The organism is Pantoea rwandensis (genome assembly GCF_002095475.1).
Lineage (GTDB): Bacteria > Pseudomonadota > Gammaproteobacteria > Enterobacterales > Enterobacteriaceae > Pantoea > Pantoea rwandensis.
This window is the reverse complement of sequence record NZ_MLFR01000010.1, coordinates 1-56,835: the sequence shown is the minus strand read 5'-3', so window position 1 is coordinate 56,835 and position 56,835 is coordinate 1. Positions and strand designations below refer to the sequence as shown.

Here is a 56,835-nt window from a genome sequence, read left to right as displayed (position 1 = left end):
ATTCACGGGCATTCATGGCCAGATAACCAATGCCTGAGTTAGCGGAGATGGTCTCAGCAACAATCAGCGTCAGCCACATTAAACCAAGGGCAAAACGCACACCCACCATGATGGATGGCAGCGCTCCCGGCAGGATCACTTGAATAAACAGACTCCAACCAGAGAGACCATAGCTGCGTGCCATCTCAACCAACCCTCGGTCGATATTGCGGATACCGTGGTAGGTGTTGAGGTAAATAGGGAACAGTGTGCCGAGTGCCACCAAGAAAATTTTTGCTGATTCGTCGATGCCAAACCACAAGATGACCAGCGGAATCAGGGCCAGATGCGGCACGTTACGCAGCATCTGCACTGAGGTATCCAGCAAGCGTTCACCGATCCGTGAGGTGCCGGTAATCAAACCGAGAATCAGGCCGATCGACCCACCAATAGCGAAACCGATGGCGGCACGCCAGCTGCTGATCGCCAGGTTCTGCCACAGTTCACCGCTAACCGTCAGTTTCCAGAAGGTGATGACGATATTTTCGGGCGAAGGCAGAATGCGCGTCGAGAGCCAGCCAATTTGTGAAGCCAACTGCCAGACGGCAACCAGCAGCACGGGCAACACCCAAGGGAGAAGCGCATTACCCAGCTGTTTTTGTATCTTAGCCATCTTGAACCCCTTAACTCTGTGACACTTTTTGCGGCGTGAAATCGTTAGCCACCGCTTCACCGTGGGCTTGCACCACACGCGGTTTTGGCACTTCTGGTATGGCTAAATCGAGGTGCGGGAAGAGCAGTTCACCGACGCGGTAAGCCTCTTCAAGATGCGGATAACCCGAAAGGATAAAGGTTTCGATACCGAGATCCTGATACTCCTGCATACGTGCGGCGACAGTGGGGCCGTCACCGACCAGCGCAGTACCTGCACCGCCACGCACGAGTCCAACACCAGCCCAGAGATTAGGGCTGATCTCCAACTGGTCTCGACGGCCGCCATGCAGCGCGGCCATACGTTGTTGTCCCACTGAATCAGTACGGGCAAATGCCGCTTGTGCTTTGGCAATGGTGGCATCGTCGAGATGAGCAATCAGGCGATCTGCTGCTTGCCACGCTTCCGCATTGGTTTCACGCACAATCACATGCAAACGAATACCGAAACGGACTTTGCGTCCCTGGGCTGCGGCTTTCGTCCGCACTTGTTCGATCTTTTCTTTAACTAAGGCCGGCGGCTCACCCCAGGTGAGGTAGACATCGACTTGTTCTGCGGCGAGATCTTGTGCTGCATCCGATGAACCGCCAAACCACAATGGTGGACGCGGTTGCTGCACCGGTTTGAACATCAGGCGCGCGCCCCGTACTTTGACGTGCTTACCTTCATAGTCAACGGTTTCACCTTCAGAGACGCGACGCCACACGCGGGTGAACTCAGCGGACTCCTCATAACGCTCGCGGTGATCGAGGAACACGCCGTCGCCGGCCAGTTCTTCGGGGTCACCCCCCGTCACCAGGTTAAACAGTGCGCGACCATTTGACAGGCGATCCAGTGTGGCGGCCTGGCGTGCAGCCTGCGTGGGTGAAATCACCCCTGGACGCAGCGCCACCAGAAAACGTAAACGCTGAGTAACCGGAATCAGTGACGCAGCCACCAGCCATGCATCCTCGCAAGAGCGGCCCGTTGGGATCAGCACGCCGCCAAAACCGAGGCGATCGGCGGCCTGAGCAATTTGCTGCAGGTAACCGTGGTCAACCGGGCGTGAACCTTCAGCGGTGCCGAGGTAGTGCCCATCGCCGTGAGTGGGGAGAAACCAGAATACAGATACGCTCATGATTCAATTCCTTATGGCTGGGCAGATTGTGGATGCCAGATGCGGTCAGCGATATTCACTTTTACCGGCATCAAATGGTTGGCATAAAACAGATCGGCCGTTTGCTGTTGGGCCTGCGCGGTGTGGGCGCTGACCGGCGTAATCGTGGTCGGTGGACGGTGGTCAAGGTAACTGGCGATAACCGGCTTAGGTAAACCCATCGCTTGTGCCAGCAGATCGATACTCCGATCGCGTTGGCTAAGGGTTAGCGCATCGGCCTCGCTAAAGACCTGTAAAACCTCTTGTACAAACGGACCATGGGCCTCGGTGTAGGGGCGCGTGGCTAAATAGAACGATCCGGTCTGATTCAGTTTGCTGCCATCAGCCAACACCCGCACATTGCCTTGCAGCAGCGCGGCAGAGTAGTAAGGGTCCCAAATCGCCCAAGCATCCACATCACCCTGTTGGAATGCCGCACGCGCATCCGCTGGCGTCAGATAAGTGGGCTGAATGTCTTTAAAACTCAGCCCTGCTTGCTCCAGCGCGCGCAGCAACAAATTGTGCGAGCTGGAGCCTTTCTGGAAGGCGACTTTATGGCCTTTAAGATCGGCCACGCTATGAATCGGGCTGTCTTTCGGTACCAGAATCACTTCAGCCTTTGGCTTCGGTGGCTCCGCACCCACGTAAAGCAAATCAGCCCCAGCAGCCTGGGCAAAGAGCGGGGGAATATCGCCGGTGCTGCCCAAATCAATACTGTCGACGTTTAAGGCTTCTAACATCTGTGGCCCTGCCGGAAACTCGATCCACTTGATGTGGGTGTGCGGAAAGCGTTGCTCCAGCAGTTGATGCGACTTCGCTAACACCATGCTGACCGAACCCTTTTGATAGCCAATCCGCAACTCAGCAGGGGCATCTGCTGCCGTGGCGCTGATGGCAAACAGGGCGGCAAATGCCGGCAACAGTAAACTCGTAAACATCCTTTTCATTGTTCTTCCTTTATACCGCTTGGGCGAAGGGTGGGTGGCGACGATGCAGCGCGTGCCAGAAGGTATCCAGCGCATCATCAAGGCGCTCAGCGAGTTGCTGGTCTAACTCCGGCTGACGGTCGTAATGGAGGATTTGACCCTCGGTGGCAAATACGCCGTGTAGCACTTCTTGCGCTTTCAGCGCATTGAGCACGGGCTTGAGGGCGTAATCCACCGCCAGCAGATGTGAAGCACTTCCGCCGCTGGCGAGTGGTAGAACAACCTTATGCTCCAGTGCACGTTCTGGCAGCAGATCGAGCAAGGTTTTCAATGCACCGGCAAACGATGCCTTATAGATAGGGGTGGCGACAATCAGGCCATCCGCTAATAACAGGTCTGCTTTGAGTGCCGCCAACGCGGGAGAATCAAAGCGTGCATAAAGCAGATCTTCTGGCTGGAAGTTATGAATATTCCATGGAATGACTTCCACACCGCGTGCTTCAAGAGCGTGCTGGCACAGGCTCAGCAGCGCGGTAGAGCGTGAAGGGAAACGAGGGCTGCCCGCCAGCGTAATAACTCGCATGGTCACTCCTTATAACTGAAAGTTATTGATTATCTGTTATTGAGAACTGATGTGTTCAATACTGGCAGAGCAGGGGGATGGGCTTAAATGATTTATCTGGCAATCAAAAGGTGGAAAGTGCAAATAGGCGTTTTCACTCAGCACCGTGGCCATTGAGTTGGCATTCGCCGTTTACGAATAATCTTAAAAACAGCCATTGCCACCAGACTCATTGATTAACGGTAGCGAATCAATTTGCGGCTAATGATTATCACTGAAATTATATATCGAGCGTAAGGTAAGTGTAACCACGGTTACGTTTGGTAAAAAATAGGCTGATGGGTGGGGTAAAAATTAACTTGAGTGAATACTGTTATCAAGTTTCAAAAAAGATGAGATAAATCAGTGCTGAGAGCTTCATTGTTTAGCTACCGTTTAATGTTATTACTCTATGGAAATATTTCACCTAACTGTTTATTTTTCATGAATAAGCATTTGCTTACATTGGCGCACACATAAATATGTAACTTTCTCCCTTTCAGGTGCGACAAGGCTAAATAATATTAATGCGCTTTTAGGTTGATCGCAGGAAGAGGTTAGTAAGGGTAATGTGTAGAGAATGATTTAATTAACTTAATTATTTCTTGGTCCTGTGAAATAAAAAGTCCATCTGCTTAACTGATCCAGAATTAAAAAACTGGTCGTTTATATTGCGTTTAACTCTTTGGCGCAATGCTTTTACACAGGCACTTTTTCACTGTGGCACTTCATTTTCTTTCAACCGTATTCGGGGAACGTTTATGTCTAATATTCTGTTATCTGTGATTATTCCCACCTACAATGTAGAAAACTATATTATCGAATGTGTGGACGCGTTACTTAAACAAATAAGCGCACCCAATGAGATTATTATCGTTAATGATGGCTCGACAGATGGAACACTGGCATTAGCCAATCAGCATTATGGTCATTTGCCTCAGGTGAAAATTATCACCACGGTCAATGGCGGTGCAGGTCAAGCACGCGATACGGGGATTGAGGTAGCACAAGGCGAATTTCTTTTCTTTTGCGACCCGGATGACATTGTTGCTGATGGGTTTGTGCATGAACTGCAACAGGTTTTCTTATCGCATCCTGAAACGGAGCTATTTTGCTTTAACTCGCAGATGTTCGAAGAGGGTCAGCGACACGTCACACGCCCTAAAGTCCAACACAGCATTGCTGGCAAACAGGCGTCTCAACAGGTGTTATCAAGCCTGCTGTGCAACGGCAGCTATACTTCAGCCGCGTGGAGTTATGCGGTTAACAAAAACCTGGTTGAACAGCATCGGCTGCGTTTTCGTGACCGTGTACATGAGGATCATCAGTTCACTCTGGCGGCATATGTTTGCTCGCAGCATGCATGGGTGAGTAAGGAAATTTATTACCATCAGCGTGTACGTCACGGGTCGTTGACGAACAGCAGAAAAAGTGATGACTATTTCCTGCAACGCTATAACGCATTTATGCGTGCCTACGGCACATTGAAGGTTGCGTTAGGACGTTCACCATTGAGAAAAAAACTCGAGAAAGAGTATTTAATGCACTCTTTCCGCTTGATGATTTATCTCTCGCTATATAACGGTACCGCCGTGCCCGAGTATGTGGTTAACGCGATTCGTTTTTTAGGTGGGCAGTATGAGCCAGCAAATATCAAAGAGTGGCTGCTTATACATCGTCCGAAAATGTTTATCCGGTTACAGAATATAAAAGTGACCAAAGCGTTGAGAAATGCGGCTTAATTCCATTTTATTCCATATCGAATAAATAGCCATGAGGATGACGTTTGAACTTAAAGTGTAAGCGTTGCATTAATTGGTGTTAAAAATGTTACAGATGATGTGCATTTCATCTTAATGTCATCCTGTTTCCCATCGATGCAAAGAAGGGAGGCTATTTGTTTTCTCTCAGGGGCGGGTGTCTTTTTTTTAGGGTGGAGTTATGACCGGATTCTCATTTTAGCACCAACGATAAAATTAAGAATAAGTCTGGTAGGCAGTCATCATGTTCTGTGTCAGGCTCTATTTTTCAGTTAAATGTCCCAGACACATCGATAATTATGTCAATTAAACGTAACGCTATTGCCAACTATGTGGGCCAGATTTACCTGACGCTCTCGGGTATCCTGGTTGTACCGCTTTATATTCATCATTTGGGGATGGAAGCGTATGGTTTAGTCGGATTCTTTTCGATTTTATTAACCTGGTTGCAGCTGTTAGATGCGGGTGTCTCGACCACGCTAATGCGTGAAGCCGCGCGTTATCGTGCCAACCAATCTGAGTTTATCTGGTTTCCCTCATTATTTGCCGCACTGTCCAAATTCTTCCTGACTTCCACGGTGATATTGGTGGCCATCGGCTGGCTGGCAACACCCTGGATTGCGCATCACTGGCTGGACGCACAGCATCTGCCTTCCTCTGATGTGGTCACTGCCGTGGCGATCATGGTGATTACTGCCGCCATTCGCTGGCGCACCAGCCCTTACCGTAGCGTGATCGTGGGTTTCGAACATCAGGTATGGCTGAATGGCGTCAATCTGGTGATCGTCACATTACGCACCTTTGGGGCGGTAGTGGTGATTCAGTTGTTTGCTAATCCGGTGCTGAGCTTCTTTATCTGGCAGTTACTGGTCTCAATCGCCGAAGCCGTGTGCCTTATTTACAAATGCTTCCAGCTGGTGCCAGCGTCTGCGCGCAAACAGAAGCATGAGAATTTAAAAGAAGTATTAAAGCCGTTCATTCGCTTTGCACTCAGTGCAGCCTATGCGAGTGCGGTGTGGACATTTATTTCTCAGATCGATCGCCTGGTGCTGTCGAAAACCTTGCCGTTGAGTGAGTACGGTTCCTTTACGGTGGTGGCGACAGCAGCCACCGGCATCATCTTACTCAGTAGCCCGATTATGCAGGCCATCGTGCCACGCATGACCGGGATGAAAACGAAGAAAGAGGGCGATTCGCAGTCGCTGGTGCTTTATCGCTACACCACTCAGGCGGTAGCGATCTTCATGGCGCCACTCAGCATCACCATTGCTTGTTTTGCTGCCCCCCTGTTGTGGGCGTGGACACAAAATCAGCAAGTGGTGAATGAGATGTCTTTTGTACTGAGTTTGTATGCGTTGGGCAGTGGCGTGCAGGCTATCTGCGGTTTGCTTTATCACCTGCAGTACGTCAACGGCAACCTCAAGCTACACGTGAAAGGCTTCTCATGTTTTGCCGTTATCCTGGTCCCCCTCAACATCTTTGCTGCACTTCACTTTGGTGCGCTCGGCACTGGCTGGCTGTGGCTGGCTCAAAACGTGTTCTACCTGTTGGGTTGGGCATGGCTGGTACATCGCCGTTTCGCTCCGGGTATTCATTTCACCTGGTTAACCCGAGACGTGCTGCTGGTGTGGGTGGTGGCCGGTATCATCGCCTGGCTCTGCACATTATTGCCGATTAGCTGGGATCAAAATCGCTGGTTAAATCTGTTGTGGCTTGGTCTGATTGGCATGGTGAATCTGGCGATATGCTGTCTGCTGCACAGTCTGGTGCTCAAGCGCCTGCAACTGCCGTTCAACAAGGGCTTTAGCGTTGAGGAGAGAGAATGAACGGCCAGAGTCAGAAAGCGGCTGCTGCGACCATTACGGTGATCATCCCAAATTGGAATTGTGCGCCGTGGCTTGAGGAAGCGATAGATTCGCTGGTGGGGCAATCTTCCCCCCCTGAGCAAATTATTGTGATTGATGATGGCTCGACGGATAACAGTATTGCACTGCTACAAGCAATGGCTGCTCGCTATCCTCAAATCGATCTGTTGCAGGCTGAACGTGGCGGTGTCAGCGCCGCCCGAACGCGTGGACTGGAGATCGCTACCGGAGATTTCATCTATTTTATGGATGCGGATGATTTCGTCGGTAAAACGCTGTTTGCCGATTTCCGCCGTGCCAAGGCACAGCATCCGGAAATGGATCTGTTTTGCTTTGGCGCAAAAATGTTTACGGATTCGCCCGTTGCCCAGCGTCAGTATCAACTGTTTCACCAGCGCAACATCCATGGCGCATTTCCGGGCGGGAGTACCACGCTACGTAATATGATCACCCAGCAATCTGCGCACCGCGTGTTGTGGAGCAGCATTGTTTCCCGCCATCTCATTGAGCGCGTGGGCGTGCAGTTCCTGCCGATTCAAAACCATGAAGATGCGCCTTATATGTTTGCCCTTTATATGCAAGCAAAGGAAGTGGTGCTCACAGGCGAAAGCTATTACTACAAACGTTTTATGGTGACATCGCTGTCGCAACGTAAAGCGACGTTTGCCTGGGTGGAGAATTACTTTATTGCCCGCGGCAACAGCGAAGGTTTTATGCAAAAGTGGGGAATGCCTGCCGATGAATGGCTGCTGGATCGCTTTTACGAGCCGGTGATGTATGGTTGTTTGATTGAGATGCGCAAAAACAACATTGACGTCCCGAAGGAGTGGCATGTCACCATCGACCAGCTGATCCGTAAAGTCACGGGGGAGAGCAAGCGCATGAAACTTCAATGGTATTATCCTACGCTTTACAACGGCTTGAAGGCGAGCCGCAGCCTGTTAGCGCGCTATACTGCTAAGCGCTGATTTTGATCAACGTCCGATCACCTGATTAAATTTACTTTTGCGCCAGAGGCCTTTACCATTCTGGCGCACAAAATTTCGTGCACCCGACTTCCCTTGCTTCCGCTATTCAGGAGAGTGCATGTTATATCCTATCGTCCGGCCAGCACTGTTTAAGCTCGATCCAGAGCGTGCGCACGAACTCACCTTTCAACAATTGCGTTTCATCAGCGGTACACCGTTGGAGGGATTGATTCGTCAGTCGCTGCCATCGCGTCCTGTGAACTGCATGGGATTAACTTTTCCTAATGCGCTAGGGCTGGCTGCGGGGCTTGATAAGAATGCGGAGTGCATTGATGCCTTTGGTTCGATGGGCTTTGGCTTCGTTGAAGTGGGAACGGTGACGCCACGTCCACAGCCGGGTAATGACAAGCCAAGGATGTTCCGCTTGGTGGAAGCGGAAGGGATTATCAATCGCATGGGCTTTAATAACCACGGCGTTGACCACTTAGTGGAGAACGTTAAAAAAGCGCGTTTTAAAGGTATCTTGGGTATCAATATTGGTAAAAATAAAGATACGCCAGTGGAGCAGGGCAAAGACGATTATCTCATCTGCATGGAAAAGGTGTATGCCCATGCCGGTTATATTGCCATCAATATTTCATCACCCAACACGCCAGGATTACGCACGCTGCAATATGGCGAAGCGCTGGACGATCTGTTATCCGCCATCAAATTAAAACAAAAAGAGCTGCAAGAACGGCATCTTAAATATGTTCCAGTGGCGGTGAAGATCGCGCCGGATCTTTCTGAAGAAGAATTGATCCAGGTTGCCGACAGCTTAGTGCGTCATGAAATTGATGGTGTGATTGCTACGAATACTACCCTCGATCGCGCTCTGGTGGCTGGGCTTAAATATGCAGATGAAATGGGGGGATTAAGTGGCCGCCCGGTGCAGTCGCGCAGTACTGAAGTGATCCGCCGTTTGTCATTAGAGCTGCAAGGACGCCTGCCTATTATTGGTGTCGGTGGTATTGATTCACTGGTTTCTGCGCGAGAGAAAATCGCCGCAGGCGCAACCTTGGTGCAGATATACTCCGGTTTTATTTATAAAGGGCCGGGTTTAATTAAAGATATCGTGACCCACCTCTAAGACATTTCTCACTTTCCAGCGCCGGGGGGTTTATTTATCCCTTCGGCTCGTTTATATTTTGTTCTGCTGATGTTTTTTTCAGCTTTTCCTTAGCGCATTATTTTTTAAATTAAGCGTTCAGAGCCCTAAATAATTCGCTTTGCAGGAAGGCGGCAAGTGAGTGAATCCCTAGAGCTTACTTATGTAAGTCGTTGGGATAAAAACACGTCACATAGCCAGCGCAATTGAGAAGTGAAGTTGAACGGGGTTAGCGCAGCGATAACTACAGGGCATATCATGAAGTTTAAACCTGATGATAACTGGCGTTGGTATTTTGACGCAGAGCATGACCGCATGATGCTGGATTTGGCTGATGGAATGCTATTTCGCTCGCGCTATTCACGTAAAATGCTGACGCCGGATGCCTTTAATGAAAGCGGCTTTTGCGTGGATGATGCCGCACTCTATTTTACTTTCGAAGAGCGTTGCCGTCAGAGCGGATTAAAAGGCGACCAACGTGCCGAATTAGTGTTGAATGCCTTAGTCGCCAGCCGTTTTCTTAAACCCCTCATGCCAAAAAGCTGGCATTTCACCTCTCACGCGCACAGCTGGCAACCCACAGCGGGCGATATGGTCGCGGTGACACTGGCTGACAGTGGTGAGCAGGCGCAACTGTTAGTGGTGGAAAGCGGTGAAAATGCAGCGTTATGTCTGCTGGCGCAAAATGCGCTTTCCGTGGCGGGCAAAGGCATGCAGCTGGGTGATGCAATCAAGATCATGAACGATCGTTTGCGCCCACACCAGCTGGAGCAAGCTGCCCATCTGGCGCGCGCGGTTTAACCGTTTACGCCAGTTCGATATCGCCTGCAGGAATACAGCTACAGCTCAGAATGGTGCCATCCTCACGCACTGCGCTTTTCTTGAGTGCTTTCACCTCGCCACTGACCAAGGTTATTTTGCAACTGCCGCAGATCCCAGCACGACATGAGTAGGGAATGCGAAAGCCCTGCATCTCCAGCTGTTCCAGCAACACTTGCTGATTGTCACCGGTAAATTCCCGGCCCTGATAGCCAATCACCACTTCAGCTTGCTGGCTGATGGTGGGTTTCAATGTTTCAACCACCATCCCTGGGCCATAAGCACGCGGCATCTGGCGTTCAACCACGCTCACTCGGTCGCCTACGCGAATGACACCGCTGTTCAGCGCAATAAGATTCAAGCCAAAATCGATATCCCCGCTGCCATCCTGGCCACTGCGGAAGCGTTGAAGCGTGGCGAGGGGTTCACCTTCTGAGTGCTTACGTCCACTTTCTGTTCCCACGGTCGTAAAGACGCAGCGGCTACAGGGTTTCGGCATTTCGAAGGTGATATCGCCAATTTTTACCCGCTTCCAGCTATCTTCATCCCAGGCGTCTGCACCGCTAACCACCAGATTAGGACGGAATTGCTCAACGCGAATACTGGCTGGGCAGCGCTGTTGCAGATCCTGCAATGACGCCATATTCACCAGCAAGAAGGGGAAGCCATCGGCAAAACTCAGAGGCACATCGTCAAAGCGCTTCACACGCCGTGTCGGTGTTATACCGGTCCAGCGCAGTTGTACCGGGCGGGGAAAGAAATGGCTCAGCCAATGGTTGATTTCGTCTGGGGCAATATATGACGTGAAATGGTTGCCCCAGACTTCAGTCGGTGATGGCTGCGAGGTGAAGTCGCTAAAGCGCACCAGCGCCTGAGTGCCATCCGGCGCATTAAGAAACAGGCCGTCAGGTAGCAATGCCGGGGTAAAACGCACCATCTCTGGATATTGTCGCGCGGTGATAAAAGTGCCGTCCAGTTCGGTCACCATAAAGATACGATCAAAGCCTAATCCGCTCTCCAGCACCTGTGCATGAGACAGTTGCAAGCCACGCATGGATTTGATCGGGTGAATATAAAGACGGGACAGGGTGATCATCGCACCTCCAGACTGACAAAAAGAAGCTAACTTTATGACATAGGACGCTGATTCGCTATAATGCGCAACAATTTTAGCAAGAGTAAAAAGTGACGATATGAATTCTCTGTTTGCCAGTACGGCGCGTGGGCTCGAAGAGCTGTTAAAAACTGAGCTGGACGCGCTGGGTGCGCAGGATTTGCAGGTGGTGCAGGGCGGCGTCCACTTCCGAGCCGACGACCGTGTGATGTACCAAAGCCTGCTGTGGAGCCGACTGGCTTCGCGTATTTTGCTGCCGCTGGGAGAATTTGGCGTCTGGAGCGATCTCGATCTGTATGTGGGTGCGCAGAGCATTCCCTGGACCGAGATGTTCGACAGCAATACCAGCTTTGCGATTCACTTTAGCGGGACCAATGAAGTGATCCGTAACAGCCAATTCGGTGCATTGCGTATTAAGGATGCGATTGTTGACAGCTTCACGCGCCAGAATCTGGAGCGTCCAAGCGTGGATCGTGAACAGCCGGGCATCCGTATTAACGCATGGCTGAATAAAGATCGCGTTAGCATCGCACTGGATCTGAGCGGTGATTCGCTGCACCAGCGTGGTTACCGTCAACAAACCGGTCAGGCGCCACTGAAAGAAACGCTGGCGGCAGCGATTGTGATGCGTTCTGGCTGGCAAAGCGGTACTCCGTTAATCGATCCGATGTGCGGCTCTGGTACTTTATTGCTGGAAGCGGCATTGATCGCCACCGATCGCGCGCCGGGCCTGCTGCGTACCCATTGGGGCTTCAACCGCTGGAAAAATCATAACCATGCGGCCTGGCAAGAAGTGCTGGGTGAGGCGAAAGAACGTGCCCGTGTGGGGACTGCGGCCGCAACCTCGCGTTTCTTCGGTTACGACAATGACAGCCGCGTGCTGGAATCCGCGCGTGCCAATGCGCGTCGTGCAGGGGTGTTCGAACTGTTCTCCTTTGCCCAGCAGGATGTGATTAAGCTGAAGAATCCGTTGGCGGGTCAAGAGATCACGGGCACTGTGCTGAGTAACCCGCCTTATGGCGAACGCTTGGAAAGCGAACCGGCGTTGATTGCGTTGCACAGCCTGTTGGGACGCATCATGAAGCAGCAGTTCGGCGGCTGGAATCTTTCGCTGTTCAGTGCTTCACCGGAACTGCTGAGCTGCCTGCAACTGCGCGCCGACCGCCAGTTCAAAGCGAAAAACGGTCCGCTGGAGTGTGTGCAGAAAAATTATCAGCTGGCGGCTAACAGCGGAGAAGGCAGCGCACAAATCGCTGAAGATTTTGCTAACCGTCTGCGTAAAAACCTGAAGAAGCTGGAGAAGTGGGCGAAGCAGTCCAATATTGAATGCTATCGACTGTATGATGCCGACTTGCCAGAATACAACGTCGCGGTAGACCGTTACGGCGACTGGGTGGTGATTCAGGAGTATGCTCCACCCAAAACCGTGGATGCCAACAAAGCGCGTCAGCGTCTGTTCGATGTGATCAGCGCCACCTTGAGCGTGCTGGAGATCCCGGCCAATCGCCTGGTGATGAAAACCCGCGAACGCCAGAAAGGCAAAAATCAGTATCAGAAACTGAGTGAAAAGGGCGACTTCTTCGAAGTTCAGGAGTTTGACGCGCGCCTGCTGGTGAATCTCACGGATTATCTGGATACTGGCCTGTTCCTCGACCACCGTCTGGCGCGCCAGATGCTGGGTAAAATGAGCGCTGGCAAAGACTTCCTCAACCTGTTTGCCTACACCGGTACAGCCAGTGTGCATGCGGGTCTGGGGGGCGCGAAAACACGACCACCGTGGACATGTCTCGCACTTATCTGGAATGGGCCGAGCGCAACCTGCGTCTTAACGGTCTGACCGGTCGCCAGCATCGACTGATGCACGCCGATTGCCTGAGCTGGCTGCGTGACAGTGACGAACAGTTTGATTTGATCTTCATCGATCCACCGACGTTCTCGAACTCCAAACGTATGGAAGACGATTTTGACGTGCAGCGTGACCACATGATGCTGATGCAGAATCTGAAACGCCTGTTGCGTCGCGGTGGCACCATTATGTTCTCGAATAACAAGCGCGGCTTCAAAATGGACCTCGACGGCTTAGCCGGTCTGGGTCTGCAAGCGCAGGAAATTACCCAAAAAACGTTGTCGCAAGATTTCGCACGCAACCGTCAAATTCACAACTGCTGGCTGGTTAGCCACGCCGGTAAGGAATAAGTTTTATGTCACTGATCAGTATCCATGGCGCTTACCTCTCATTCAGCGATGCGCCGCTGTTGGATAACACCGAACTGCACATCGAAGAAGGCGAACGCGTCTGTCTGGTGGGGCGTAACGGTGCCGGTAAATCCACATTAATGAAAATCATCAACGGCGAGCAACCGCTGGATGATGGCCGCATTATTTACGAACAAGATTTGGTGGTGGCACGTCTGCAACAGGATCCACCTCGCAACATTACCGGTTCAGTCTACGATTTCGTGGCTGAAGGTGTGGCAGAGCAGGCGGAGCATCTGAAAGCCTACCATGCGATTTCCCATCTGGTGATGGAAGATCCGAGCGAGAAAAACCTCAACGAGATGGGCCGTCTGCAGACCATTTTAGACCATCAGAATTTGTGGCAGCTGGACAGCCGCATCAATGACGTATTGCAGCAGATTGGTCTGGAAGCTGATACCGAGCTTTCCTCACTCTCCGGCGGCTGGCTGCGTAAAGCCGCGCTGGGTCGTGCACTGGTGAGCAATCCACGCGTATTGATGCTCGATGAACCGACTAACCACCTCGATATTGAAACCATCGACTGGCTGGAAACCTTCCTCAAGACCTTTACCGGCAGCATCGTGTTTATCTCGCATGACCGTTCGTTCATCCGCAACATGGCGACGCGTATTGTTGATCTTGACCGCGGTAAGCTGGTTTCCTGGCCAGGCAACTACGATCTTTATCTCACCGGTAAAGAAGAAGCGTTGCGCGTGGAAGAGATGCAGAACGCCGAGTTTGACCGCAAATTAGCGCAGGAAGAAGTGTGGATCCGCCAGGGCATCAAAGCGCGCCGTACGCGTAATGAAGGCCGTGTGCGTGCGCTGAAAGCCTTACGTAACGAACGTTCTGAACGTCGTGAAGTGATGGGCAAAGCCAACATGCAGGTCGGTGAAGCGGCTCGCTCAGGCAAGATTGTGTTTGAGATGGAAAACGTCAACTACAGTGTGGATGGCAAAACACTGGTGCGTGATTTCTCCACGCAGGTGCAGCGTGGCGATAAGATCGCTCTGATTGGCCCGAACGGCTGCGGTAAAACCACCTTGCTGCGCCTGATGCTTGATGAGTTAAAAGCCGACAGCGGCCGTGTGCACTGCGGGACTAAGCTCGAAATCGCTTACTTCGATCAGCACCGTGCCGAGCTGGATCCCGATCGTACCGTGATGGATAACCTCGCGGAAGGTAAGCAAGAAGTGATGGTGAACGGCAAGCCGCGCCATGTACTGGGCTATCTGCAGGACTTCCTGTTCCATCCGAAGCGAGCGATGACGCCAGTGCGTGCGCTGTCCGGTGGTGAGCGTAACCGCCTGCTGTTAGCACGTCTGTTCCTGAAACCGAGCAACCTGTTGATTCTCGATGAACCGACCAACGACCTCGACGTGGAAACGTTGGAGCTGTTGGAAGAGCTGGTGGATGGTTATCAGGGCACCGTGATGCTGGTGAGCCACGATCGTCAATTCGTCGATAATACCGTCACCGAATGCTGGATCTTTGAAGGCAATGGTGAGATCGGTGCCTTTGTTGGCGGCTATCACGATGCGCAATTGCAGCGTAGCGCCTACAAGCAAACCAAATCCGCCACGGCGAAAACATCATCCGCTGCACCAAAAGCTACAGATAAAAGTAATGAGCCAAAACGTAGCGCGAACAAACTAAGCTATAACCTGACACGTGAACTGGAACAGTTGCCGCAGAAACTGGAGCAACTGGAGACACGTATCGGTGAGCTACAGGCAAAAATGAGCCATCCGGACTTTTTCAGCCAGCCGCACGACAAAACTCAGCCCGTTTTAGATGCGTTAGCGCAAACCGAAAAAGAGCTGGAAGTGGCGTTTGAACGCTGGGAAGAGTTAGAAGCGTTGAAAAACGGCGCGTAACACAGAGGAAGTCAGTATGTGTGCAACGGATCAGGCGCATCAGTGGATTCTCTGTCCACAGTGTGATTTAACCGTAAAGCTGCCTGCCGTGCCGGTGGGCAGCCGCGCGCGCTGTCCGCGTTGTCATACCACGCTGACCGCTAACTGGCATGAGCCGCGTAAGCGTCCCACCGGGTACGCTTTCGCGGCGCTGTTTATGTTGGTGCTGGCGAATCTTTTTCCTTTTATCAACATGCATGTTGCTGGGCTGAGCAGTCAGATTTCACTGCTCGAAATCCCTGAAGTGATGGATCGTGAAGATTATCGCAGTCTGGCAACGCTGTTCCTGCTCTTTGTGCAGGGGATTCCTGCGTTCTGCATGTTGAGCATTATTCTGCTGGTGAATCGGGTACGCATGCCGCACAGCCTACGTCTTGGCTTAGCGCGTATTCTTTTCCATTTACGTAGCTGGGGTATGGCCGAGATCTTTATGGCCGGTGTGCTGGTAAGTTTTGTCAAACTTATGGCCTATGGTGAAATTGGGCTTGGCATTAGTTTTTGGCCATGGTGCCTGTTTTGTCTCTTGCAGTTGCGTGCCTTCCAGTGTGTTGATCGACGCTGGATGTGGCAATCCATCGATCCACTTCCTCCTTTGCCCATGGTCCCCACTGCTGGGGTCAGCGGGCTGAAGCAAGGATTACGCAGCTGCCCGTGTTGTACCGCGATATTGCCCGCCGCGCAGGTCGAGTGTCCCCGTTGTGGTGTTAACGCACAGCCGCGTCGTAAGCACAGCTTGCAATGGACGCTGGCCCTGCTGATCACCTCGGTAATGCTCTATATCCCTTCTAATATTATGCCCATCATGGTGACTGAAACGCTTGGCTCCCAGTATCCCTCGAACATCATGGCGGGGGTGGTTTTACTGTGGAGCGATGGTTCATGGCCGGTGGCTCTGGTGATTTTTATCGCCAGTATCATGGTGCCTACGCTTAAAATGCTGGCGATTGCCTGGCTATGCTGGCATGCCAGCGGCCGTGGTCAGCGTGATGATGAGAAAATGCACCTTGTTTATGAAGTGGTGGAATTTGTTGGCCGCTGGTCAATGATTGATGTGTTTGTGATCGCCGTACTCTCTGCGCTGGTGCGCATGGGACGGTTGATGAGTGTTTATCCTGCGCCAGGCGCGCTGCTGTTCGCCATGGTGGTCATTCTCACCATGTTTGCAGCTATGACCTTTGATCCGCGCCTGATTTGGGATCGACTACGGGAAACTGAACGTAAGGAGCCGCGTCTTGACGGACAACCATCACGGGACTGCTGAAGTCGACCAGATTAAACGCTGGTCGCCGGTCTGGATTGTACCCATCGTCACGCTACTAATTGGTGGCTGGATTCTGTTTTATCATTTTAGCCATCAGGGCCCGGAAGTGACGTTGATCACTGAGAGCGCTGAAGGTATTGAGGCTGGAAAGACCACCATTAAAAGCCGCAGCGTCAATGTCGGCGTGGTGGAGAGCGCAGTGCTAACTGACGATCTGCATCATGTTGAGATCAAGGCTCGCCTGAATTCGGGTATGGAAAAGCTGCTGCATGGCGACAGCGTGTTTTGGGTGGTGAAGCCTCAGATTGGTCGTGAAGGTATCACCGGTCTCGGCACGTTGCTGTCAGGGGCTTATATTGAGCTGCAGCCTGGCACTAAGGGCGATCAGCCTGAGCGCTATTCACTGCTGGATGCGCCGCCACTGGCACCACCCGATGCCAAGGGTATTCGTGTGACCCTCGACAGTAAAAAAGCGGGGCAATTGAACGCAGGCGATCCGGTGTTATTCCGCGGCTATCGTGTGGGGACGGTGGAAACCAGTACCTTCGATACTGACAAGCGCATGATGACGTATCAGCTGTTTATCGCGGCACCTTATGATCGTCTGGTGACCACTAATGTGCGTTTCTGGAAGGATAGTGGTATCGCCGTGGATATGTCGGCCTCAGGGATGCGTGTGGAAATGGGCTCATTGACGACCCTGTTTAGCGGCGGCGTGAGTTTTGACGTGCCAGACGGTGCTGAGCTGGGGCAAATCGCTGAGAACAAAGCGGAATACCATCTGTTTGACGATCAACGCAGCATTCAGGACTCGTTGTATACCACTCATACCGACTTCCTGCTGTTCTTCACCGATTCCATTCGTGGTCTGCAGGTGGGCGCACCGGTTGAGTTCCGGGGTATTCGTCTGGGAACCGTTTCACAGGTGCCATACACGATTCCAGGTGTGAATCAGGCACTGAATACTGATTATCGGGTACCCGTATTGATTCGCATCGAGCCTGATCGCTTTATCAATCGACTGGGTGGCGATTTCAATCTTGAGCAGCATCTGCAGGATGGCAAAAAACGCGGCCTGCGCGCGACGCTGAAAACCGGCAATCTGCTCTCCGGGGCACTCTATGTTGATCTTGATTTTTACGACAATGCGACAGTTTATAAGGGGCCAAACGAAGTCGCCGGTCTGGAAGTGATCCCAACTGTCAGCGGGGGCTTGAGCCAAATTCAACAGAAACTGACGGCGGCGCTGGATAAGATCAACGGACTGCCATTGAACCCGATGATCACCGAAGCGACAGGTACCTTGAAAGAGAGCCAGCGTACAATGCAACAGTTGCAGAAAACGTTGGATAACCTCAATCACATCACTGCGAGCCCAGCGATGAAAACGCTGCCAGCAGATATGCAGCAAACCTTGCGTGAATTGAATCGCAGCATGAAAGGTCTGCAACCGGGATCGCCTGCCTATAACAAGCTGGTGGGTGACATGCAGCGGCTTGATCAGGTGCTACGTGAGTTGCAGCCAGTGCTGAAAACGCTCAATACCAAGAGCAACGCGTTGGTGTTTGAAGCCAAACCGGGTCAGGATCCCCAGCCAAAGAGGGCGAAACAGTGAGAAAAGGGCTGATTATGGCTGCACTGCTGCTGTTGGCAGGCTGCAGCAGTACGATTGAAAGCACCTATTACCAACTGCCTGCGGGCAGTAATATGGCGCGTGTGGAAAGCACAGCTAACGGCAACCAGCCAATGATTTGGGTCGAACAGGTTACCGTACCTGACTTTATGGCGGGTAACGGTTTGGTGTACCAAACCAGCGACGTGAAATACGTGATTGCGGCTAATAATCTTTGGGCCAGCCCATTAGATCAACAACTGCAGCAAACGCTGGTGACCAACCTAAGCAAAGCCTTGCCAGGCCGCCTCGTTGCCAGCACGCCGCTAGGAGACACTCACGATACGCTGTCAGTGAATGTCACCGGTTTCCAAGGGCGCTACGATGGTCAGGTCGTGGTGAGCGGTGAGTGGCTATTACAACATCAAGGCCGCCTAATCAAACATGGCTTTAATCTGACGCTTCCGCAAACTGAAGATGGCTACGATGCTTTGGTGCGCACTCTTGCTATCGGCTGGCAGCAAACGGCGCAACAAATCGCAAATAGTGTCATTTCGCTAAATTAAGATTTGTTCGATGCTTATGCTAAGTCCTTGATTTGCTGTTGTGTGATCGCAGTCAAATCAGGGGCTTTTTTTATTGATGAATCAGCCAGATATACATGCAGTTGACAATTTTATATGTCTATTTAACGTCAAAATGATGACATTGGCGTGAATTTTGCGCATTGACCTTTCTTCTGCTTGGGGTTAGAACATTACTGTGGTTGAACATTATATCGCCACTCTTTCTTTCCACCCAGATTCCACCAGACCTAAAATGAGGGAAACGAGGCATGAAGAGACAGAAGAGAGACCGCCTGGAACGAGCACATTCACGAGGCTATCAAGCCGGTATTACGGGCCGCTCAAAAGAGATATGCCCTTATCAAATGATCGATGCGCGGTCTTACTGGTTGGGAGGTTGGCGTCAAGCCATGGAGGACAGGTCGGCGGTGGCCTAGCACTGTCGAATGTCTATCAATAAGGAAGAAACCTCCGCTGCGTGCGGAGGTTTTCGTTTGGAAGGATTAGAAAGCGGAAGTGTCTTTAAACAGACCTACTTTCAAATCGGTCGCGGAGTAGATCAGGTTACCGTCGACAAATACTTCACCATCAGCCACGCCCATCACCAGTTTACGGTTGATGACGCGCTTGAAGTGGATTTTATAAGTCACTTTCTTCGCGGTTGGCAGAACCTGACCGGTAAATTTCACTTCGCCCACACCCAGTGCACGGCCTTTGCCTTCTGCGCCCAGCCAGCCGAGGTAGAATCCTACCAGCTGCCACATGGCATCAAGACCCAGGCAACCAGGCATCACGGGATCGCCTTTAAAGTGGCAAGCGAAGAACCACAGGTCAGGGCTGATATCCAGTTCGGCTTCTACAAAACCTTTGTCAAATTTACCGCCGTCTTCGGTCATCATGACCACGCGGTCCATCATCAACATGTTATCAGAGGGAAGCGGCGGTCCATTTTCGCCAAACAGTTCGCCGCGACCTGAGGCAACCAGGTCTTCTTTGCTATAGGATTCGCGTTTATCTACCATGTTCTCAATATGCCTTCTTTTAGTGAAGCCCGAATATTAGCGAACAGTTGTACGCTGGGCAAATCAATCAGCTGTGGTTAAACCAGTTAAGCCAACGTAATGGCCAAGGACGATGACGTATTTCCTGTTGATTAAACTGTGCAATGCGCTCTTGGATAGTATTGAGCAGCGACTCACCGTTCTCACTCTGCCAAGCAACATTGGTCAATAACGGGAGGGCTTCATCGACACTCTCAACCGCCCAGATATGGAACTGCTCTTGCTGCACGGCATCTACCACGGCCTGGCTAAGACTCAAATGGCGAATGTTGCTGGCCGGCAAAATCACACCTTGTTTACCTGTCAATTCACGTGACTGGCAAATATGGAAGAAGCCCTCGATTTTTTCATTCAAGCCGCCGACAGGTTGCACATTACCGAACTGGTCTACTGAACCGGTAACGGCAATCTGCTGATTGAGCGGTTGATTAGCCAGTGCGCTGATTAATGCACACAACTCGGCCAGTGAGGCGCTATCGCCATCGACTTCAGAATAGGATTGTTCAAACACCAATGAGGCTGAGAAGGGCAGTTGCTGCTCAAGTTCCAGCTCAGCAATCAGATAGGCCTGCATAATCATCATGCCTTTCGCATGAATATTGCCGCCCAGTTCCGCTTTACGCTCCACGTCGGTAAATTCGCCATCACCCGGATGGACGACGCAGGTGATACGTGACGGCTCGCCCCATGGACGCGGGTGCCCAGGGAATTCCACTACAGACAGACCATTAATCTGTCCCACCACTTCACCCTCTGTTTCAATCATGATCTGATTAAGCAGGATTTCGTCACGCATGCGGTCGGCAAGGTAGCTCTCACGCCACTCGCGTGCTTCCAGCGCTTCTTTTAACGCTTCAGCATTGATGGCGTCACCGTGGAGTGCTGTTTCTTGCAGCTGGCGGCGCAACCAGCGTGGACAGAGGGGCAAGGTTTCCTGATCACCGGTGAAACGAACGGCCTCTGTCATCAATAATGGCCAGAAATCGGCTTCAGGCTGGTCCAGACCGGCTTGCTCCGCTTGCGTCAGCGTCCACTGGCACCAGAAGGTCATGTCCTCTTCATCGGTGATCTGCAAGTTTTCTTCAAACTCGCTGTACAGTGCCATTTCATGCACTTCGGCATCCAGTTCCTGGAAGCTGGCTAAAGCATCACGATCGCCACAGAGCACCAGACGAAGCTGCAGTGGCAAAGAAGGAATGGCCACAGGTAACGGCTGGCGTTCATCCTGCGAATACCAGTCAAAGCGACCTTGTTCGATGGATTTACGCAGACGCAGCCACAGCAGTGGTTGAGCCAGTAAGGTGTTGACGGCGAGGATCAAGGTGCCGCCATTGGCTTGATGAATCAGGCCGGGTTCAGGCTGGATACGATCTTTATACTGACGCACACAACCAAACAACTGTTCGGATTCAATCCAGTCGGCATAGTGAACACCGCCTTGGCTGGTGAATGGTCGGTTAGCGTCGCTGGGGGGCATCAGGCTTACCGTGTCGCCCATCACGTGATAGTCACCGCCATACAGCGCAATTTCTTCAGGTTGGAAGCGCTGTGCGGCTTCAGCGATGCAGGCGAGGTAATCGCTGTTTTCCTGACTGCGCAGCAGCAGCAAGGGAAAACCTAAGGTTTGATGATGCAAATGCGCCAGCGCATTCAGCAGACGCGGCTGAACCGCGGCAAGACTATCGCTATCTTCCAGTGAGACGTTCGAGAAAATGGATTGGTAGCGGGTGCTATCCGGCTGCAGGGCTTGCCACGTAATTTGAGTGCTGGTCAAAATATTCGCATTAGTCTTATTTAGGAAAAGCGCGATTATACAGGAATCAACCTGGTTAAGCACTGCGGAGTTCCAGCCCGAAATGTGATGACCGCAACATGTTTTTCCTTGCTGCATCCGGGAAAAAAGCTGTTATTCTTAGTTTGTTACGTGATCACGATGAGATTCCGATGAAATACCAGCAACTCGAAAATCTTGAAAGTGGATGGAAGTGGAAATACCTGGTGAAAAAGCATCGGGAGGGTGAGCTGATCACGCGTCATCTTGAACTCAGTGCTGCGCAGGCGGCGGTTGAATCGTTACTAACGATGGAAAACAGCCCAGTAGACGTCAATGAGTGGATTGCTCAGCATATTCATCCCGATCTTGAGAATCGCCTAAAACAAACTATCCGCGCGCGCCGTAAGCGCCATTTCAACGCGGAGCATCAACATACGCGGAAAAAGTCTATCGATCTCGAGTATCTGGTCTGGCAACGCTTGGCAGGTTTGGCTCAGCGCCGGAGTAATACGTTGTCAGAGACGATCGTGCAACTGATAGAAGATGCTGAGCGCAAAGAGAAATATGCCAGCCAAATGTCCACTCTGAAGCAGGATCTGCAGGCGATTTTGGGCAAAGGCGGAACGGAAAGCGAATAGCATTTTTGTTTTTCGATGCATTTAAGACATAAAAAAACCCCGCCGAGGCGGGGTTTTTTATTGCGTGATAACTTAAGCCTGTGGCTGAGTTACAACGTCTTTGATACCTTTCACGTCGATTTCAACGCGACGGTCTGGCGCCAGGCAGTCGATCAGGGCATTACGGCCTTTCACGCTGTCACAGGTGTTGCCAGTAACTGGGTTTGATTTGCCCATACCGCGTGCAGAGATCTTGTTAGAAGGGATACCTTTAGATACCAGGTAATCAACTACAGACTGAGCACGTTTCTCAGACAGTTTCTGGTTGTACTGCTCTGAACCGATACGGTCAGTGAAGCCCAGTACGACAACAGAACCGTCTTTAGGATCCATTGAGCTCAGCTGGCTGTACAGCTGATCCAGAGCCTGCTGGCCTTCTGGCTTCAGGGTCGCTTTGTTGAAGGTGAACAGCACGTCAGACTTCAGAGTGAAACGCTTGGTTTCAACAACTGGCGCTGGCGCTGGAGCTGGAGCAACGATTGGAGCTGCTGCTTCGTCCTGACCGAAACGGTAAGAAACGCCGACGCTCAGCATGCTGTTGTCTGGACGCGCACCAACGGTACCTGCGTCACCGATGTTGTTAACCCACTGGTAGTCCAGGCGGGTAGCCCAGTTCTTGGTCAGTGCGTATTCAACACCAACAGCAGCCAGCGGAGAAACGCCGGTGTCGTGGTTGCTGATGCGACCTACATCTGGGTTGGTCTGAGTAGAGTCTGCACGCCATACCATGCCGCCCAGACGGGTGTACACGTCTAAGTCGTCAGTGATTGGGTAGCTCAGTTTAGCAGCCAGCTGAACGCCTTGTGCTTTGAATGCGCCATTGGTCACAGAGCCTTTGTTAGGCATGCGGCCCAGCCAATCGTAGCCCAGCTCGAAGCCCAGGTACGGGTTAGCCTGATAGCCCATGAAAGCACCAGCACCCAGCTGAGATTCGTGGGTTGGGCCGTTGTTGTTCTCGTAGTTGTTACCGTAGTAACCAGTATCGTGATACTGAGACCAGCCCAGTTTAGCACCGGTATACCAGGTGTTATCTTTAGGTGCGGCCTGCGCTACGGTAGCGAAGCCAGCCAGTGCCACTGCAATTGCGATAGCTGTCTTTTTCATTTTTGCGCCTCGTTATCATCCAAATAGGCAATGAGCAAAAAGGTTGCTCTTTGTGTTAATCCTTCGCCGGGTCTAAACGCTCGCTTTTGACTCTACCGAAAAAACGGAGGTTATTGAGCACCCTGGCGAGATAAAGTCTACAACGAGATTGGAAAGTTACAAGTATGATGTGAGGTCAGTTAGTAAAAAAACAGGGATTTATACACACATTTTAACAAATCACGTGGCAAAATCTTCGCTAGCAGATTGAGAAAAAGCAGCTAAACCATTGTCAAAGCTGGCGGGAAAAGAATCAGTGGCTTAGCTGCATTCTAAAGAAAAAATAGCGTGAGAAAATTCCTGGTTTTACTTAATGAAACAAATCTGAGGGAATTTTTGACGGATTTGATTGTCTTGGCAGGACACGTTCATGACCTTGTGGGCGCATAATCAGTCCAAGCGCTTCTCCTTCCGATGCCGCTAATTCCAGTTCCAGGCGCTCTTCGTCATTCAATTCGTAGGGAATCCATGCCAGTACCACGCTGTAATTACCGGTACGCAGAGCTTTCACCATACTTTCAACAGTGCTGAGTCGCTCAGACTCGGTGATATGCATACTTTTCTCTAACGGCAGACCCGACTGCTGCATCCAACTGCGATTTAGCTTGTGCGCAGGCGTTAACCAGAGCTGCCAACGTGATTGTTCGCTGAGTTGCTTAAGCACAGGGAGCAGTAACATCTGCATAATTCCTGGTTGTTCGCTATAACGCAGTTCAGTGATTCCACCCAGAGCAGGTTGCGTTAAGCCACCGTTAGCAAAAGAGGAAGTACGATCAGCAAAGCCAGAGAATTGAGTACGCATAATTTAATCACTCAGTAATGAACTGTATGGATGTACAGTAATGTCTTCCTGGATAAAGATCAACCTCAATTTCTGAAAACACCTCGCAAATTCTCAACAACTATTGCCGCAAACGTTTTTATTCATTGAACAGCTAATTTGTTTTTTTTATCTTCTAACCAGATGAATAAACTAGGTTTTAAGGAATTTTCTCACATGAGAATTTACGGAAAGGAGTTGTAATGAAAAACCGCAATCCCGTCGTTGAACAATCGAAAATGCAGTTGTCTTCACTAGGAAAAATTGAGTCTCGCACCCAGTTTGGGGGCTATGCCCTGACAGTCGAAAAGGTGACTTTTGCCTATATCAATGAGGATGCACTTTATTTGCGAGCCAGCGAAGCGCTGCAGATGTATCACGCTAAACGGGCACTAGAACCTCTGGTGTACAGCAAGCGCGGTATGCCAGTGCAACTGAATTACTACAAAGTGGACGCTATGTTATGGCAAGACCCTGAGCAATTATTGCGTCTTTCAGCCAGTTCATTACGTGCCGCTCAGAATGAAATGGCAACGCGCACCGTCACGCTACGTTTAAAAGATCTCCCTAATCTCAGTTTACGCATGGAGATGATGCTGCATAAAGTTGGCATCAGCTCTGTGAAGTTGCTCTGTGAAATGGGTTCACGCCAGAGCTGGCTAAAACTCCGCGCAATGAACAAGCATATTGGTTTGAAAACACTGTTTTCGCTTGAGGGGGCAATCTCCGGCCATCATCAAGCGGCTCTACCTGTGGCGACCCGAGAAGCACTCAGTGAGTGGTATGTAAAAACGCTCCACCTTGACCCTAAAGTGGAGCATTTCTGACATTAATCACTGGATAGCGTACGGCGCAGGCGGGCAATTTCCGGCAGCAGGGCAATGAGCAAACCAAGCTGCTGCATCACTAACGGCGCCTGCACTTCGGGACTGTTTTTGAGCGCACTTAACCGCAGGATCAACTGCTGTTGCATCTCCAGCGCTTGCGCATCGGTAACACTCTCGATTTGCAGGACATCTTCGACAAAACAGACCGCATCATCCAGCATCTTTAACAGTTCGCTATCTGATAATTTTTCACGATGCGCGCCTAATGCAGAGATATAACTCAGGAATGAGTGATTGAGGCACAGCAGACGAAAAGCATTTTCGCGCAGGGGTTGTTGCAGTTTCAGCTCGCTGCTCATATTCGATACCACAGAAGCGAGTTCTGCATCGGCATTGTGCGCATCGCGACGCGCGACGCGATAGTCCAGACGATTATCTTTGCCCTGATGGTACTGCTCCATAATGGCATCAAGATAGCGGCAGTTTGCGTTGAGTGTACGATCTGCCACTGCGCTGATCATTCTAAAACGCCAGTCTGGCCAAACAAAAGCGACAGCCAACCAGGCCAATCCGCAGCCCAGCAGGGTATCAACGATACGTGGCAACGCGACTTCAAAGCCTTCACCCAACAGATTAAAACAGAGTAATACCAACAGGGTGATAAACAAGGTTGCTTGTGCATATTGAACCTGACGAAAAGCAAAGAACAGCACGCCGGTGAGTACGATTAACACCAACTGTCCTTCAATGGAGGGCACCAACCACAGGACGGGCAAGCCGATCGCAATCCCTGCCAGTGTGCCGCCGATACGCAACGCAAGACGGCGTCGTGTGGCGTTGTAGTTGGGTTGGCAGACGAACAGGCTGGTGAGCAAAATCCAGTAACCGCGCTCCACTCCAGTTATTTGAATGAAAGCGTAGCCCACACAAAGTACCAGCGACATGCGAACGGCATGGCGAAACAGCGCAGACGCGGGGCTAAGATGACGGCTCAGGCGCAAGCGAATATCTGGCCAGCCGCTGAGTCCTTCTCGTGAGAGGTGATTGTCGCCAGAAGAGGGGGGATCTGCCAGCATCTGCTCTGATTCAATCGATGCTAGTTGTGCATCAATCGCCCGCAGGTTACGTAATAGCCAGGATAGCGCACGAATATGAGGGTCTTGCGGATCACTTTGCGCAAGACGTTCCAGCGCTGTCTCCAGACGCGCAAAAGTGCGCTCAAAATGCGTGTCGTGATGCCACGGTTGCCGCATCAAAATGTTCTCAGCCAACTGACGACAGGCTTGGGCTTGCATATTCAGCAAACGCTGAAAGCGAAACAAAATCTCGTTATAGCGCCAGTCATCACGTAATAAATGGTATTGCAGATGGGAAGAGCTGGCGCGTTCGTGAATATCCTGCGCGACAAAGTAATAGTGCAGGCTGCGGCGCGTGCTACGTGAGCCACGGTCACCCCGCAAGCGGCTCTGAATGGTGGTTTTCGTTTGATTCAGTTGTGCGACGAGTTGGCTGTTCACCATCGCCGTGGCAATCATCGTCGCATCATCCTGTTCGCCCGCGTCAGGATCGAACAGATTTGCCTTAGCTTCCAGATATCGCGCCAACTGAGAAAAGCTGGCGGCCAGTTGTTCCTGAACGGGGCGCACGGGAAAAATGAGATGCCCGATAAAGGTCAGCAAGTTGTACCACAAGGCACCCACCAACAGCAGAGAGGGCTGCATCCACCACTGCGGAAATAGCCCGATTCCGAGCATGGTATAGACGGCGATCAGTAACGCACCAAAAGCGATGGTGGCATAGCGCTGTCCTAACGCACCGAGCAGAATAAAACCCCAACTGGAAAGCGCCAGGCCAATAGCGAAGGCCCAGGGATAGGGGAAAAGCAGTTCAACCGAGACGGATGCAACACAAAAACACACCAACGTAATCAGTAAATTACGTAGGCGGCCCGTCCAGCGGTCATCCAGATCAGCCAGCGCAGCAGCCACCACGCCGAGGGTCAAAGGGATGGTCCATTCTATCTGTTGCAACCACCAGGGCACGGCCGCACAACCGGCCAGTGCAAATAAGATGCGCAATAAATAGCGCAGGCTACTGTTGAACAGATAATGTCGCCAACCAGGCATCGGGTTTTGTCGCATCAGAGGGCGGCCTCAGTAACGACGGCGCGCATTGGCTTCACGTGCAGCTTGGGCTTCTTCTACTGACACCACGCGTCGACCGACTGGCCACAACGCAATGGCCGCAATTTTAAAGTTAGCGATACCCACGGGAATACCAATGATGGTCAGGCACTGCACGATGCCCGCTGAGATATGCATCAGACACAGCCACCAGCCAAAAAACACCAGCCAGAAGATGTTCAGGAAGGTGCCACCGGCATTTAAGACCTGGCTTTTGCTGTCAGGGCGCAAAACATCAACGTGCACGGCCTCGTTACCGAACGGCAACAGTGAGAGTTTGGTGATTTCCCAGCATGAACGCGTTAATGGCAAAGTAAAAATCAGCACAATGCTAACCAGTGTGGCAAACAGCCAGCTTAAGGTGGTGAATACGCCACCCAGAATGAAGTTGAGAATATTGAGTACGGTGCGCATAACGCGTTTTTCCTTTTGCAATCCGCAATATGTGTCGCCAAGTTTAGCCTGTTTTAAGGCTGGAGCGCCAAGGGTCTGACAGGTAAACTGCGCGATAATCGAATTCCACATGACGGTGCGGACATGGAACTGAAAGCAACATCAATGGGCAAGCGTCTGGCTCAGCATCCCTATAATCGGGTTCGTCTGCTGGCCGCCGGAGTGGAAGTCAGTGGCGATCGCCATGAATATCTGATCCCCTTTAACCAATTAATGGATATTACCTGTAAACGTGGCATGGTCTGGGGCGAGTTAGAATTTCAGCTTCCCGAAGATAAAGTCGTGCGCCTCCACGGGACGGAATGGCAGGAAACACAGCGTTTTTTCCATTTTTTGCAGCAGGCCTGGCAGCAATGGAGCCAGGAAATGAGCGACGTGAGCGCAGAGGTGCTGACGGCGCTTGAGCAAGAGATACTGACGTTTACACAGCAAGACCGCTGGCTAAAACGCAGTGAGTTATCGACGGTGAAAGAGAGTATCAGGCGGCAATTTTCAGCGTTACCTCTCCCGCTGGCGCGTCTGGAAACGTTCGATAACTGTCGTGCGCTGTGGCGATTCTGCCAGCAGTGGCTGGAGCAGGGAGAAACGGCGATTCGTCAGCGTAACCGCGAATGGACAACGAAAGTTATCAAGGAATATCACGATTTCTTCTCCACCATCGAAACGACGCCCCTTAATCTTTCTCAATCTGAAGCCGTGGTGAATGGGGAAGATGCTCTGCTGGTGCTGGCGGGTGCAGGAAGTGGAAAAACATCGGTACTGGTTGCCCGTGCGGGTTGGTTGTTGAAACGTAAATTAGCCCAGCCAGACCAAATACTGCTGCTTGCCTTTGGCCGCCAGGCCGCAGATGAGATGAATGAACGCATTCAGGCGAGATTGGGTGAAAGCGCCATCCAGGCGCGAACCTTTCATGCATTGGCGATGCACATTATCCGTGAAGGCAGCAATAAGCAACCTGTTATCAGCAAGTTGGAAAGCGACAGCAAGGTGCGTCGTCAGCTACTCATTGAGACATGGCGAGAACAGTGCAATAGCAAAAAGGCTCAAGCAAGCGGCTGGCGACAATGGCTGCAAGATGAGATGGAATGGGATGTGGCAGAAGGCGCCTTTTGGCAGGATGACAAACTCGCACAACGCCTTGCCTCGCGCCTGGAACGCTGGCTGGGTTTAATGCGTATGCACGGTGGTGCACAGGCAGTGATGATCGATGATGTTCCTGAAGCCTTGCGTGAGAATTTCAGCAAACGCATTAAGTTGATGGCCCCACTCCTAAAAGCCTGGAAAAGTGCGCTGAAAGAAGAAGGGGCAGTCGATTTCTCCGGCCTGATTCATCAAGCTATCGCCATTCTTGATAAGGGGCGATTTATCAGCCCGTGGAAAGACATTCTGGTGGACGAGTTCCAGGATATTTCACCGCAGCGCGCGGCGCTATTGACGGCCTTGCGCAAGCAAAATAAACGCACCAGTTTGTTCGCCGTCGGGGATGACTGGCAGGCTATTTATCGTTTTAGCGGGGCGGAAATGAGCCTGACGACTGCTTTTCACCACTATTTCGGTGAAGGGGATCGCTGTGTGCTCGACACCACTTATCGCTTTAACGATCGTATTGGTGAGATTGCTAACCGCTTCGTTCAGCAAAACCCGCATCAACTGCGGAAACCCCTTAATAGTCTTAGTAAGGGCAATAAAAAATCGGTCACTTTGCTACCGCAGGACCAACTGGAACCTCTGCTGAATAAGTTGAGTGGATATGCCAAGCCACACGAGCGTGTATTGCTGCTCGCGCGTTACCATCATCTGCGTCCGGAGATACTGGAAAAAGCCAAAACGCGCTGGCCAAAGTTGCAAATTGACTTCATGACAATACATGCCAGCAAGGGGCAACAGGCTGATTTTGTCATTGTGCTTGGGCTGCATGAAGGACGTGATGGATTCCCCGCTCAGACGCGTGAATCGATTGTGGAAGAGGGACTATTACCGCAACCGGAAGATTTCCCCGATGCTGAAGAACGGCGACTGGCCTATGTGGCGATAACGCGTGCGCGTCAACAAGTATGGATGATGTTTGATAAAGAACAGCCTTCCGTCTTTGTCGAGCACTTCCGCGAATTAGGCGTGCCACAGAGTCGGAAGGCCTAATAATTAGCCTTTCAGGCGTTCAGCAAGATAGCGCGGATAATCGGGGATCTGGATCTCAACCTGCTGGGCAAACATCGGCGCTTTAATAATAAAATCTGCGGTGGCGCGATTGGTCGCCACCGGGATATTCCATACGGTGGCCAGGCGCAGCAGTGCTTTGACATCGGGGTCGTGAGGCACGGCATTCAGCGGGTCCCAAAAGAAGAACAGCACATCAATTTTCCCTTCTGAAATCAACGCCCCCACTTGCTGATCTCCGCCCATGGGGCCGCTCAGCATCGCGTTAACGTCCAATCCTGTATGACGATTAATCAGGTTTCCGGTAGTGCCGGTGGCGTAAAGTACATGAGATTGCAGCGCGCTCTGGTTGGCTTTTACCCACTCAAGTAAGGAGGCTTTACAGTGATCGTGGGCGACAAGGGCAATATGTTTTTTTTCTTCAAGGGTACGAACGGTCTGCTCCATAGGGCTTCCTGTTTCTTCTCATGCCATAGTGTTTGAGGCACGAGTTTACCCTTGGCGTTTCATTACTATCAACTTGTGCGTAAGGTTTTCATCCAACTGATGAAACGCTGACGTGTTGCAGCGTCGAAACGCTGAAACCAACGTTGTAAAGAGGGAAGGTCACTTGCATCTTGCCAGGCAAAATCAAGGTCCATCTGTGCGGCGGGCAAGCTTGCTGATTGCATGGCAAAGCGCGCGACCGAAGCGGCCTGTGCATTGCGATTATAATTTATCATGGCTTTCTCAAGATCGCCGTCGCTGCCTTGTGGCAGATGGTCGCGAATACTGACAATTTCATTGCCATGTTCGTCAATCAGTTGGAAATTGAGCGCTTTATCAAAAATGGTGCGTTCGCGGCGATTGCCAAGCGAAGGCAGGCGAATGGCGACCGAGTTGGCGCTGGCATTGAAAGTGACAATCATCGGCACCGATTGAAAGTGTGTCGCATCAGCGCAGGGCTTTTCCACGCGAAACAGAAATTGATGCTGTCCGCGCTCCAGCTCAAGGCTGTCCGCGCCTTTAAGCAGCGAGCCTGAGATTTTGCGTCCATCCAGCACCAGCAGGTCGATCTCAGGATCGAGCTTGAGGGTGATGGCATGGCAGGATGCCGATACGAGCAGTACAAGTAAGCCCGTAACAGCCAAAGACAGCTTCATTTAAACTCCCGGAAGATGGGGAAGGATTAGTGGTGTGTAGCAAATTCTTACATTATGGCAGTAAATTTACATTTTTACATATTTATTCGTGCTGCTGCGCTAAGTTTTCACCTGTAGTACTTGCGTCAGGCAACGCATAGCCATCTACACTCAGTCGATTGGACAAGGAGAAAATGCATGAATGATCAAACGATTCGCGATGTATTGAGTAGAACGAAACGCATTGCGCTGGTAGGCGCTAGCGATCGCACCGACCGCCCAAGCTACGGCGTGATGAAATTCTTACTCGATCAGGGATATGAGGTAGTTCCAGTCAGCCCCAAACTGGCTGGACAGCAGTTATTAGGGCAAACCGCTTATGCCTCATTGGCGGATATTCCGGGTAAAGTCGACATGGTTGACGTGTTCCGTAATGCGGAAGCGGCTTGGGGTGTGGCGCAAGAAGCCATTGCCATCGGTGCAGATACGCTGTGGCTTCAATTAGGTGTGATTAACGAGCAAGCGGCAGTATTGGCGCGAGATGCAGGGTTGACGGTGATTATGGATCGGTGCCCAAAAATTGAAATACCGCGTTTAGGTATATCACCCGTGACGCACTAAAACAGAAACGGCGACCTCAGTCGCCGTTTGCATTAATGGCGCAGGCTGGGTGCCTGCAGCTGCTGCCGGATGGACGCGGCGAGTTCATCCATTGACGGTTGCTCTGGATGCTCATACGACGTTTCACCCGCTAGCTGAATTTCGGCAACATAGGTGTGTACCTGTTCGCCTTCTTCATCTTCCATCACCACGTGATACCACGGCGCGGCGCGCAGTGTTTCGCTGGTGGCCACATCATCTTGCTCGGGTTCCTCGAGCGAAAACTCCGGATCGACGTCCACAATAACGCCGAGCACCCCGGAGAGACGGTGACGGACCTGCTGTCCAATTCCAAATTTACTGGTAATCATTGTGACCTCCCAAAACTGTGCCCTGCTACCAATATGGAGGCAGGGTTCAGGTTTTCAAGTCACAGCACGCGGCAGGCAAACCCTTTCAGATAAAGCCCTTCAGGATAGCTGGCAATCACAGGATGATCGGCTGCCTGACGGAACTGCTCTACAAATTGTACATCACGACCCGCATCAACTGCGGCATCAGCGATAATTTTCTGGAACAGGTCGGTAGCCATCAGTCCTGAGCAAGAGAACGTCAGCAAAATCCCGTTCGGGTTGAGCAACTGCATCGCCAGCATATTGATATCTTTATAACCGCGGCAAGCGCCCATCAGTTGATTCTTGTTCTCAACAAACTTCGGCGGATCCATCACAATCACGTCAAATTTTTCGCCGCTGTCACGATAGCGACGCAGCAGTTTGAATACGTCATCACGAACGAACTGCGCGCGCGACAGATCGAGACCATTAAGCTCAACGTTTTGCTTTGCGACGTCCAGGGCATCCTGTGAAGTATCGACACTAATGACCTCGCTGCAGCCGCCCATCAGGGCCGATACGGCAAATCCACCGGTGTAAGAGAAGCAGTTCAGCACGCGAGCGTTTTCTGCATAGCGGCGTGTGGCCAAACGGCTGTCACGCTGATCAAGGTAATAACCGGTTTTGTGCCCGCCCTGAATATCGACCAGCAATTTCATACCGTGTTCGGTAATGGGCAGTAACGGCGGCGGCAGCTCACCGGTCACCGGGCCCTGTGTCAGTTCCAGTCCCTCTTTTTTACGCACGGCAACATCAGAACGATCGTAAATAGCGCAAGTCGGGAAGCACTGCTGCAAGGCAGAGAGAATCGCCGGACGCTGATATTCGGCACCGGCAGAAAGCAGTTGCAGCACCATAAAGTTGCCGAAACGGTCTATGGTCACGCCAGGCATGCCATCTGATTCACCCGCGATTAGGCGATAGCTATCAAGGCCATCGCGCTGCGCCAGCCATTCGCGCCACTGCTGCGCTTTTTCGAAAGCACGAACAAAGAAGGCGATGTCGATTGACTCATCCTGCTGCCAGCTCCAGACGCGCGCGCGAATTTGTGACTGCGGGGAGTAAGCGGCACGGGCCAGCCATTTGCCATTGCTGTCGCAGACATCAATAGTTTCACCAGACTGGGCTTTACCTTCCATACGTGCAACGGCACCAGAGAACACCCACGGATGGCGGCGGAGCAGGGATTTTTCACGTCCCTTTGCGAGAATCAATCGAACGGTCATGTTTGCTATGCTTACCTGAAAAAATGAGGCGCCATTTTCCGGTGGATGGCGGCAAATTGCAACGCACAATGGGGAGATCGCTATGGCGAACACTTGCTACAAAATTTGGGTGCACGGTATCGTGCAAGGAGTAGGCTTTCGTTATTACACCCAGTCACAGGCTAATAAATTAGGCGTTACCGGCTATGCGCATAACCTGCGAGACGGCAGTGTTGAAGTGCTGGCTGCAGGCGATGAACAAAAGGTCGATGCGTTAATCACCTGGCTGAAAGCGGGTGGGCCTACCAGTGCACGGGTTGATAAGGTGCTGGTGGAGCCTCACCAACCCACGCCGATCCCCACGCGATTTACGACGGGCTGATTACAAACATTTGGCGGGTTTTGGCAAACCAGCGATTTTAGTGGCTTGTTTTGCCGGACCTTCCGGGAACAGCCGGAACAGGTAACGGCTATTACCCTTTTCCTCGCCATACTTCTGCGCCATGGCTTTCACCAGCATGCGTACCGCAGGGGAAGTATTGAACTCCTGATAAAAGGTGCGCACAAAGTGCACCACTTCCCAGTGAGCCTCAGTCATGGCAATGGCTTCATTCTCTGCGATCACCGCAGCGAGTGCTTCGCTCCAGTCCGCACTATTTTTTAAGTAGCCTTCCGCATCGGTGGCAATCTCTTTACCGGCAAAAATCACAATCATTCCTCACAGCATGAATCGGTATATTGTAAGTTCGCCAGCTGTTAAAAAGCAAAAACCCCGCCGAAGCGGGGTTTTGGACATCTACGTCTGCAGCTTAATCTTTGCTAGCGAAGCCTAAAATGCTCAGCAAGCTGACAAAGATGTTATACAGCGACACATAAAGGCTCACGGTGGCGCGGATGTAGTTGGTTTCGCCGCCCTGAATGATATTGCTGGTTTCCCAAAGGATGGCACCCGCTGAGAACAAAATAAACAGGGCGCTAATCGCCAGGTGTAATGCTGGCAGTTGCAGGAAGATATTCGCTATCACCGCCACCAGCAGCACCACAAAGCCAGCCATCATCATGCCGCCAAGGAACGACATATCACGACGCGTGGTGAGCACGTAAGCTGAACAGCAGAAGAACACCAGTGCCGTTCCCCCCAACGCCATCGCAATGACATCACCCATGCCAGCCGCGAGGAAGGAGCTGAGAATCGGACCCAGGCAATAGCCCAAGAACCCGGTAAAGGCAAAGGCAGCCAAAATGCCCGCCGGGCTATTGGCTAAGCGATAGGTCAGGAACATCAAACCGTAAAAACCGACCAGCATAAGAATTAAGCCGGGGGATGGCAGGGCAAATACGGTGCTGAGTGTGGCGGTAACGGCCGAGAATGCCAGCGTCAGGCCAAGTAAGAAGTAAGTATTGCGCAGCACTTTGTGTGTGCTGATGAGAGATTGCTGCTGTGACGAGCTAATAATTCTATCCACTATGCGCTCCTTAATAGAGAGAGAACACCAAATATGGCCTGAGGATACGCAACGGCTACCAGACCGCAAAGGCGTTTTACCCATCTTTACGCGATAAATTGCTGTTTCACTGAGCGGAATGGTGATTTTGGCAGCGAAAAAATGGATTTTGGCTGTTTTTCAGGCGAACGATTCAATACACGCTTTACATCGTTCGGGGGGATGTTTATAGTGCGCCTCATTGCGGAGGGGTGGCCGAGTGGCTTAAGGCAACGGTCTTGAAAACCGTCGATGGGAAACCATCCGAGAGTTCGAATCTCTCCTCCTCCGCCATCACTCTTGCAGAGTGAAGTTACAAAAAGATTTCCGGAGGGATGGCCGAGTGGCTTAAGGCAACGGTCTTGAAAACCGTCGATGGGAAACCATCCCAGAGTTCGAATCTCTGTTCCTCCGCCATATTAAAGAAGCCCGCAGCAATGCGGGCTTTTTGCTTTTCTGCATTCACAGAATCCGAAAAACATCCCGTTGCTTTTCAATCTGCTGCCGAACCCCTACGGCACGCGCGTTTACTGCTATATTCCATTCACGGTTTTTGCAAACATCTGGCGATTTTCCGAGGCAAGCTGAGTTACACTGTGCGGTAATTCGCTCAATGGCGGGCTAATCGTTTGAATGCCAGAGTGTTTCACTGATGAATTATGGAATAGGCACAATGATCAAGAAACTGAGTCTTTGCGCGTTGTCAGTTATCGCTGCGCTCCCAATGGGTATGTCTGCTTATGCGGCAGAAGGGGATATGCAGCTGCAGCAGGTGCTGGTACTGAGTCGTCATAACTTACGTGCACCATTGGCGAACAATGGTAGCGTACTGGAGCAATCAACTAAGAAAAGCTGGCCGCAATGGGATGTTCCCGGCGGTGAGTTGACCACCAAAGGTGGTGTGCTGGAAGTCTACATGGGTAAATATACCCGTCAGTGGCTGGCACAGCAGGGTTTGGTGCAAGAGGGGACCTGTCCCGACAGCAGTAATGTCTTTGTGTACGCCAACAGTCTGCAGCGCACCGTGGCGACCGCGCAGTACTTTATTACCGGTGCCTTCCCGGGTTGTGATATCGCAGTGACCCATCAGGATGCGATGGGAACCATGGATCCCATTTTCAATCCTGTCATTACTGATGGCAGCGATGACTTCAATAAGAAAGCGCTGGCGGCGATGACGGCTGCGAATGAAAAGCTTGCATTGAAACCGGCCTTCCAGCAGTTGGAGAAGATTGTTGATTACAAATCTGCTCCTGCCTGTAACGGTAAAAAACAGTGCGACCTGAGCAGTGGTGATAACACCTTTAGCGCTGAAAACGGTAAAGAACCTAACGTGAATGGCCCGCTGAAAGTGGGTAACTCGTTGGTTGATGCCTTCACTCTGCAGTATTACGAAGGTTTCCCGGCCGATCAGGTGGCCTGGGGGCAAATCAAAACGCCAGAACAGTGGAAAGCACTGGCAACGATTAAGAATGGTTACCAGGATGCACTCTTCGCTTCGCCAGAAGTGGCGCGTGAAGTCGCTGCTCCGCTGGTGGATTACATTCGTAGCCAGTTAGTCGACCAAGACAAGGCCAACGCGCCAAAAGTCACAGTGATGGTCGGTCACGATTCCAACATTGCGTCCTTGCTCAGTGCATTGCAGGTTAAACCTTATGAACTGCCAGGCAACGATGAAAAAACGCCGATTGGCGGCCAGGTCGTGTTTGAACGCTGGCACGATGCCAAGAACAACAAAGACCTGTTGAAGGTCGAGTATGTTTATCAGACTGCCGAACAACTGCGCGACGCCGATGTGCTGAGCCTGAAAAACCCGCCGAAGCGTGTCACGTTACAACTGGCAGGTTGTGATGCCGATGCCAATGGTTACTGCAGCTGGGATCAGTTTGCTACCGCGCTGAATACGGCACTGCAGGGTACACCACTGCAACCCGCTCCAGCGCAACCGGCACCAGCCGCTGCAACAGATGACGCTGCTACAGCGAAAGCCGATCAGGCTGCTGCAGATAAAGCGGCAGCAGATAAAGCCGCCGCGGATAAAGCAGCGGCTCAGAAAGCGGCTGACGCTAAAGCAGCGGAAGAGAAGGTGAAAGCGGACAAAGCGACTGCGCAAAAGGCTGCCGAAGATAAAGCCAAGGCAGAAAAAGCCACGGCCCAGAAAGCGGCGGAAGATAAAGCTAAGGCCGATGCCGCCGCAGCGCAGAAAGCACAGGCAGATGCAACACCAGCCAAACCGGAAGGTGATGCAGCCAAACCTGCTCAGCAACCGGCGCCAGCCAGTAATTAATAGGCTGGATGCAATAAAAAACCCCGTCGAGACGGGGTTTTTTTATACCAGTTAACCGGCGACAACGACCAGCTTTTGGTTAGCGAACTCTTTCAAACCAAGATCTGACAGCTCGCGGCCGTAACCGGAGCGCTTGACGCCACCAAAAGGCAATTCTGCGGCGGTATCGCTCTGCGAGTTGATGAATACCATGCCCGTTTCAATCTGCGACGCCATCTGGCGGCCGCGTACGATGTCGCGCGTCCATACCGACCCTCCTAATCCATAATGTGAATCGTTAGCCAGAGCCACAGCGCTGCGATCGTCAGCAACCACATACACTTGCGCCACGGGGCCAAAGAACTCCTGATAGTAAGCAGGATTATGGGGTGTGAGGCCAGTTAAGATCGTGGGTTGATAATAGCAACCGACTCCCTCAATCACTTTGCCGCCGAACTCAACGCGAGCACCTTGTTTCACCGCATCGTCTACCTGCTTCACCAGCCGATCACGTGCTTCTTTGGAAGAGAGTGGACCCAAGGTGGTTTTCTCATCTAATGGATCACCGGGCGTGGCCGATTGTAGCGCTGCACTGAACTTCGCCATAAACTCAGTGGCGATTTTCTCGTGCAAGATGAAGCGTTTCGCCGCAGTACACACTTGGCCGCAATTGCTCAATCGCGCCTGCGCGCCCTGACGTACGGCTTCGTCGATATCGGCATCGTCGAGCACCACGAACACATCATTGCCGCCCAGTTCAAGCGTGGATTTTTTCAAGTGCTTACCCGCTTGCTCCGCTACCGCGCTGCCGGCACGTTCGGAACCGGTTAATGCGACACCCTGCACCCGCGGATCGGCGATCAGGTCGGCCACCTGTTCATTAGAGATAAACAGATTGGTCCAGGCACCTTTCGGCGCACCGGCCTCTTCCACCAGCTTTTCAAAAACATCAGCACAGTGCGGCACGATGTTGGCATGCTTTGCCAGTACGGGATTGCCGAGTGCCAGATTGGGCGCCAGCACACGCATCAATTGGTAGTAGGGGAAATTCCAGGGTTCAACGGCCACGACAACACCAATAGGGTGATATTCCAACCATGCATCGCCAACCGCGCTCGGGTAGGCCTGCGCTTGCAACAGATTCGCCGCGTGCTCAGCATAATAGCGTGCAATCTGAGCACAGATTTTTACTTCGCCTCGGCTTTGTCCAATCAATTTCCCCATTTCAACGCTGGCAATCGTGGCCAGCTCTTCAACCCGCTGATCGATAAGGTCCGCAAGCCGATGTAACACCTGTAACCGCGGCTGCATATCCCCTTTACACCAGGCTGAATGGTACAGGTTGTCTGCTGTGGTGAGTGCGTGTTGAACGGAGGTGTCATCATGCGAAGGCCAGGTTTTCAGCAGCTGATTATTGGCCGGATTGATACTTTGATAGGCTGACATATAGGCTCCTTGGCGGGTAAAAATGACAAAGGCGGGACCAGCCCGCCTGTACGTTAAACGTTTTTGCGCTCGACCGTTTTGTCGTCCCACGTCAGAACGTCTTGGTCAGTCTTATTAAAGGCGCGGAGCAGCACATCATCGCTACCTTGCTGACGCCAGATTTCTTCCGCGAGTCGTTCGTCATAATTCGCCACCTCAAAAATGGCTTCAGCAATTTCAGGTGAGGTGTGGCGCAGTGTGGCCCATTCGCCCACGTGATGAGCTTTCGACTGTTCTGTGGCCATAAAGGTCTCCTGTTGTGGATTTATCCTTGCAGTTTTACCGCCAGTCCGGCGACGTATTGGCCCTGATAGCGGGCAATTCTCAGTTCTTCTTCAGATGGCTGGCGTGAGCCATCACCGCCAGCAATAGTGGTGGCGCCATAAGGCGTGCCGCCACGTACTTGAGAAATATCGAAAAGTTCTTTGGTGCCATAACCGATGGGCACGATAACCATGCCGTGATGGGCGAGGGTGGTCCACACAGAGGTAATGGTTTGTTCCTGACCGCCACCGGTGCCGGTAGAGGCGAATACACTGGCGAGTTTGCCGTATAGCGCGCCCGAGGCCCATAATCCACCAGTGCGATCCCAGAAGTTACGCATCTGACCGGCCATATTGCCAAAGCGGGTGGGTGTACCCACGATGATGGTATCGTACTCGGTTAAATCTTCAGGTTTGGCTTCAATAGCAGCTTGATTCACCTTGCCGCCCACCTGAGCAAATCTCTCCGCATCCATGCTCTCCGGTACACGAAGAATGGTGACTTCCGCACCGCTCACACTCTTTGCGCCTTCAGCCACGGCTTGCGCCATGGTTTCGATATGTCCATACATTGAGTAATAAAGTACCAAAACTTTTGCCATGGTTTCTATCCTGCTGAGGGGGATGAGTATTCAGAAGTATAGAAGAGACTGTGTAAGGTGCTGGAAGAGGGGATAAATGGGTCTGTGTCGCGCTGCGCTTTTTACAGGGCTAACTGCTTGTAACCTGGCGGTTAATCTGGTTTTAGAATAAAAAATAAGTGAATTATATGTTTCAAAGTATGAATATCAGCCGAATATCAGACTGCATTGGCTATTATTTCCTCAGGTGGCGCGAATAATCCGCCCCTTACTTTTCACTACATAGGATGAAAAGTCCTAACCACAGATGCTTAATCCCTGGAGGAAATGATGGCGCAACATCGTGGAGGATCAGGTAATTTCGCGGAAGATCGCGAGAGAGCCGCGGAAGCTGGTCGTAAAGGTGGCAAAAATAGCGGCGGTAATTTCAGAAACGACCCGCAGCGCGCTTCCGAAGCAGGTGAGAAAGGGGGACGCAGTCGCAGCAAGAAGTAATGTGATTGTGTTTGATTCTCCCTCCGCCGGGTCCGCCCGGCGGTAACAAAGATTGCATTTCCCCTCATGACCAGGCAAAAATAACCGCCAATCAATTTAGTTGGTGCGTTATGTCCGCTACAAGCTCCCGTCTCAGCCTGCGTATTACGCGTCAGGAACTCGTTCTCATTTTTATCACCATGGTTTGGGGTGGCACCTTTTTAGTGGTGCACCGAGCGATGGCATATTCCGGGCCGTTCTTCTTCGTGGGGCTGCGTTTCGCCACCGCATCGCTGCTGCTGGCCTTTTTCTTCCGCCGTTATTTGAGACACATGACCTGGCTGGAAGTGAAAGCCGGTGCGCTCATTGGCGTGTCGATTGCGGGTGGCTACGGTTTACAAACCTGGGGGATGCAAACCATCTCCAGCAGCCAGTCGGCGTTTCTGACCGCGCTTTATGTGCCGGTGGTACCGTTGCTGCAATGGTTGTTCCTGCGGCGTCCGCCAGGATTAATGGCCTGGATAGGTATCATGCTGGCGTTTACCGGGTTGGTGTTGGTGGCTGGGCCACAGGACGGAAGCCTGACGTTAAACGCGGGCGAGATAGCGACGTTACTTAGTACGCTGGCGATCGCAGCTGAAATTATTCTTATCAGTCGCTTTGCCGGTCAGGTTGATGTGCGCCGTGTGACGCTGGTTCAGCTGATGGTCGCATCGGCCTGCGCCTTCGTCTTGATGATACCCAACGGCGAGTCGGTTCCGTCAATGTCGACGCCATTACTGTTGAGTGCGCTGGGTCTTGGCGCGGCCAGTGCATTAATTCAGGTCACGATGAACTGGGCACAGCGCAGCGTGTCACCGACGCGGGCCACGGTGATTTACGCGGGTGAACCTGTCTGGGCAGGAGTGGTGGGACGGATTGCGGGTGAACGTTTGCCTGCCGCCGCGCTGTTGGGCGGTGTACTGATTGTCTGCGGAGTGATCGTCAGCGAATTACGACTTCGCCGCAAGAAAGCGGTGCCGGAGCAGGCACCGCTTGAGCCTTAAGGATGCTGCCGTGCTGCCTGGTTTGCCAGCGCGGCACCGCGACGTTTGAGGATCGCGTTAAGAATGATGGCACCGAAGGTCGCGGTGCCAATGCCTCCAATAGTGAAGCTGCCAATCTTTAAGGCAAAATCGCCAGCGCCCAGCACTAACGTGGTGGCCACCATGATCAAATTGCCGTTCTGACTGAAATCAACGTTGTTCTGCACCCAGATCCGCGCACCTGCCACGGCAATCAAGCCGAATACCACAATAGACGCGCCGCCAATCACCGGGCCGGGGATGGTGTGAATCAGTGCACCAAATTTCGGTGAAAAGCCGAGTATCAATGCAATCACTGCCGCTGCGACAAACGCCAGCGTAGAATAGACTTTGGTCACTGCCATGACGCCGATGTTCTCAGCGTACGTCGTTACGCCGCTGCCACCCATCGATCCTGACAACATGGTGGCTAGGCCATCACCGACAAAGGCTCGGCCCATCCAGGGATCGAGATTGCGGCCCGTCATACCCGCGACGGCCTTAATATGCCCGAGGTTTTCGGCCACCAGAATGATGGCGACTGGCGCAATCATCACTATCGCCTGCATATCAAATACCGGTGCAGTGGTGTGCGGTAAACCAAACCAAGGCGCACTGATAACACCGCTAAAATCGACCGGTTTTCCCAAGCCAAACACGTTGGTGAGCAAGGCGTAAATCGCCCAGGCGACAATCAGGCCAACCAGAATCAGTAAGCGCTGAATCAGGCCGCGCGTGAATACCGCGACCACCCCAATGCACAACACCGTCATCACCGCCATCCAGCTGTCGAACATTGATGCGGAAACGCCGTGTACGGCAATCGGGGCCAGATTAAGGCCAATCGCCATCACTACTGCACCGGTGACGACGGGCGGCATCAGACGTTCAATCCAGCCCGTACCGACTTTCATCACGATCAAGCCAATCAGCGTATAGAGTGCACCACACGCGATGACCCCGCCCAACGCGAGGGCCAGATTGGGGTTCAATCCCTGTCCGTTGAACCCGGTCACCGCGATAATGACGCCGACAAAGGCGGCACTGGATCCGAGATAACTGGGCACGCGGCCGCCCGTCACCACAAAGAACAGCAACGTGCCGATACCGGAAACCAGAATCGCCAGGTTGGGGTCCAGTCCCATCAGCAACGGCATCAGTACCGTCGCGCCAAACATTGCTACAGCATGCTGCAGGCCCATGACAAACGTCTGCCCAAACGGCAGGGTTTCATCCGGTGCAATCAGCCCATCTTCGGTCATGGCTGACTTTTTCTGCCAGCGGGGGAACCAGGAACTCGCCATCGTCTTCTCCAGGGTAGCGGTGTAACCGGGCCGCGCAGTGCGGCGTTAGCGGGCGTCCTGCCGTAAAAGGTGATGATATCCACGGTCAAACCACGCCAGGCCATGCGAATCATCGTTACGCACCAGCGCCAGCGCTTCACAAATCAGAATGTCGTGTGTGCCAACACTGACCACCTGCGTAATTTTGCAGTCAAACGACACGGTGGCGCCGTCCAGCAGCGGTGAGCCGCTGGCCAGCGTGTGCCAGTCAGCAGCAGCAAAGCGCTGCTCCATCGGCGTTTTCCCGCCAAACAGCGTAGAAAGATCTTCATGGCCGGCCGCCAGGGTGTTAACGCACAGATAGCCATTGTCACGGAAGGTCGGCCAGACAGAGGCCGAACGATTCAGACACACCAGCAAAGTGGGCGGCGTATCTGTCACGCTACACACTGCTGAGGCGGTGAATCCGGCACGACCGGCAGGACCGTCGGTGGTGATGATATTGACCGCCGCACCCAATCGGGCCATAGCATGGCGAAAAGCATCGCGGTCAACATTTGGCAGCAGCGGCAGTTCATGCACACTCATGATTTAACTCCTCTGTTCAACTTGCGGCGCGCTGTGCAGGTGCAGCCGTTTCGGCCAGCCATTGCAGCAGCAGTGCGTTGAAGTTATCGGCATCGGTCACGCTCATCGCATGCCCACCCCACGGCATCTCAATCAGACTGCCATCAGGCAGCGCTTGAGCCAGTTGCGGAGAACAGCTCCACGGCACCAGTAGATCGTCCTGGCTGCAGATGGCTAACACCGGTTGCTGAATCCGCGCCGCATGCGGGCGGAAATCACTATTCATCAGCGCATGTAAACGGCGCAGCAGGTTTTCCATACCCTGAAAATGGGTGATGTGATGGGCATCTTCAGCCGTGATGCGCACCTGGTGGCGCGCCAGCCATTCGGCCGGATAGAGGAATAGCGGCTGCGCCCGCACAAAGGCTTCTACACCCACATTAAGCAGCAGATCCTGCCGCACCTGGAAGCAGCGTTGCGTATGATGATCCAGCGACAGCCAGCCATTGATCACTACTACGCGGCCCACGCGGTCGGGATAATCCAGTGCCAGCTGCAAACCAATCAGACCACCCAGCGCGTGGCCAACAACGTCGTAATGTTGAATGCCATGTTGCGCCAATAACTCAGCCAGCTCTTCGGCCATCATCGCCATGCTGTAGCCTTCTGGCAGCGTATCGGCACTGCGACCGGTGCCGCGTTGGTCGTAAGTCACCACGCGATAATGAGGTGTGAGTGCCGCTAACTGGGGTTGCCAGAAGCCCGCCACACCACCAAGACCGGAAGACAGCACTAGCGTGGGTGCGTCGGCAGCGGCTAAACCATGAATCTCAAGGTGCATTACGCCTCCTGGTGCCCGATGTGCGCGACGCTGGCAATTTCAATCAGCGCGTCTGGTTTAACCAATCCGCACTGGATGCAGAAGCGTGCGGGCTTGTCGCCAGGAAAATACTCAGCGTAAACCTGATTAATCGCGGCGTAGTTGCTCCAGTCGGTGAGGAAAATAGAGTTGAAGGTGACGTCACTCATGTTGCCACCGGCGGTCTCAATCACCTTTTTTATCGTTTCCAGTACGTGACGGGTTTGAGCCGCCGCATCGCCAACGTGCACCACATTGTTACTGGCATCAAACGGTAGCGTGCCGGATACATACACCACGCCGTCAGCCAGCGTTCCTGGCACAAATGGCGCTATCGGGGTGCCGCTGCCGGCAGGGATAATCACACTTTTAGGCATCGTCGCAGTTCCTTATCGTTATGTGTTTGCAGGTGATCTTGACCTTAAGCTTTCAGAGCTTCACAAAAAGTGTTCGTGTCGCTAACCCAGCCAAAGAAGGTTTCGATGTTGAAAATCGCCGCCTCTTGGGCAAACGTCGGTCCGGCCTGATAAGTGGCGTCTTCCAGCACCACGCCGAAATATTCGAGGAAGAAGCCATCGCGCAGTGTGGACTCGACGCACACGTTGGTGGCAATACCGGTGAACACCAGATGGCGGATACCGCGACTGCGCAACATGCTGTCGAGTGGAGTATTGAAGAAGCCGCTGTAGCGCGGTTTAGGCAGCACGATGTCCCCGGCCTGCGGAACCAGCTCATCGACAAGGGCATAATCCCAGCCGCCTTTCGACAGCAGCGTGCCCTGTAACTCCGGTCGCTTGCGCATGGTTTTCAGTGCATTCGATTTATGGAAGTTAGGCGAGCCGGCATCACCCGCTTCGACGTACTGATCGTCCCAGCCGTTCTGGAACCAGATAATCTGCATGCCAGCCGCACGCGCCGCGGTCACCGCCTGATGAATTTTGGCGATCACTGGTTTTGTGGCAGAGACATCAAAGCCAGCAAGATCCAGATAACCGCCTTCGGTGGCATAGGCGTTCTGCATATCCACCACGATCAAGGCACTTTGCGCCGGCGGCAATGCAATCGCTTCTGGCCGGGCGGGCAGGGTGATATTCGGCAAACTCGATGTGTGGGCACAAGTCACGGTACTCATCAGGCAACTTCCTTCTGCGAAGTGATAACGTTTTGACGACACTGCATTAATGGCTGGATACGCTCACCGAAATCTTCAATGCCTTGCAGGAAGTCATCAAAGGTCAGTAGGACGCCCTGAGTGCCGTCAACCTCAGCAACTTCATCCAACATTCGTGCCACATTGGCGTATGAACCCACTAAGGTGCCCATATTGATGTTGACGGCTGAAGTGGGATCGGCCATCTGACGCACGTTGGTATCGCTACCGGATTTGGTGTCCTGCTGGCTTTGTGTGGTGAGCCAGGCGAGCGCTTCTTCATCGGCACCCGCTTTGTAATGCTCCCATTTGGCACGTGCGGCCTCATCGCTTTCGGCGGCGATGATCATAAACAGCACGTAAGAACCGACATCGCGCCCGGCGTGATCCGCCGCGGCTTTCATACGGCTGGCGGTCGGGGCGAAGGCGGTGGGGGTATTGACCCCTTTGCCAAAGCAGAAGTTGTAATCAGCATGCTGCGCGGAGAACGCCATTCCGGCATCGCTCTGTCCGGCGCAGATCACCTTCATCGGTTTCTGCGGTTGCGGGCTGACGCGGCAGTCGTTCATGGTGAAAAATTCACCTTTGAAATCACTCTGACCGGAGCCCCACAAATCGCGCAGCACGGTGACGTATTCGGTGAGGTATTGGTAACGGCTGGAGAAGTACTCATCACCCGGCCACAATCCCATCTGTTCGTATTCGGGTTTCTGCCAGCCGGTGACCAGATTGACGCCGAAACGGCCATTGGAAATCGAATCGATGGTGGCGGCCATACGCGCCACAATCGCTGGGGGAAGCGTCAGAGTGGCTGCCGTGGCATAGATTTCAATTCGTGAGGTCACCGCCGCGAGCCCCGCCATCAGCGTGAAGGATTCGAGGTTGTGATCCCAGAATTCGGTTTTACCTCCGAAGCCACGCAATTTGATCATCGAGAGCGCAAAGTCGAAGTGATAGTGCTCGGCCTTCAGCACAATTTCTTTATTCAGTTCAAAAGTCGGTTTGTACTGCGGCGCATGGGTGGAGATAAGCCAGCCATTGTTGCCAATCGGGACGAAGACGCCAATTTTCATGTGAAACCTCTCTGCATTGAACGGGCATTGCTCTACACGCTGCACTGCTTCCTGCACGCATCCTGCGAGCGGCGCTCAAGTACAAAATTGCAAAGCCTGTGCCACATTTTTAAATGCCTTATATAACAATGTGTTAAAAGCCATCTTTTAGTGAAAGTGGAGTGGTTGGTCTAAATCAGACCGTTTGGTCAAAACTATTTGCACGTTTTTCATGCGCGGCACGGTCAAAAAAGGTGCAGGGAGAGCGATTAGGCAGGAAAGAGGGGCTTTGTTATGATGCGGATATGTGGGATGGAAGAGGTAACAGTGTGAAAAGCGATGAAAAGAAGCCAGGACGACGCTCGCGAGCGGTAGCGGCAAAACGGGCAGCAATTCTTGAAGCCGCGTTGGCCTTCTTCTCGCAATACGGTATTCATGGCACCAGCCTCGATAAAGTCGCGGAGCGCGCCGATGTTTCGAAGACCAATCTGCTTTATTACTATCCGTCAAAGGAAGCGCTGTATGTGGCGGTATTGAAAGAGATCCTGGATGTGTGGCTCGCCCCGCTGCGTGCTTTGCAACATGATCATGACCCGTTGACCGCGATACGAAAATACATCCGCCTCAAACTGGAAGTGTCGCGTGACCATCCACAGGCTTCACGCCTGTTCTGTCTGGAAATGCTGCAAGGCGCGCCTTTGCTAAAAGGTGAACTGGCGGGTGATTTAAAAGCACTGGTAGATGAGAAAGCGGCGATTATCGAGCAGTGGATTGATGAGGGACGTCTGGCGGGTGTGCAACCGCAACATCTGTTCTTCCTGCTGTGGGCCACCACGCAACACTACGCCGATTTTGCCTCACAGGTTGAAGCCATTACCGGGCAAACGTTGAATGACCCTGCTTTCTTTGAGCAGACACTGGAAAATGTGCAGCGCATGATTATTGAAGGGATCCGCGTGCGCTGATCCCGCCTCAACCAGGAGAATGCATGGACTCGCTATCGCAGTTAACCTTGGGCGCAGCCGTAACGGTTGCCGTAATGGGAAAACGTGTGCCGCTGTGGCAATCGGCGCTGGTGGGGGCCATTGCGGGGACTTTGCCCGACCTTGATGTCTTTATCGACCACGGTGACGCGATTCGCAATATGACGTTGCACCGTACCGAGAGTCACGCGCTGATCTTATTGACGCTGGTTGCCCCCCTGCTGGCGTGGCTGGTGGCCGGCGTAACGCAAAGCCGCCCTTACTGGCGAGGCTGGTGCCTGGCGATCTGGCTGGCGCTGATTACGCACCCGTTGCTCGATCTCACCACCGTATACGGCACGCAACTGGGCTTACCCTTCACCGATTTCCCCTACGCAATCGGCAGTATGTACATCATCGATCCACTCTATACCTTGCCTTTACTGGTGGCGCTGGTGGTGACGTTATGGCGACATAATTTGCGCTGGAACCAGTTCGGATTACTGGTCAGCACACTCTATCTCGCCTGGAGCATGGTGATACAGGGCATAGCCACGCGGCATATTGAGCAGGATTTAGTGCATCAATCCGTCACGGCACAACAGGTGCTGGTCACACCCACCGCGTTTAATACCTTGGTTTGGCGTACGGTCATCATGACACCCGAACAATACGGCGAGGCTTACTGGTCATTGATGTCCCCTGAGCGCCCGCTGGAAATTCGCTGGTATCCACGCCATCCAGAGCTGTTTGACGCCTTTAAAGGGCAGTGGCATGCGGAACGCGTGGCGTGGTTCAGCCATGGATTTTATGCCATGCAACAGCAGGGTGATGACACGCTGATATCAGATTTGCGCATGGGTGAGGCACCGAATTACACCTTTACCTTCAACTTGGGCTCGCCAACATCCCCTGACCTGGCCCCGGAAAGGGAAGCCTCGGTGAGACCATCATTGGCGCAGGCGTGGCATAAACTACGAGAAAGGTTATAAAAAAAGCCCCAGATGGGGCTTTTTTGGAGTCTGGATCAGGCTTTACGGCGACGTAATAACCAGCCCAAGGTCAGGATCACAAACCACAGTGGCGTGACCATCAGGGCCTGACGGGTATCTTCCTGCAACGTCAGCAGCACCAGCACAAAGGCAAAGAAGGCCATACATACCCAGCACATAAATTTGCCCAGCGGCATCTTAAACTTCGACGCCGCATGGCGCTGTGGATGTTGCTTACGGTACGCCAGATAGCTGCACAGAATGATGGTCCAGACGAACATAAACAGAATCGCCGACACCGTGGTCACCATGGTAAACACCGTCATCACATCTGGGATCAGGTAAATCAGTGCCACACCGACCAGTAAGCACAAGCAAGAGAAGAACAGGCCCGTTGTGGGTACGGCGCGTGCGGACAAGCGTCCAAAGGCTTTGTGCGCAACGCCCAACTCGGCCAGGCCGAACAGCATACGGCTGGTAGAGAAAATACCGCTATTGGCCGATGACGCAGCAGAGGTTAATACCACAAAGTTAACGATGCTTGCCGCAGCAGGCAGACCGATCAGCACAAACATTTCAACGAAAGGACTGCGGTTTGGCAGCACCTGGTTCCACGGCGTGACCGCCATGATCACCAGCAGTGCCAGTACGTAGAACATAATGATACGGACGGGGATGGCATTGATCGCGCGTGGCAGCACCTTGTGAGGATCTTTGGTTTCTGCCGCCGCAGTACCGACCAGTTCAATCCCGACAAAGGCAAAGACCGCAATCTGGAAGCCGGCAAAGAATCCGCTTAGGCCTTTCGGGAACATGCCACCATGATCCCAGATATTGCTCAGTGAAGCCGTGGTGCCATTGGGTGAGGGATAATGCATGCTGACCAGCACAATACCGGTGATAATCAGCGCCACAATCGCCACGATTTTGATAATGGCGAACCAGAATTCCATCTCACCAAACAGTTTTACTGTCGCGATATTGAGTGCAAGGAACGCAAAGATACACAGCAGTGCACTCATCCAAATGGAGAAGCCGGGGAACCAGAGCTGGAAATAGGCGCTGATGGCCACGACATCTGCGATCCCGGTGACCACCCAGCAGAACCAGTAAGTCCAACCGGTAAAATAGCCAGCCCAGGGGCCAAGCAGATCGGCCGCGAAGTCGCTGAAGGATTTGTATTCGAGATTGGAGAGCAGTAACTCACCCATTGCTCGCATAACAAAAAACAGCATAAAGCCAATGATCATGTAGACAAAAATGATCGATGGGCCCGCCAGGCTGATGGTTTTTCCAGAGCCCATAAACAGCCCGGTACCTATGGCGCCGCCGATAGCGATAAGTTGGATATGGCGGTTATGCAGATTACGCCGAAGCTTTTCCGGCTGTTCGGCCTCAATGAGCGCCTCTTTTGATTGGTCAACCATAAATATATCTTTCCTGTTTTGATGTTGTGTCAGCTCTACTGGCTGTTTGATAAGGTGCCGTTGTATAGGGCAAGTGGCATAAGATAGTGGAAAGGCGGCGACTCTCGGTAATTGTTTTTTTACAATTGTGACCTTTTACGCGCTTTGTTCTGTCAGTAAAAATTTACATGGCATAATCTCCCTGCATTTTGCGTAAATCTTCAACAATTAAGCCTTTTCTGCCGATGTTCACCCGCGTGGCGCCTACACTTAACAACTTCATGTATAAGCAAAAGTGAAATGATGTGCGTGTATTCATGGCCATAGTGTTACTTGCGCTGTGTGGGTGGTGGGGGCTTCCCTGGCTCAAACTACATCTGCCGCCGCAATGGAACCCTTTTACACCGTTGGCGGTGACCGATCCGCCAGGATGGATGATGCGGTATAAATTACAGCGACTCAGCCACGACCCCGCAGCGTGTCTGGCGGTAATGCAGCGTGCCAGCCAGCAAGGATTTGTGCAGTTCCGTAGCGTTCCACCGCAGCAAGGCGATTGCCCCATTGAGCAACCTTTACGTGTGACCGGTTTTGGCGAGGTATCGGTGAGTAGCAGTTTTCTCGCCAGTTGTCCGATGGCCGTCAGTAGCACTGTCTTTGTGGTTAACAGTCACCAGGCTCTACAACAGGCTGGTATCAACAGTCGGTTGCGCAGTATCGCGCATGTGGGAAGTTACGCTTGCCGCAATATCTATCATCGCCAGCAGGGACGATTAAGCGAACATGCCACGGCTGAGGCGTGGGATATCAGTGGATTCCAACTGGCGAATGGTCAGTGGTTAATGGTGGGGAAAAACTGGCGACAACCCACAGAGGCTGCAGCGGGATTACACGCGCTGTGGCGAGAGGGATGTGCTACCTTCGGCAATGCGCTCGGACCGGACTACAACGCCGCACATGCCGGGCATTTTCACCTCGGCATGCGCGGCGCAGGCTACTGCCGTTAACTAAACGGCAGGATTAAGCCCACGCTTTATGAGGAAATGGTTAGCAGGCCAGGAGAATACAAAGCCAATAAGCATTGATAATTGCAGCATAAACCAGAATGTCACCAGCAATGGGTTGATTTGCTGGTTAAGAATGAATTTTAGGGCCAGTGCCATAAAGATAAAAATACCTAATTGATAAATCAGCAGCGGAAAAGTTTCCGTTTTTAATGCTAATAATAAGGCACTGGCTAGTGAACGTTTTTCACGTTGCCGAATAGCAAGAAACTGCAAAAAATATCCAATCAGAAGCGAAATGAGTGCACAAATAAGACCCTGCATCCAGAGTGTTGGGTTAATTGCGAACTGATTTAGCAAGGTGACTATTGGCAAGGTCATTAGGTCACCAAATATACAGGCTGCGGCAGAGAGTGAAGTAGAAATAAATATGGTTTGCCAGCTAGCATGCCCTTGTATTTTTTGCGGAACCAGCAAAGCAAGTTTTACCTGACGAGACGGTTTGCGGCCCAGATACCACCAAGCCAGCCAACCGATAAAAGGCAAATACAAGCCCGTCAGTGGCCAGATGATATTCATTACCGGCACAGGGTGCGGGTGACGGAAAAGATCTTTTAAAATCATCAGGGCCGTGCAACCGCCCAGAACAAGTAAAGGTAATGCCAACTGGTTCAACATAGTCAGTCCCGCTGAGTTTCCCGAATACGCGCGACAATGCGCCAGGCGTCCTGCGTCATTGTCTCCCCTTTGCAAAATCTTTTGACTCGCTCACCGCTAATCTTCTAAGAGTAGCTGGAAAAAGAGAGTGACGGAAATCACGCTGTTATGTTCATCATGGAAATAACGGTCATGATGAATAAAGCGAAACGCACTCACTTGATAAATCAGCCTCACACCTCAGTATCCGCTCGAAAAGTGGGTGATTTTGGTTAACGACGATGCTAAAAATTTATCAATCTAATGATAATTTTCGATGAATAGGGTGATTGAAACCTCTTCAGAAAAATCCTATTCTAATTAGCAAAGTCGATTAAAGTTGTGAAGCTGTTAGCAAAAAACATCCGTTTGCACATTCCCACTTCGGTAACGCATTGACAACTGGATGGTTATGATTGTTATCGGCAGTGCTGCTTTCATTTCAATCAATATTTTTTCTCAAGTTAATTTATTTTTTGTGTTAATCAGAACGAATAACAAGGTTAAAGCGTGAAACAACGCTGAGGCAATAATGACAACCGATAATTATTTCGTCTGGCGCGGCGAGACTGAAAATGAATTTCAGGCGCTGACGGAAGTGGTACAAGTAAAATCGCTAATACAAAAACATATCGAAGCATTGGGTTTTGATTCATTCGCTTTTCTGGTTCAGCATCCTGTGCCCTTTACACGGCCACGTGTGTTTTTGTTTAGCACTTACCCAGAAAGCTGGGTTAAGCGTTATGAAAGCGAAAATTATTACGCTGTGGATCCGGTATTGCTGCTTTGCCAGCGGCCGGGAAGAGGCGTGGAATGGACGCGTGATTTATTTACCGGTGCGGGCAATTTGTGGGCAGAAGCCAATGCGGCAGGCCTCAATAGTGGCTTTTCTTGCTCGGCAATGGCGCCAAATCGTGCCATTGGTATATTATCTATTGCATCGTCGCTTCATAGTCATACCCAACATTTACGTATCCAGCTGGAAGTGAAACTACACTTCCTGGCGGAACTGAGTTTGCGCGTGCTGGAAAGGCTGAATGACAGTTCAATGGCAGTTTTATCTAATGATTTTAGTCAACGCGAACTGGAAATTCTGAAATGGACGGCAGAAGGAAAAACCTCTGCTGAAATTTCACTTATTTTAGCGATATCTGAACACACGGTGAATTTTCACCAAAAGAATATGCAAAAGCGTTTTAATGTTTCCAATAAAACGCAGATTGCCTGTTACGCAGCAGCGATTGGCTTGATATAGCAAAAAGGCAACTACTAATTTTAGTAGTTCCCAGCGTTGAGTCTGTTGTCTACCCTGCGCCGGGACTTTGCCAGGCTGGCGCAAAGAAATCATTGCAAACATGAGGATGTCAGGGGCGCATGATGAAAATAATTCAAACACAGCTTAAGGATATGCCGTCCTCTTTATTGGCTGAATTGGGAACCTATCGCTACAGCGTTTTTGCACGTGGCGAAGGCTGGTCTATTCCCCCGCGATTAAGCACGCCGGGTCAGGAGTACGATCGATTTGACCGTTCAGATGTGACTTGGTTGATTGCCTGGAACGCACGTCAGGGTATTTGTGGTTGTGCGCGTCTATTGCCTTGGCACGAGCCTGAAGTGCCTGAAGGGTTGGTGCTGCCATTCGATCAGGACAAAGTCTGGGAGATGTCGCGTTTTTCAGCCCGTCTCGAAGTGGACGCGGAGTTACCGCTCAATATTTTATGGCACTCGGTACAGTTGGCAGAATTGAGTGGGATGGCATTCCTGATCAGTTCAGCGACGCCGATGTTAGAGAAAATGTTTGAAAAACATCAGGTGGTTTACGAGCCACTATCACCGGGCTTAATTCAATCTGAAGACAACCTGTTTGCTATTCGTATTCCGGTGCAGCAACCTGCGCTCGCCGAGAAATATCGCGGTACACGACGCTTTAGTCCTGAAGAGGTGTTGCCATCACTGGGTGTGTCCGTTAACTGGCAGGCGCACAGCTAATTACCCCGCGCAGAGCGCGGGGACAACCGCTTATTGACGATAAGCGGTTTTGATTTGACGGATGGTGTTGCTAAACACTTCCGCCTGAGGTTTATCAACTAACGCGCTCTGCACATAGCGCTCCATATTGATGATCACTTTGCCAGCATCTGCCTGGCCCATTCCTTTCAGGATCAGCGTCACCATCATTTTCAGGCAGGCCACTTCATCCGCCAGTGCTTGGGTATCCTGTGAAGTTGCAAAATCCTCATCACTCATCATTGACTCCTTGGTGGTGTTACTGAACGTTGACACATTACCTGTGCGTAAAAAACAGAGTATATCATAAGCTTGTTGGATGAATTTATTGTAGGCGAAGCGGTAATGAGAAGGAGGGGGTTAATTCTGACTTGATGTATTTGTCAGCAGAAGAAAATCGGAAATAGGGAATTATTAAATGTGCCGACAACGGATTAACCAACAAAAGCGTTATAAATTATAACATAATGATATTAGTCACAATTTCACATTTTAATTCTTGCATGTTATTGCGTTTTACTAAAAAAACAAGCGCTCCAGAGTCCTAATTGATTTGCATCATTTCAAGAGGGATTTATCTGCATCGCCAGATGTTCTTTCAGCCTTAAACCCGGTAAGATGGCCTCCCTGTAATATATTTTCCCTTCACTAACCTGCGGAGTACGTCACGTTGATCAGCTTGCTTCTTGTTGATGACCATGAACTGGTACGCGCAGGTATTCGCCGCATACTTGAAGATATGAAGGGACTGGTGATTGCCGGGGAAGCGGCTTGTGGTGAAGATGCGGTAAAATGGTGTCGCAACACGCCGGTTGACGTGGTGCTAATGGACATGAACATGCCCGGTATCGGCGGCCTGGAAGCCACGCGCAAGATTGTGCGCTTTAATCCAGATATTCGTATCATTATGCTCACCATTCATACTGAAAACCCACTACCAGCGAAAGTCATGCAGGCCGGTGCTTCCGGTTATCTGAGCAAAGGCGCCGCGCCGCAAGAAGTGGTGAGTGCGATCCGTGCCGTGCATTCCGGTCAACGCTATATTGCTTCAGACATTGCTCAGCAAATGGCGTTGAGTCAAATCGAGCCACAAAAGACGGAATCGCCGTTTAGCTGTTTGTCGGAAAGGGAATTGCAGATTATGCTGATGATTACCCGCGGGCAGAAAGTGACGGAGATCTCCGAGCAGCTTAGTCTGAGCCCGAAAACCGTTAACAGCTACCGTTATCGCATGTTCAGCAAACTGAATATTAGTGGCGATGTAGAGTTAACGCATTTGGCCATTCGTCATGGCTTGTACAATGCGGAGCCATTAATCAGTAGTGAGTGACGTCTTCAATTCCAAAGCCTTTCTCAGCACCGTGACCAGTCAGCCCGGCGTCTACCGTATGTATGACGCGACAGGCACGGTGATCTATGTTGGTAAAGCCAAAGATCTCAAAAAACGCCTGAGCAGTTATTTCCGGACTCAGGTAGGCAGTCGCAAAACCGAAGTGTTGGTCAGTAACATCCAGAACATTGATGTCACGGTTACCCATACTGAAACGGAAGCGCTGTTGCTTGAGCACAACTATATAAAGCTCTATCAGCCGCGGTACAACGTGTTGTTACGCGATGATAAATCCTACCCTTATATCTTTCTGAGCGCAGATACTCACCCGCGGCTGGCGATGCATCGTGGGGCGAAGCATGCCAAAGGGGAATACTTTGGGCCGTTTCCTAACGGCTACGCGGTGCGTGAAACCCTCGCGCTGTTGCAAAAAGTCTTTCCCATCCGCCAGTGCGAGAACAGTGTCTATCGCAATCGCTCACGTCCTTGTTTGCAGTATCAGATTGGGCGTTGTCTGGGTCCCTGCGTGGCGGGGTTGGTTTCAGAAGATGAATATGTGCAGCAAACCGATTACGTGCGCTTGTTTCTGGCTGGCAAAGATGATCAGGTTATTAACCAGTTAGTTAAACGTATGGAAGACGCCAGTCATGCGCTTCGCTTCGAAGAGGCAGCACGTCTGCGCGATCAGATTCAGGCAGTGCGCCGTGTGACAGAGAAGCAGTTTGTCTCTAACCAGGGAGACGACCTGGATGTGATGGGGGTGGCCTATGACGCGGGAATGGCGTGTCTGCATGTGCTGTTTATTCGTCAGGGAAAGGTGTTGGGCAGTCGTAGTTATTTCCCGAAAGTGCCGGCGGATACAGATTTGACCGAAGTGGTGCAAACGTTCGTCGGTCAGTTTTATCTGCAGGGCAGCGAAGCGCGCACCTTGCCTGCTGAAATTTTGTTAGATTTCAATTTGCCTGAACGTGCGTTGCTGGCCGACTCTTTGAGTGAGCTGGCGGGGCGTAAAGTCAACATTCAGAGTAAACCGCGTGGTGACCGTGCGCGTTATCTTAAGCTGGCGCGCACCAATGCGGCCACCGCTTTGACCACGAAACTCTCCCAGCACTCCACCATCCAACAGCGGCTGGCAGCACTGGCGGCATTTCTTGAACTTGATAGCATCAAACGCATGGAGTGTTTCGATATCAGTCACACCATGGGTGAGCAGACCATTGCTTCCTGCGTCGTCTTCAACCGTGATGGTCCTCTACGATCCGATTATCGTCGCTACAACATTGAGGGGATCACGCCGGGGGACGACTACGCGGCGATGAATCAAGTGCTACGCCGCCGTTACGGTAAAGCGCTGGAAGAGGACAAAGTCCCTGATGTGATTATCATTGATGGCGGCAAGGGCCAGTTGGCGCAAGCGAAGCAGGTGTTTGCTGAACTGGATGTGCCTTGGGATAAAGATCGACCGATTATGCTCGGCGTAGCAAAAGGCAGCGATCGTAAAGCGGGTCTGGAAACGCTGTTCTTTGAAGCGGAAGGTGAGGGGGTTTCCCTGCCACCAGATTCACCGGCACTGCATGTCATCCAGCATATTCGTGACGACTCTCACAATCATGCAATTTCGGGACATCGCCAAAAACGCGCCAAAGTGAAGAACACCAGTGCCCTGGAAAGCATTGAAGGAGTAGGGCCAAAACGCCGCCAGCAGCTGCTTAAGTACATGGGGGGCCTACAACCGTTGATGAATGCCAGCGTGGATGAGATTGCTAAAGTTCCCGGCATTTCCTTCGCACTGGCAGAAAAAATCTACCACTCGCTGAAACACTAACGTTGAAACAGGGTGGGCAATGTAGGAACATACGTTAAATCCTACTCACACCAGACAGTTACTGGCATATGCAATTTAACATTCCGACGTGTCTTACCCTGTTTCGAGTTGTACTGATTCCTTACTTTGTGCTGGCGTTCTATTTGCCATTTCACTGGGCACCTTTTGTCACCGCATTAATCTTTGTGGTTGCTGCGGTCACGGACTGGTTTGATGGTTTTCTTGCTCGTCGCTGGAAGCAGACCACCCGTTTTGGGGCTTTTCTCGATCCGGTCGCCGATAAGGTGATGGTCGCGATCGCCTTGGTGCTGGTGGCAGAATATTTCCACGCCTGGTGGATCACTTTGCCCGCAGCCACCATGATTGCCCGCGAGATTATTATCTCGGCCTTGCGTGAGTGGATGGCGGAGATTGGTAAACGTAGCAGCGTCGCTGTGTCATGGATTGGCAAAGTGAAAACCACCGCACAGATGTTCTCGCTTTTTGCCTTGCTATGGCGTCCAGATGCAACGGTGGTCGGTATCGGCGTGGTTGCGTTGTATATCGCTGCGGTTCTGACGTTCTGGTCGATGTTCCAGTATTTGAGTGCTGCGCGCGGTGATTTGCTCGATAGCTGATCGATGCGATTTAAAAAGCAGCAAACGGACGCAGTGTGTGGATAATTCTATTGACTCATTGCGTCAGATAAGTAGAATGCATCGCATCGAACGGCAGCGAGTCTGCAAGAAGCTGAGTAAAATCAGTGAGTTTGATTGAAAGGCGAAGTTTAAGAATCAAGTGTTTCAGGTTGCAGCAAGGCAGTCACTGAAAGACGAAGATTATGCGGGAATAGCTCAGTTGGTAGAGCACGACCTTGCCAAGGTCGGGGTCGCGAGTTCGAGTCTCGTTTCCCGCTCCAAATTTAGTCATTTGTTTTCAACGAATGACACATCAGAATAAAGGCGCGTTGGCAGAGTGGCCATGCAACGGATTGCAAATCCGTCTACCTCGGTTCGACTCCGGGACGCGCCTCCAATTTATACCCTGCCCGGGTGGTGAAATCGGTAGACACAA

At 51.9% G+C, this 56,835-nt stretch carries 55 protein-coding genes, 4 tRNA genes and 1 pseudogene (1 of these 60 only partly in view); 31 read left to right on the top strand and 29 right to left on the bottom strand.

What is annotated here, in order from left to right; translation table 11 throughout:
• The 4 genes in view from ssuC to ssuE are tightly spaced (at most 19 nt apart) and all read right to left on the bottom strand, a layout consistent with a single transcriptional unit that may run on beyond the window.
• Positions 1-652, bottom strand: partial view of an aliphatic sulfonate ABC transporter permease SsuC gene (gene ssuC / locus HA51_RS11820; RefSeq protein ID WP_084934699.1) — the 5' portion only. 137 nt of this gene lie to the left of the window's left edge; the window shows 652 of its 789 coding nt (coding positions 1-652); it begins with the start codon at positions 650-652; its stop codon lies beyond the left edge, outside the window.
• A 10-nt stretch (positions 653-662) separates the two neighbouring features.
• Positions 663-1,808 (bottom strand): FMNH2-dependent alkanesulfonate monooxygenase, encoded by a 1,146-nt coding sequence (gene ssuD / locus HA51_RS11815; RefSeq protein ID WP_084934698.1) that lies wholly within the window; start codon positions 1,806-1,808, stop codon positions 663-665.
• Between the two features lie 11 nt (positions 1,809-1,819).
• Positions 1,820-2,764: a sulfonate ABC transporter substrate-binding protein gene (locus HA51_RS11810; RefSeq protein ID WP_245840205.1), complete on the bottom strand. Its 945-nt coding sequence runs from the start codon at positions 2,762-2,764 to the stop codon at positions 1,820-1,822.
• 19 nt (positions 2,765-2,783) lie between these two features.
• Positions 2,784-3,335, bottom strand: a complete 552-nt coding sequence (gene ssuE, locus HA51_RS11805; RefSeq protein WP_084934696.1) for an NADPH-dependent FMN reductase — start codon at positions 3,333-3,335, stop codon at positions 2,784-2,786.
• A 779-nt stretch (positions 3,336-4,114) separates the two neighbouring features.
• Here ssuE and HA51_RS11800 point away from each other — a divergent pair.
• From HA51_RS11800 to HA51_RS11780, 5 genes are all read left to right on the top strand, one after another.
• Entirely contained in the window at positions 4,115-5,095 is a 981-nt protein-coding gene (locus tag HA51_RS11800) for a glycosyltransferase family 2 protein (protein ID WP_084934695.1), read from the top strand.
• A gap of 317 nt (positions 5,096-5,412) precedes the next feature.
• Entirely contained in the window at positions 5,413-6,939 is a 1,527-nt protein-coding gene (locus HA51_RS11795) for a lipopolysaccharide biosynthesis protein (RefSeq protein WP_084934694.1), read from the top strand.
• Positions 6,936-7,946 carry a glycosyltransferase family 2 protein gene (locus tag HA51_RS11790; protein WP_084934693.1) on the top strand — a complete coding sequence of 337 codons (1,011 nt, stop codon included), beginning with the start codon at positions 6,936-6,938 and terminating at the stop codon, positions 7,944-7,946. The genes HA51_RS11795 and HA51_RS11790 overlap by 4 nt, the downstream gene beginning before the upstream one ends.
• A 118-nt stretch (positions 7,947-8,064) precedes the next feature.
• A complete protein-coding gene (gene pyrD, locus HA51_RS11785; RefSeq protein ID WP_084934692.1) occupies positions 8,065-9,075 on the top strand; it encodes a quinone-dependent dihydroorotate dehydrogenase in 1,011 nt (336 codons plus the stop codon).
• Between the two features lie 276 nt (positions 9,076-9,351).
• Positions 9,352-9,894 (top strand): cell division protein ZapC, encoded by a 543-nt coding sequence (locus HA51_RS11780; protein ID WP_084934691.1) that lies wholly within the window; start codon positions 9,352-9,354, stop codon positions 9,892-9,894.
• 4 nt (positions 9,895-9,898) lie between these two features.
• Here the strand turns inward: HA51_RS11780 and HA51_RS11775 are convergent, their stop codons facing one another.
• Positions 9,899-11,008: a YcbX family protein gene (locus tag HA51_RS11775; RefSeq protein WP_084934690.1), complete on the bottom strand. Its 1,110-nt coding sequence runs from the start codon at positions 11,006-11,008 to the stop codon at positions 9,899-9,901.
• A 97-nt stretch (positions 11,009-11,105) separates the two neighbouring features.
• Between HA51_RS11775 and rlmKL the strand changes: the two are divergent.
• The 6 genes and pseudogenes from rlmKL (at position 11,106) to rmf (ending at position 19,056) form a co-directional block, all read left to right on the top strand.
• A pseudogene (gene rlmKL / locus HA51_RS11770) lies at positions 11,106-13,222 on the top strand (bifunctional 23S rRNA (guanine(2069)-N(7))-methyltransferase RlmK/23S rRNA (guanine(2445)-N(2))-methyltransferase RlmL).
• 5 nt (positions 13,223-13,227) lie between these two features.
• Positions 13,228-15,141, top strand: coding sequence for an ABC transporter ATP-binding protein (locus tag HA51_RS11765; RefSeq protein ID WP_084934689.1), 1,914 nt, complete (start codon positions 13,228-13,230; stop codon positions 15,139-15,141).
• A 16-nt stretch (positions 15,142-15,157) separates the two neighbouring features.
• Complete coding sequence (gene pqiA / locus HA51_RS11760) at positions 15,158-16,441, top strand: membrane integrity-associated transporter subunit PqiA (protein ID WP_084934688.1); 1,284 nt, start codon at positions 15,158-15,160, stop codon at positions 16,439-16,441.
• Positions 16,413-18,056 carry an intermembrane transport protein PqiB gene (gene pqiB / locus HA51_RS11755; RefSeq protein WP_084934687.1) on the top strand — a complete coding sequence of 548 codons (1,644 nt, stop codon included), beginning with the start codon at positions 16,413-16,415 and terminating at the stop codon, positions 18,054-18,056. Before pqiA ends, pqiB begins: the two co-directional genes overlap by 29 nt.
• A complete protein-coding gene (gene pqiC, locus HA51_RS11750; protein ID WP_084934686.1) occupies positions 18,053-18,619 on the top strand; it encodes a membrane integrity-associated transporter subunit PqiC in 567 nt (188 codons plus the stop codon). The genes pqiB and pqiC overlap by 4 nt, the downstream gene beginning before the upstream one ends.
• A 269-nt stretch (positions 18,620-18,888) precedes the next feature.
• The gene (gene rmf / locus HA51_RS11745; protein WP_007887362.1) at positions 18,889-19,056 is read left to right on the top strand and encodes a ribosome modulation factor; all 168 of its coding nucleotides are present in this window, start codon (positions 18,889-18,891) and stop codon (positions 19,054-19,056) included.
• 66 nt (positions 19,057-19,122) lie between these two features.
• On the opposite strand, the gene fabA is transcribed toward rmf, so the two are convergent.
• On the bottom strand, positions 19,123-19,641 hold the full coding sequence (gene fabA, locus HA51_RS11740; RefSeq protein WP_084934685.1) for a bifunctional 3-hydroxydecanoyl-ACP dehydratase/trans-2-decenoyl-ACP isomerase: 519 nt from the start codon (positions 19,639-19,641) through the stop codon (positions 19,123-19,125).
• A 67-nt stretch (positions 19,642-19,708) separates the two neighbouring features.
• Entirely contained in the window at positions 19,709-21,571 is a 1,863-nt protein-coding gene (locus HA51_RS11735) for an AAA family ATPase (protein WP_084934684.1), read from the bottom strand.
• Positions 21,572-21,624: 53 nt separating this feature from the next.
• Here HA51_RS11735 and matP point away from each other — a divergent pair, with 53 nt between their 5' ends.
• Entirely contained in the window at positions 21,625-22,092 is a 468-nt protein-coding gene (gene matP, locus HA51_RS11730; protein WP_139810673.1) for a macrodomain Ter protein MatP, read from the top strand.
• A 72-nt stretch (positions 22,093-22,164) separates the two neighbouring features.
• On the opposite strand, the gene ompA is transcribed toward matP, so the two are convergent.
• Together ompA and sulA are read right to left on the bottom strand one after the other, a co-directional pair.
• A complete protein-coding gene (gene ompA / locus HA51_RS11725) occupies positions 22,165-23,235 on the bottom strand; it encodes a porin OmpA (RefSeq protein WP_084934682.1) in 1,071 nt (356 codons plus the stop codon).
• 349 nt (positions 23,236-23,584) lie between these two features.
• The gene (gene sulA / locus HA51_RS11720) at positions 23,585-24,076 is read right to left on the bottom strand and encodes an SOS-induced cell division inhibitor SulA (RefSeq protein WP_084934681.1); all 492 of its coding nucleotides are present in this window, start codon (positions 24,074-24,076) and stop codon (positions 23,585-23,587) included.
• Between the two features lie 221 nt (positions 24,077-24,297).
• Here sulA and HA51_RS11715 point away from each other — a divergent pair, with 221 nt between their 5' ends.
• Positions 24,298-24,921, top strand: coding sequence for a TfoX/Sxy family DNA transformation protein (locus HA51_RS11715; protein ID WP_084934680.1), 624 nt, complete (start codon positions 24,298-24,300; stop codon positions 24,919-24,921).
• Positions 24,922-24,923: 2 nt separating this feature from the next.
• Here the strand turns inward: HA51_RS11715 and yccS are convergent, their stop codons facing one another.
• Both yccS and HA51_RS11705 read right to left on the bottom strand, forming a co-directional pair.
• Positions 24,924-27,062: a YccS family putative transporter gene (gene yccS / locus HA51_RS11710; RefSeq protein WP_084934679.1), complete on the bottom strand. Its 2,139-nt coding sequence runs from the start codon at positions 27,060-27,062 to the stop codon at positions 24,924-24,926.
• Positions 27,063-27,074: 12 nt separating this feature from the next.
• Positions 27,075-27,518, bottom strand: coding sequence for a YccF domain-containing protein (locus HA51_RS11705; protein WP_084934678.1), 444 nt, complete (start codon positions 27,516-27,518; stop codon positions 27,075-27,077).
• Positions 27,519-27,641: 123 nt separating this feature from the next.
• Here HA51_RS11705 and helD point away from each other — a divergent pair, with 123 nt between their 5' ends.
• Positions 27,642-29,696: a DNA helicase IV gene (gene helD, locus HA51_RS11700; RefSeq protein ID WP_084934677.1), complete on the top strand. Its 2,055-nt coding sequence runs from the start codon at positions 27,642-27,644 to the stop codon at positions 29,694-29,696.
• A gap of 3 nt (positions 29,697-29,699) precedes the next feature.
• Here helD and HA51_RS11695 read toward each other — a convergent pair whose 3' ends face one another.
• Both HA51_RS11695 and HA51_RS11690 read right to left on the bottom strand, forming a co-directional pair.
• On the bottom strand, positions 29,700-30,161 hold the full coding sequence (locus HA51_RS11695; RefSeq protein ID WP_084934676.1) for a methylglyoxal synthase: 462 nt from the start codon (positions 30,159-30,161) through the stop codon (positions 29,700-29,702).
• A 68-nt stretch (positions 30,162-30,229) separates the two neighbouring features.
• Positions 30,230-30,856: a YccT family protein gene (locus HA51_RS11690; protein WP_084934675.1), complete on the bottom strand. Its 627-nt coding sequence runs from the start codon at positions 30,854-30,856 to the stop codon at positions 30,230-30,232.
• A gap of 177 nt (positions 30,857-31,033) precedes the next feature.
• Between HA51_RS11690 and HA51_RS11685 the strand changes: the two genes are divergently transcribed.
• Positions 31,034-31,456, top strand: coding sequence for a CoA-binding protein (locus HA51_RS11685; protein ID WP_084934674.1), 423 nt, complete (start codon positions 31,034-31,036; stop codon positions 31,454-31,456).
• A 32-nt stretch (positions 31,457-31,488) separates the two neighbouring features.
• On the opposite strand, the gene hspQ is transcribed toward HA51_RS11685, so the two are convergent.
• Both hspQ and rlmI read right to left on the bottom strand, forming a co-directional pair.
• The gene (gene hspQ, locus HA51_RS11680) at positions 31,489-31,806 is read right to left on the bottom strand and encodes a heat shock protein HspQ (protein ID WP_084934673.1); all 318 of its coding nucleotides are present in this window, start codon (positions 31,804-31,806) and stop codon (positions 31,489-31,491) included.
• 59 nt (positions 31,807-31,865) lie between these two features.
• Complete coding sequence (rlmI, locus tag HA51_RS11675) at positions 31,866-33,056, bottom strand: 23S rRNA (cytosine(1962)-C(5))-methyltransferase RlmI (RefSeq protein WP_084934672.1); 1,191 nt, start codon at positions 33,054-33,056, stop codon at positions 31,866-31,868.
• An 82-nt stretch (positions 33,057-33,138) separates the two neighbouring features.
• Here rlmI and yccX point away from each other — a divergent pair, with 82 nt between their 5' ends.
• Entirely contained in the window at positions 33,139-33,417 is a 279-nt protein-coding gene (yccX, locus tag HA51_RS11670) for an acylphosphatase (RefSeq protein WP_084934671.1), read from the top strand.
• Here yccX and tusE read toward each other — a convergent pair whose 3' ends face one another.
• Together tusE and yccA are read right to left on the bottom strand one after the other, a co-directional pair.
• Positions 33,418-33,744: a sulfurtransferase TusE gene (gene tusE / locus HA51_RS11665; RefSeq protein WP_084934770.1), complete on the bottom strand. Its 327-nt coding sequence runs from the start codon at positions 33,742-33,744 to the stop codon at positions 33,418-33,420.
• Positions 33,745-33,844: 100 nt separating this feature from the next.
• Positions 33,845-34,501, bottom strand: coding sequence for an FtsH protease modulator YccA (yccA, locus tag HA51_RS11660; protein WP_084934670.1), 657 nt, complete (start codon positions 34,499-34,501; stop codon positions 33,845-33,847).
• 224 nt (positions 34,502-34,725) lie between these two features.
• Between yccA and HA51_RS11655 the strand changes: the two genes are divergently transcribed.
• The 3 genes from HA51_RS11655 (at position 34,726) to agp (ending at position 36,806) form a co-directional block, all read left to right on the top strand.
• Positions 34,726-34,813 (top strand) — tRNA-Ser (locus tag HA51_RS11655).
• Positions 34,814-34,848: 35 nt separating this feature from the next.
• Positions 34,849-34,936 (top strand) — tRNA-Ser (locus HA51_RS11650).
• A 256-nt stretch (positions 34,937-35,192) separates the two neighbouring features.
• Positions 35,193-36,806 carry a bifunctional glucose-1-phosphatase/inositol phosphatase gene (agp, locus tag HA51_RS11645; RefSeq protein ID WP_139810672.1) on the top strand — a complete coding sequence of 538 codons (1,614 nt, stop codon included), beginning with the start codon at positions 35,193-35,195 and terminating at the stop codon, positions 36,804-36,806.
• A gap of 51 nt (positions 36,807-36,857) precedes the next feature.
• Here agp and HA51_RS11640 read toward each other — a convergent pair whose 3' ends face one another.
• From HA51_RS11640 to wrbA, 3 genes are read right to left on the bottom strand one after another with little or no spacing between them, the layout of a single operon-like run.
• On the bottom strand, positions 36,858-38,231 hold the full coding sequence (locus HA51_RS11640) for an NAD-dependent succinate-semialdehyde dehydrogenase (protein ID WP_084934668.1): 1,374 nt from the start codon (positions 38,229-38,231) through the stop codon (positions 36,858-36,860).
• A gap of 53 nt (positions 38,232-38,284) precedes the next feature.
• Complete coding sequence (locus tag HA51_RS11635) at positions 38,285-38,515, bottom strand: YccJ family protein (protein ID WP_084934667.1); 231 nt, start codon at positions 38,513-38,515, stop codon at positions 38,285-38,287.
• A 20-nt stretch (positions 38,516-38,535) separates the two neighbouring features.
• Positions 38,536-39,135, bottom strand: coding sequence for an NAD(P)H:quinone oxidoreductase (gene wrbA / locus HA51_RS11630; RefSeq protein ID WP_084934666.1), 600 nt, complete (start codon positions 39,133-39,135; stop codon positions 38,536-38,538).
• A 309-nt stretch (positions 39,136-39,444) separates the two neighbouring features.
• On the opposite strand from wrbA, the gene HA51_RS11625 reads away from it, so the two are divergent.
• Both HA51_RS11625 and HA51_RS11620 read left to right on the top strand, forming a co-directional pair.
• The gene (locus HA51_RS11625) at positions 39,445-39,609 is read left to right on the top strand and encodes a con-10 family general stress protein (protein WP_071845623.1); all 165 of its coding nucleotides are present in this window, start codon (positions 39,445-39,447) and stop codon (positions 39,607-39,609) included.
• A 110-nt stretch (positions 39,610-39,719) separates the two neighbouring features.
• A complete protein-coding gene (locus HA51_RS11620) occupies positions 39,720-40,634 on the top strand; it encodes a DMT family transporter (protein ID WP_084934665.1) in 915 nt (304 codons plus the stop codon).
• On the opposite strand, the gene rutG is transcribed toward HA51_RS11620, so the two are convergent.
• Genes rutG through rutA form a run of 6 tightly spaced genes read right to left on the bottom strand, consistent with a single transcriptional unit; the run spans position 40,631 to position 45,584 of the window.
• Positions 40,631-41,956: a pyrimidine utilization transport protein G gene (gene rutG / locus HA51_RS11615; RefSeq protein ID WP_084934664.1), complete on the bottom strand. Its 1,326-nt coding sequence runs from the start codon at positions 41,954-41,956 to the stop codon at positions 40,631-40,633. The two genes, HA51_RS11620 and rutG, sit on opposite strands and share 4 nt — an antisense overlap.
• 45 nt (positions 41,957-42,001) lie before the next feature.
• On the bottom strand, positions 42,002-42,523 hold the full coding sequence (gene rutF, locus HA51_RS11610) for an NADH-dependent FMN reductase RutF (RefSeq protein ID WP_084934663.1): 522 nt from the start codon (positions 42,521-42,523) through the stop codon (positions 42,002-42,004).
• Between the two features lie 16 nt (positions 42,524-42,539).
• Positions 42,540-43,343: a pyrimidine utilization protein D gene (gene rutD / locus HA51_RS11605; protein WP_084934662.1), complete on the bottom strand. Its 804-nt coding sequence runs from the start codon at positions 43,341-43,343 to the stop codon at positions 42,540-42,542.
• Positions 43,343-43,738 carry a pyrimidine utilization protein C gene (gene rutC / locus HA51_RS11600; RefSeq protein ID WP_084934661.1) on the bottom strand — a complete coding sequence of 132 codons (396 nt, stop codon included), beginning with the start codon at positions 43,736-43,738 and terminating at the stop codon, positions 43,343-43,345. Before rutC ends, rutD begins: the two co-directional genes overlap by 1 nt.
• Before the next feature lie 44 nt (positions 43,739-43,782).
• Positions 43,783-44,493, bottom strand: coding sequence for a pyrimidine utilization protein B (rutB, locus tag HA51_RS11595; protein WP_084934660.1), 711 nt, complete (start codon positions 44,491-44,493; stop codon positions 43,783-43,785).
• The gene (rutA, locus tag HA51_RS11590; RefSeq protein WP_084934659.1) at positions 44,493-45,584 is read right to left on the bottom strand and encodes a pyrimidine utilization protein A; all 1,092 of its coding nucleotides are present in this window, start codon (positions 45,582-45,584) and stop codon (positions 44,493-44,495) included. Before rutA ends, rutB begins: the two co-directional genes overlap by 1 nt.
• Before the next feature lie 308 nt (positions 45,585-45,892).
• Between rutA and rutR the strand changes: the two genes are divergently transcribed.
• Positions 45,893-46,528: an HTH-type transcriptional regulator RutR gene (gene rutR / locus HA51_RS11585; protein WP_084934769.1), complete on the top strand. Its 636-nt coding sequence runs from the start codon at positions 45,893-45,895 to the stop codon at positions 46,526-46,528.
• 23 nt (positions 46,529-46,551) lie between these two features.
• A complete protein-coding gene (locus tag HA51_RS11580) occupies positions 46,552-47,517 on the top strand; it encodes a metal-dependent hydrolase (protein ID WP_084934658.1) in 966 nt (321 codons plus the stop codon).
• Between the two features lie 35 nt (positions 47,518-47,552).
• Here HA51_RS11580 and cycA read toward each other — a convergent pair whose 3' ends face one another.
• On the bottom strand, positions 47,553-48,944 hold the full coding sequence (gene cycA / locus HA51_RS11575; RefSeq protein ID WP_084934657.1) for a D-serine/D-alanine/glycine transporter: 1,392 nt from the start codon (positions 48,942-48,944) through the stop codon (positions 47,553-47,555).
• Between the two features lie 284 nt (positions 48,945-49,228).
• Between cycA and HA51_RS11570 the strand changes: the two genes are divergently transcribed.
• Complete coding sequence (locus tag HA51_RS11570; RefSeq protein ID WP_084934656.1) at positions 49,229-49,927, top strand: extensin-like domain-containing protein; 699 nt, start codon at positions 49,229-49,231, stop codon at positions 49,925-49,927.
• Here the strand turns inward: HA51_RS11570 and HA51_RS11565 are convergent, their stop codons facing one another.
• Positions 49,928-50,602, bottom strand: a complete 675-nt coding sequence (locus HA51_RS11565; RefSeq protein ID WP_084934655.1) for a DUF4396 domain-containing protein — start codon at positions 50,600-50,602, stop codon at positions 49,928-49,930.
• Between the two features lie 550 nt (positions 50,603-51,152).
• Here HA51_RS11565 and HA51_RS11560 point away from each other — a divergent pair.
• Together HA51_RS11560 and HA51_RS11555 are read left to right on the top strand one after the other, a co-directional pair.
• Positions 51,153-51,875: an autoinducer binding domain-containing protein gene (locus HA51_RS11560; RefSeq protein WP_084934654.1), complete on the top strand. Its 723-nt coding sequence runs from the start codon at positions 51,153-51,155 to the stop codon at positions 51,873-51,875.
• Between the two features lie 122 nt (positions 51,876-51,997).
• Entirely contained in the window at positions 51,998-52,609 is a 612-nt protein-coding gene (locus tag HA51_RS11555) for an acyl-homoserine-lactone synthase (RefSeq protein WP_084934653.1), read from the top strand.
• A gap of 30 nt (positions 52,610-52,639) precedes the next feature.
• On the opposite strand, the gene HA51_RS11550 is transcribed toward HA51_RS11555, so the two are convergent.
• Positions 52,640-52,867: a DUF2594 family protein gene (locus HA51_RS11550; RefSeq protein WP_084934652.1), complete on the bottom strand. Its 228-nt coding sequence runs from the start codon at positions 52,865-52,867 to the stop codon at positions 52,640-52,642.
• 430 nt (positions 52,868-53,297) lie between these two features.
• Between HA51_RS11550 and uvrY the strand changes: the two genes are divergently transcribed.
• The 5 genes from uvrY to HA51_RS11525 all read left to right on the top strand — a co-directional run bounded on the left by uvrY (position 53,298) and on the right by HA51_RS11525 (position 56,796).
• Positions 53,298-53,957, top strand: a complete 660-nt coding sequence (uvrY, locus tag HA51_RS11545; RefSeq protein ID WP_084934651.1) for a UvrY/SirA/GacA family response regulator transcription factor — start codon at positions 53,298-53,300, stop codon at positions 53,955-53,957.
• On the top strand, positions 53,950-55,782 hold the full coding sequence (uvrC, locus tag HA51_RS11540) for an excinuclease ABC subunit UvrC (RefSeq protein WP_084934650.1): 1,833 nt from the start codon (positions 53,950-53,952) through the stop codon (positions 55,780-55,782). Before uvrY ends, uvrC begins: the two co-directional genes overlap by 8 nt.
• Positions 55,783-55,850: 68 nt before the next feature.
• A complete protein-coding gene (gene pgsA / locus HA51_RS11535; protein ID WP_084934649.1) occupies positions 55,851-56,399 on the top strand; it encodes a CDP-diacylglycerol--glycerol-3-phosphate 3-phosphatidyltransferase in 549 nt (182 codons plus the stop codon).
• Positions 56,400-56,604: 205 nt separating this feature from the next.
• Positions 56,605-56,680, top strand: a tRNA-Gly gene (locus HA51_RS11530).
• A 42-nt stretch (positions 56,681-56,722) separates the two neighbouring features.
• Positions 56,723-56,796: transfer RNA gene (locus HA51_RS11525), tRNA-Cys, on the top strand.
• Positions 56,797-56,835 lie beyond the last annotated feature (39 nt).

Excerpts from the sequence above, each read along its gene's own strand:
- HA51_RS11625 (WP_071845623.1), top strand. The coding sequence starts at position 39,445 with ATGGCGCAACATCGTGGAGGATCAGGTAATTTCGCGGAAGATCGCGAG.
- pgsA (WP_084934649.1), top strand. The coding sequence starts at position 55,851 with ATGCAATTTAACATTCCGACGTGTCTTACCCTGTTTCGAGTTGTACTG.
- HA51_RS11690 (WP_084934675.1), bottom strand. The coding sequence starts at position 30,856 with ATGAAGCTGTCTTTGGCTGTTACGGGCTTACTTGTACTGCTCGTATCG.
- HA51_RS11780 (WP_084934691.1), top strand. The coding sequence starts at position 9,352 with ATGAAGTTTAAACCTGATGATAACTGGCGTTGGTATTTTGACGCAGAG.
- HA51_RS11640 (WP_084934668.1), bottom strand. The coding sequence starts at position 38,231 with ATGTCAGCCTATCAAAGTATCAATCCGGCCAATAATCAGCTGCTGAAA.
- matP (WP_139810673.1), top strand. The coding sequence starts at position 21,625 with ATGAAATACCAGCAACTCGAAAATCTTGAAAGTGGATGGAAGTGGAAA.
- HA51_RS11795 (WP_084934694.1), top strand. The coding sequence starts at position 5,413 with ATGTCAATTAAACGTAACGCTATTGCCAACTATGTGGGCCAGATTTAC.
- cycA (WP_084934657.1), bottom strand. The coding sequence starts at position 48,944 with ATGGTTGACCAATCAAAAGAGGCGCTCATTGAGGCCGAACAGCCGGAA.
- fabA (WP_084934685.1), bottom strand. The coding sequence starts at position 19,641 with ATGGTAGATAAACGCGAATCCTATAGCAAAGAAGACCTGGTTGCCTCA.
- HA51_RS11775 (WP_084934690.1), bottom strand. The coding sequence starts at position 11,008 with ATGATCACCCTGTCCCGTCTTTATATTCACCCGATCAAATCCATGCGT.
- HA51_RS11735 (WP_084934684.1), bottom strand. The coding sequence starts at position 21,571 with ATGCAGCAAGGAAAAACATGTTGCGGTCATCACATTTCGGGCTGGAAC.
- HA51_RS11635 (WP_084934667.1), bottom strand. The coding sequence starts at position 38,515 with ATGGCCACAGAACAGTCGAAAGCTCATCACGTGGGCGAATGGGCCACA.
- HA51_RS11555 (WP_084934653.1), top strand. The coding sequence starts at position 51,998 with ATGAAAATAATTCAAACACAGCTTAAGGATATGCCGTCCTCTTTATTG.
- HA51_RS11565 (WP_084934655.1), bottom strand. The coding sequence starts at position 50,602 with ATGTTGAACCAGTTGGCATTACCTTTACTTGTTCTGGGCGGTTGCACG.
- sulA (WP_084934681.1), bottom strand. The coding sequence starts at position 24,076 with ATGCGTACTCAATTCTCTGGCTTTGCTGATCGTACTTCCTCTTTTGCT.
- pyrD (WP_084934692.1), top strand. The coding sequence starts at position 8,065 with ATGTTATATCCTATCGTCCGGCCAGCACTGTTTAAGCTCGATCCAGAG.
- rutC (WP_084934661.1), bottom strand. The coding sequence starts at position 43,738 with ATGCCTAAAAGTGTGATTATCCCTGCCGGCAGCGGCACCCCGATAGCG.
- ompA (WP_084934682.1), bottom strand. The coding sequence starts at position 23,235 with ATGAAAAAGACAGCTATCGCAATTGCAGTGGCACTGGCTGGCTTCGCT.
- HA51_RS11695 (WP_084934676.1), bottom strand. The coding sequence starts at position 30,161 with ATGGAGCAGACCGTTCGTACCCTTGAAGAAAAAAAACATATTGCCCTT.
- rutD (WP_084934662.1), bottom strand. The coding sequence starts at position 43,343 with ATGCACCTTGAGATTCATGGTTTAGCCGCTGCCGACGCACCCACGCTA.
- rutF (WP_084934663.1), bottom strand. The coding sequence starts at position 42,523 with ATGAGTGTGCATGAACTGCCGCTGCTGCCAAATGTTGACCGCGATGCT.
- HA51_RS11705 (WP_084934678.1), bottom strand. The coding sequence starts at position 27,518 with ATGCGCACCGTACTCAATATTCTCAACTTCATTCTGGGTGGCGTATTC.
- hspQ (WP_084934673.1), bottom strand. The coding sequence starts at position 31,806 with ATGATTACCAGTAAATTTGGAATTGGACAGCAGGTCCGTCACCGTCTC.
- rutA (WP_084934659.1), bottom strand. The coding sequence starts at position 45,584 with ATGAAAATTGGCGTCTTCGTCCCGATTGGCAACAATGGCTGGCTTATC.
- ssuD (WP_084934698.1), bottom strand. The coding sequence starts at position 1,808 with ATGAGCGTATCTGTATTCTGGTTTCTCCCCACTCACGGCGATGGGCAC.
- wrbA (WP_084934666.1), bottom strand. The coding sequence starts at position 39,135 with ATGGCAAAAGTTTTGGTACTTTATTACTCAATGTATGGACATATCGAA.
- HA51_RS11715 (WP_084934680.1), top strand. The coding sequence starts at position 24,298 with ATGAAAAACCGCAATCCCGTCGTTGAACAATCGAAAATGCAGTTGTCT.
- HA51_RS11790 (WP_084934693.1), top strand. The coding sequence starts at position 6,936 with ATGAACGGCCAGAGTCAGAAAGCGGCTGCTGCGACCATTACGGTGATC.
- pqiA (WP_084934688.1), top strand. The coding sequence starts at position 15,158 with ATGTGTGCAACGGATCAGGCGCATCAGTGGATTCTCTGTCCACAGTGT.
- yccX (WP_084934671.1), top strand. The coding sequence starts at position 33,139 with ATGGCGAACACTTGCTACAAAATTTGGGTGCACGGTATCGTGCAAGGA.
- HA51_RS11560 (WP_084934654.1), top strand. The coding sequence starts at position 51,153 with ATGACAACCGATAATTATTTCGTCTGGCGCGGCGAGACTGAAAATGAA.
- HA51_RS11810 (WP_245840205.1), bottom strand. The coding sequence starts at position 2,764 with ATGTTTACGAGTTTACTGTTGCCGGCATTTGCCGCCCTGTTTGCCATC.
- yccS (WP_084934679.1), bottom strand. The coding sequence starts at position 27,062 with ATGCGACAAAACCCGATGCCTGGTTGGCGACATTATCTGTTCAACAGT.
- rlmI (WP_084934672.1), bottom strand. The coding sequence starts at position 33,056 with ATGACCGTTCGATTGATTCTCGCAAAGGGACGTGAAAAATCCCTGCTC.
- HA51_RS11620 (WP_084934665.1), top strand. The coding sequence starts at position 39,720 with ATGTCCGCTACAAGCTCCCGTCTCAGCCTGCGTATTACGCGTCAGGAA.
- HA51_RS11685 (WP_084934674.1), top strand. The coding sequence starts at position 31,034 with ATGAATGATCAAACGATTCGCGATGTATTGAGTAGAACGAAACGCATT.
- rutB (WP_084934660.1), bottom strand. The coding sequence starts at position 44,493 with ATGAGTACCGTGACTTGTGCCCACACATCGAGTTTGCCGAATATCACC.
- rmf (WP_007887362.1), top strand. The coding sequence starts at position 18,889 with ATGAAGAGACAGAAGAGAGACCGCCTGGAACGAGCACATTCACGAGGC.
- rutG (WP_084934664.1), bottom strand. The coding sequence starts at position 41,956 with ATGGCGAGTTCCTGGTTCCCCCGCTGGCAGAAAAAGTCAGCCATGACC.
- HA51_RS11765 (WP_084934689.1), top strand. The coding sequence starts at position 13,228 with ATGTCACTGATCAGTATCCATGGCGCTTACCTCTCATTCAGCGATGCG.
- HA51_RS11550 (WP_084934652.1), bottom strand. The coding sequence starts at position 52,867 with ATGAGTGATGAGGATTTTGCAACTTCACAGGATACCCAAGCACTGGCG.
- helD (WP_084934677.1), top strand. The coding sequence starts at position 27,642 with ATGGAACTGAAAGCAACATCAATGGGCAAGCGTCTGGCTCAGCATCCC.
- HA51_RS11800 (WP_084934695.1), top strand. The coding sequence starts at position 4,115 with ATGTCTAATATTCTGTTATCTGTGATTATTCCCACCTACAATGTAGAA.
- HA51_RS11580 (WP_084934658.1), top strand. The coding sequence starts at position 46,552 with ATGGACTCGCTATCGCAGTTAACCTTGGGCGCAGCCGTAACGGTTGCC.
- ssuE (WP_084934696.1), bottom strand. The coding sequence starts at position 3,335 with ATGCGAGTTATTACGCTGGCGGGCAGCCCTCGTTTCCCTTCACGCTCT.
- agp (WP_139810672.1), top strand. The coding sequence starts at position 35,193 with ATGATCAAGAAACTGAGTCTTTGCGCGTTGTCAGTTATCGCTGCGCTC.